The sequence below is a fragment of the Sphingomonas sp. 320_CC genome (assembly GCF_059691795.1).
In genome coordinates this window covers 743296-800788 of sequence record NZ_JCAWAE010000001.1, presented here as the reverse complement: position 1 = coordinate 800788, position 57493 = coordinate 743296, and the positions used below count along the sequence as shown (strand labels likewise).

Annotated in this window: 51 protein-coding genes and 1 pseudogene (2 of these 52 running past the window's edge); 16 read left to right on the top strand and 36 right to left on the bottom strand. The window is 66.1% G+C overall.

Features of this window, described 5'->3' with window-relative positions:
• A protein-coding gene (locus AC59GX_RS03690) for a TonB-dependent receptor (RefSeq protein ID WP_497300837.1) crosses the window boundary here: on the bottom strand, positions 1 to 247 show its start. Its footprint begins 3233 nt before the window's first position; only the first 247 of its 3480 coding nucleotides appear in the window; its start codon is at positions 245 to 247; its stop codon lies beyond the left edge, outside the window.
• 153 nt (positions 248 to 400) lie between these two features.
• Between AC59GX_RS03690 and AC59GX_RS03685 the strand changes: the two genes are divergently transcribed.
• From AC59GX_RS03685 to AC59GX_RS03670, 4 genes are read left to right on the top strand one after another with little or no spacing between them, the layout of a single operon-like run.
• Entirely contained in the window at positions 401 to 1903 is a 1503-nt protein-coding gene (locus AC59GX_RS03685; protein ID WP_426280932.1) for a tryptophan halogenase family protein, read from the top strand.
• Positions 1900 to 3300, top strand: coding sequence for a tryptophan 7-halogenase (locus AC59GX_RS03680; protein WP_426280933.1), 1401 nt, complete (start codon positions 1900 to 1902; stop codon positions 3298 to 3300). The genes AC59GX_RS03685 and AC59GX_RS03680 overlap by 4 nt, the downstream gene beginning before the upstream one ends.
• Positions 3297 to 4814, top strand: a complete 1518-nt coding sequence (locus AC59GX_RS03675) for a tryptophan halogenase family protein (protein ID WP_426280935.1) — start codon at positions 3297 to 3299, stop codon at positions 4812 to 4814. Before AC59GX_RS03680 ends, AC59GX_RS03675 begins: the two co-directional genes overlap by 4 nt.
• On the top strand, positions 4811 to 6298 hold the full coding sequence (locus AC59GX_RS03670; RefSeq protein WP_426280936.1) for a tryptophan halogenase family protein: 1488 nt from the start codon (positions 4811 to 4813) through the stop codon (positions 6296 to 6298). Before AC59GX_RS03675 ends, AC59GX_RS03670 begins: the two co-directional genes overlap by 4 nt.
• A gap of 88 nt (positions 6299 to 6386) precedes the next feature.
• On the opposite strand, the gene AC59GX_RS03665 is transcribed toward AC59GX_RS03670, so the two are convergent.
• The gene (locus AC59GX_RS03665) at positions 6387 to 7427 is read right to left on the bottom strand and encodes a cupin-like domain-containing protein (protein WP_426280937.1); all 1041 of its coding nucleotides are present in this window, start codon (positions 7425 to 7427) and stop codon (positions 6387 to 6389) included.
• 230 nt (positions 7428 to 7657) lie between these two features.
• Here AC59GX_RS03665 and AC59GX_RS03660 point away from each other — a divergent pair, with 230 nt between their 5' ends.
• Entirely contained in the window at positions 7658 to 8140 is a 483-nt protein-coding gene (locus tag AC59GX_RS03660) for a pyridoxamine 5'-phosphate oxidase family protein (RefSeq protein WP_426280938.1), read from the top strand.
• A gap of 39 nt (positions 8141 to 8179) precedes the next feature.
• On the opposite strand, the gene AC59GX_RS03655 is transcribed toward AC59GX_RS03660, so the two are convergent.
• Positions 8180 to 9412: a polyhydroxyalkanoate depolymerase gene (locus tag AC59GX_RS03655; RefSeq protein WP_426280939.1), complete on the bottom strand. Its 1233-nt coding sequence runs from the start codon at positions 9410 to 9412 to the stop codon at positions 8180 to 8182.
• Between the two features lie 162 nt (positions 9413 to 9574).
• Between AC59GX_RS03655 and AC59GX_RS03650 the strand changes: the two genes are divergently transcribed.
• Positions 9575 to 11350 (top strand): ABC transporter transmembrane domain-containing protein, encoded by a 1776-nt coding sequence (locus AC59GX_RS03650; RefSeq protein ID WP_426280940.1) that lies wholly within the window; start codon positions 9575 to 9577, stop codon positions 11348 to 11350.
• On the opposite strand, the gene AC59GX_RS03645 is transcribed toward AC59GX_RS03650, so the two are convergent.
• The gene (locus tag AC59GX_RS03645; RefSeq protein WP_426280941.1) at positions 11347 to 11715 is read right to left on the bottom strand and encodes a TfoX/Sxy family protein; all 369 of its coding nucleotides are present in this window, start codon (positions 11713 to 11715) and stop codon (positions 11347 to 11349) included. The two genes, AC59GX_RS03650 and AC59GX_RS03645, sit on opposite strands and share 4 nt — an antisense overlap.
• A 76-nt stretch (positions 11716 to 11791) precedes the next feature.
• On the opposite strand from AC59GX_RS03645, the gene AC59GX_RS03640 reads away from it, so the two are divergent.
• Positions 11792 to 12949: a saccharopine dehydrogenase family protein gene (locus AC59GX_RS03640; RefSeq protein ID WP_426280942.1), complete on the top strand. Its 1158-nt coding sequence runs from the start codon at positions 11792 to 11794 to the stop codon at positions 12947 to 12949.
• Here the strand turns inward: AC59GX_RS03640 and AC59GX_RS03635 are convergent, their stop codons facing one another.
• From AC59GX_RS03635 to rnr, 3 genes are read right to left on the bottom strand one after another with little or no spacing between them, the layout of a single operon-like run.
• Positions 12950 to 13249, bottom strand: coding sequence for a hypothetical protein (locus AC59GX_RS03635; RefSeq protein ID WP_497300833.1), 300 nt, complete (start codon positions 13247 to 13249; stop codon positions 12950 to 12952).
• Between the two features lie 31 nt (positions 13250 to 13280).
• Positions 13281 to 13577, bottom strand: a complete 297-nt coding sequence (locus AC59GX_RS03630) for a hypothetical protein (protein WP_426280944.1) — start codon at positions 13575 to 13577, stop codon at positions 13281 to 13283.
• Positions 13578 to 13628: 51 nt separating this feature from the next.
• The gene (gene rnr, locus AC59GX_RS03625; protein WP_426280945.1) at positions 13629 to 15860 is read right to left on the bottom strand and encodes a ribonuclease R; all 2232 of its coding nucleotides are present in this window, start codon (positions 15858 to 15860) and stop codon (positions 13629 to 13631) included.
• 52 nt (positions 15861 to 15912) lie between these two features.
• On the opposite strand from rnr, the gene glpD reads away from it, so the two are divergent.
• Together glpD and AC59GX_RS03615 are read left to right on the top strand one after the other, a co-directional pair.
• Positions 15913 to 17388, top strand: a complete 1476-nt coding sequence (glpD, locus tag AC59GX_RS03620; protein ID WP_426280946.1) for a glycerol-3-phosphate dehydrogenase — start codon at positions 15913 to 15915, stop codon at positions 17386 to 17388.
• 66 nt (positions 17389 to 17454) lie between these two features.
• Positions 17455 to 17724 carry a hypothetical protein gene (locus tag AC59GX_RS03615; RefSeq protein WP_426280947.1) on the top strand — a complete coding sequence of 90 codons (270 nt, stop codon included), beginning with the start codon at positions 17455 to 17457 and terminating at the stop codon, positions 17722 to 17724.
• A 662-nt stretch (positions 17725 to 18386) separates the two neighbouring features.
• Here AC59GX_RS03615 and AC59GX_RS03610 read toward each other — a convergent pair.
• The 4 genes from AC59GX_RS03610 to AC59GX_RS03595 all read right to left on the bottom strand — a co-directional run bounded on the left by AC59GX_RS03610 (position 18387) and on the right by AC59GX_RS03595 (position 23765).
• Positions 18387 to 19106 carry an SPOR domain-containing protein gene (locus AC59GX_RS03610; protein WP_426280948.1) on the bottom strand — a complete coding sequence of 240 codons (720 nt, stop codon included), beginning with the start codon at positions 19104 to 19106 and terminating at the stop codon, positions 18387 to 18389.
• Entirely contained in the window at positions 19106 to 20830 is a 1725-nt protein-coding gene (gene argS / locus AC59GX_RS03605) for an arginine--tRNA ligase (RefSeq protein ID WP_497300830.1), read from the bottom strand. The genes AC59GX_RS03610 and argS overlap by 1 nt, the downstream gene beginning before the upstream one ends.
• A gap of 236 nt (positions 20831 to 21066) precedes the next feature.
• Positions 21067 to 22221, bottom strand: a complete 1155-nt coding sequence (locus AC59GX_RS03600; RefSeq protein ID WP_426280950.1) for a DUF1501 domain-containing protein — start codon at positions 22219 to 22221, stop codon at positions 21067 to 21069.
• A gap of 2 nt (positions 22222 to 22223) precedes the next feature.
• Complete coding sequence (locus tag AC59GX_RS03595) at positions 22224 to 23765, bottom strand: DUF1800 domain-containing protein (RefSeq protein WP_426280952.1); 1542 nt, start codon at positions 23763 to 23765, stop codon at positions 22224 to 22226.
• A gap of 217 nt (positions 23766 to 23982) precedes the next feature.
• Here AC59GX_RS03595 and AC59GX_RS03590 point away from each other — a divergent pair, with 217 nt between their 5' ends.
• Positions 23983 to 24276, top strand: coding sequence for a hypothetical protein (locus AC59GX_RS03590; protein WP_056486630.1), 294 nt, complete (start codon positions 23983 to 23985; stop codon positions 24274 to 24276).
• A gap of 214 nt (positions 24277 to 24490) precedes the next feature.
• Here the strand turns inward: AC59GX_RS03590 and AC59GX_RS03585 are convergent, their stop codons facing one another.
• From AC59GX_RS03585 to AC59GX_RS03490, 20 genes are all read right to left on the bottom strand, one after another.
• A complete protein-coding gene (locus AC59GX_RS03585) occupies positions 24491 to 25657 on the bottom strand; it encodes a deoxyguanosinetriphosphate triphosphohydrolase (RefSeq protein ID WP_426280953.1) in 1167 nt (388 codons plus the stop codon).
• Positions 25654 to 27822 carry a tetratricopeptide repeat protein gene (locus AC59GX_RS03580; RefSeq protein WP_426280955.1) on the bottom strand — a complete coding sequence of 723 codons (2169 nt, stop codon included), beginning with the start codon at positions 27820 to 27822 and terminating at the stop codon, positions 25654 to 25656. Before AC59GX_RS03580 ends, AC59GX_RS03585 begins: the two co-directional genes overlap by 4 nt.
• 234 nt (positions 27823 to 28056) lie before the next feature.
• Positions 28057 to 29634, bottom strand: a complete 1578-nt coding sequence (gene ftsZ / locus AC59GX_RS03575) for a cell division protein FtsZ (RefSeq protein WP_426280956.1) — start codon at positions 29632 to 29634, stop codon at positions 28057 to 28059.
• A gap of 113 nt (positions 29635 to 29747) precedes the next feature.
• A complete protein-coding gene (ftsA, locus tag AC59GX_RS03570; RefSeq protein ID WP_056051322.1) occupies positions 29748 to 31010 on the bottom strand; it encodes a cell division protein FtsA in 1263 nt (420 codons plus the stop codon).
• A gap of 1 nt (position 31011) precedes the next feature.
• Entirely contained in the window at positions 31012 to 31986 is a 975-nt protein-coding gene (locus AC59GX_RS03565) for a cell division protein FtsQ/DivIB (RefSeq protein ID WP_107961708.1), read from the bottom strand.
• Positions 31983 to 32921 (bottom strand): D-alanine--D-alanine ligase, encoded by a 939-nt coding sequence (locus AC59GX_RS03560; protein ID WP_426280957.1) that lies wholly within the window; start codon positions 32919 to 32921, stop codon positions 31983 to 31985. Before AC59GX_RS03560 ends, AC59GX_RS03565 begins: the two co-directional genes overlap by 4 nt.
• Positions 32918 to 33823: a UDP-N-acetylmuramate dehydrogenase gene (gene murB / locus AC59GX_RS03555; RefSeq protein WP_426280958.1), complete on the bottom strand. Its 906-nt coding sequence runs from the start codon at positions 33821 to 33823 to the stop codon at positions 32918 to 32920. The genes AC59GX_RS03560 and murB overlap by 4 nt, the downstream gene beginning before the upstream one ends.
• A gap of 77 nt (positions 33824 to 33900) precedes the next feature.
• The gene (gene murC, locus AC59GX_RS03550; RefSeq protein ID WP_426280959.1) at positions 33901 to 35319 is read right to left on the bottom strand and encodes a UDP-N-acetylmuramate--L-alanine ligase; all 1419 of its coding nucleotides are present in this window, start codon (positions 35317 to 35319) and stop codon (positions 33901 to 33903) included.
• The gene (murG, locus tag AC59GX_RS03545) at positions 35316 to 36458 is read right to left on the bottom strand and encodes an undecaprenyldiphospho-muramoylpentapeptide beta-N-acetylglucosaminyltransferase (RefSeq protein WP_056486645.1); all 1143 of its coding nucleotides are present in this window, start codon (positions 36456 to 36458) and stop codon (positions 35316 to 35318) included. The genes murC and murG overlap by 4 nt, the downstream gene beginning before the upstream one ends.
• A complete protein-coding gene (locus AC59GX_RS03540; RefSeq protein ID WP_060526809.1) occupies positions 36455 to 37636 on the bottom strand; it encodes an FtsW/RodA/SpoVE family cell cycle protein in 1182 nt (393 codons plus the stop codon). The genes murG and AC59GX_RS03540 overlap by 4 nt, the downstream gene beginning before the upstream one ends.
• Positions 37637 to 37695: 59 nt before the next feature.
• A complete protein-coding gene (gene murD / locus AC59GX_RS03535) occupies positions 37696 to 39072 on the bottom strand; it encodes a UDP-N-acetylmuramoyl-L-alanine--D-glutamate ligase (RefSeq protein WP_497300827.1) in 1377 nt (458 codons plus the stop codon).
• Positions 39069 to 40139, bottom strand: a complete 1071-nt coding sequence (mraY, locus tag AC59GX_RS03530; protein WP_056051331.1) for a phospho-N-acetylmuramoyl-pentapeptide-transferase — start codon at positions 40137 to 40139, stop codon at positions 39069 to 39071. The genes murD and mraY overlap by 4 nt, the downstream gene beginning before the upstream one ends.
• Entirely contained in the window at positions 40140 to 41531 is a 1392-nt protein-coding gene (locus tag AC59GX_RS03525; RefSeq protein ID WP_497300826.1) for a UDP-N-acetylmuramoyl-tripeptide--D-alanyl-D-alanine ligase, read from the bottom strand.
• A gap of 127 nt (positions 41532 to 41658) precedes the next feature.
• Entirely contained in the window at positions 41659 to 43074 is a 1416-nt protein-coding gene (locus AC59GX_RS03520; protein ID WP_497300825.1) for a UDP-N-acetylmuramoyl-L-alanyl-D-glutamate--2,6-diaminopimelate ligase, read from the bottom strand.
• Positions 43075 to 43084: 10 nt separating this feature from the next.
• A complete protein-coding gene (locus AC59GX_RS03515; protein WP_056486659.1) occupies positions 43085 to 44803 on the bottom strand; it encodes a peptidoglycan D,D-transpeptidase FtsI family protein in 1719 nt (572 codons plus the stop codon).
• A complete protein-coding gene (locus AC59GX_RS03510; protein ID WP_277982332.1) occupies positions 44800 to 45498 on the bottom strand; it encodes a hypothetical protein in 699 nt (232 codons plus the stop codon). The genes AC59GX_RS03515 and AC59GX_RS03510 overlap by 4 nt, the downstream gene beginning before the upstream one ends.
• On the bottom strand, positions 45495 to 46445 hold the full coding sequence (gene rsmH / locus AC59GX_RS03505; protein ID WP_426280965.1) for a 16S rRNA (cytosine(1402)-N(4))-methyltransferase RsmH: 951 nt from the start codon (positions 46443 to 46445) through the stop codon (positions 45495 to 45497). The genes AC59GX_RS03510 and rsmH overlap by 4 nt, the downstream gene beginning before the upstream one ends.
• Positions 46442 to 46942: a division/cell wall cluster transcriptional repressor MraZ gene (locus AC59GX_RS03500; RefSeq protein ID WP_107952158.1), complete on the bottom strand. Its 501-nt coding sequence runs from the start codon at positions 46940 to 46942 to the stop codon at positions 46442 to 46444. The genes rsmH and AC59GX_RS03500 overlap by 4 nt, the downstream gene beginning before the upstream one ends.
• Positions 46943 to 47391: 449 nt before the next feature.
• On the bottom strand, positions 47392 to 47661 hold the full coding sequence (locus AC59GX_RS03495; RefSeq protein WP_497300823.1) for a hypothetical protein: 270 nt from the start codon (positions 47659 to 47661) through the stop codon (positions 47392 to 47394).
• A 59-nt stretch (positions 47662 to 47720) separates the two neighbouring features.
• The gene (locus AC59GX_RS03490; protein WP_426280966.1) at positions 47721 to 48689 is read right to left on the bottom strand and encodes a cysteine synthase A; all 969 of its coding nucleotides are present in this window, start codon (positions 48687 to 48689) and stop codon (positions 47721 to 47723) included.
• A gap of 168 nt (positions 48690 to 48857) precedes the next feature.
• On the opposite strand from AC59GX_RS03490, the gene AC59GX_RS03485 reads away from it, so the two are divergent.
• The 4 genes from AC59GX_RS03485 (at position 48858) to aat (ending at position 51080) form a co-directional block, all read left to right on the top strand.
• The gene (locus AC59GX_RS03485) at positions 48858 to 49028 is read left to right on the top strand and encodes a hypothetical protein (protein ID WP_253071992.1); all 171 of its coding nucleotides are present in this window, start codon (positions 48858 to 48860) and stop codon (positions 49026 to 49028) included.
• 125 nt (positions 49029 to 49153) lie between these two features.
• The gene (locus AC59GX_RS03480) at positions 49154 to 49522 is read left to right on the top strand and encodes a hypothetical protein (RefSeq protein WP_426280968.1); all 369 of its coding nucleotides are present in this window, start codon (positions 49154 to 49156) and stop codon (positions 49520 to 49522) included.
• A gap of 107 nt (positions 49523 to 49629) precedes the next feature.
• A complete protein-coding gene (locus AC59GX_RS03475; protein ID WP_497300820.1) occupies positions 49630 to 50352 on the top strand; it encodes a ParA family protein in 723 nt (240 codons plus the stop codon).
• Entirely contained in the window at positions 50349 to 51080 is a 732-nt protein-coding gene (aat, locus tag AC59GX_RS03470; protein ID WP_426280971.1) for a leucyl/phenylalanyl-tRNA--protein transferase, read from the top strand. The genes AC59GX_RS03475 and aat overlap by 4 nt, the downstream gene beginning before the upstream one ends.
• A 35-nt stretch (positions 51081 to 51115) precedes the next feature.
• On the opposite strand, the pseudogene AC59GX_RS03465 reads toward aat, so the two are convergent.
• The 5 genes and pseudogenes from AC59GX_RS03465 to AC59GX_RS03445 all read right to left on the bottom strand — a co-directional run.
• Positions 51116 to 51349: pseudogene (locus AC59GX_RS03465) on the bottom strand (DUF2155 domain-containing protein); the annotation flags it as partial.
• Between the two features lie 197 nt (positions 51350 to 51546).
• Positions 51547 to 51939 carry an NADH:ubiquinone oxidoreductase subunit NDUFA12 gene (locus AC59GX_RS03460; RefSeq protein WP_056060269.1) on the bottom strand — a complete coding sequence of 131 codons (393 nt, stop codon included), beginning with the start codon at positions 51937 to 51939 and terminating at the stop codon, positions 51547 to 51549.
• 363 nt (positions 51940 to 52302) lie between these two features.
• Complete coding sequence (locus AC59GX_RS03455; RefSeq protein ID WP_426281112.1) at positions 52303 to 52800, bottom strand: DUF192 domain-containing protein; 498 nt, start codon at positions 52798 to 52800, stop codon at positions 52303 to 52305.
• Complete coding sequence (locus AC59GX_RS03450) at positions 52800 to 53387, bottom strand: cold-shock protein (RefSeq protein ID WP_426280973.1); 588 nt, start codon at positions 53385 to 53387, stop codon at positions 52800 to 52802. Before AC59GX_RS03450 ends, AC59GX_RS03455 begins: the two co-directional genes overlap by 1 nt.
• A 93-nt stretch (positions 53388 to 53480) precedes the next feature.
• Positions 53481 to 54176, bottom strand: coding sequence for a regulatory protein RecX (locus AC59GX_RS03445; RefSeq protein ID WP_426280975.1), 696 nt, complete (start codon positions 54174 to 54176; stop codon positions 53481 to 53483).
• A 94-nt stretch (positions 54177 to 54270) separates the two neighbouring features.
• Between AC59GX_RS03445 and AC59GX_RS03440 the strand changes: the two genes are divergently transcribed.
• Both AC59GX_RS03440 and AC59GX_RS03435 read left to right on the top strand, forming a co-directional pair.
• Positions 54271 to 56034: a fatty acyl-AMP ligase gene (locus AC59GX_RS03440; protein ID WP_426280976.1), complete on the top strand. Its 1764-nt coding sequence runs from the start codon at positions 54271 to 54273 to the stop codon at positions 56032 to 56034.
• Positions 56035 to 56235: 201 nt separating this feature from the next.
• On the top strand, positions 56236 to 57493 hold the 5' portion of the coding sequence (locus AC59GX_RS03435; protein WP_426280977.1) for an EAL domain-containing protein. Its footprint extends 1070 nt past the window's final position; the window shows 1258 of its 2328 coding nt (coding positions 1-1258); it begins with the start codon at positions 56236 to 56238; the stop codon falls past the right edge of the window.

The following is a 57493-nucleotide window of genomic DNA, read 5'->3' as shown; positions in this document are numbered from 1 at the left end:
CGGAGGGCTGTGCCTGCCCGGACGAGGAGGCGTCGACGCTCGCCGCTGCAGCCCGATCTGAAGGTGCGGTACGGCCAAGCGCCGCCGGGGTCGGCGTGCTCTGCGAAGGAAGTGTATCTGCTTGCTGGGCATGCAGCATCTGCGGCGACGCGGCCAGGCACAGCGCGATCAACGATGCCCCGCCCTTCAGCGCACCAATACGAGTCGACGCAACTAAGATATTCGCAGTGACCATGACGTTCTGCATCCCCTTTATAGATAGCGCTATCATTCTTTGGCGCGCTTTATCTGTCTGGCGAGGTAGCGTCACACGAATGTAACAGCTACATAAAAGGTTAAGAACGCTCGGAAATGAGTGGGTAGTTGCCAAGATGCAACACAGAGAGGATGACGATTGGCCATGGGCGCCCGGATACAAGTCGTGATCGTTGGTGGCGGTACCGCTGGTTGGATGACCGCGGCAACATTGGCCATGAGCTTTGCCGGCCGGCTTGCCGACGTAACCCTGATCGAGTCAGAGGAGATCGGCACAGTCGGCGTCGGCGAAGCGACGGTTCCTCACATCCGATTCTTTAATCAAAGATTGGGTATCGACGAAGCCGACTTTATTCGTCGTACAAATGCGACGTTCAAGCTTGGCATCGAATTTCGCGATTGGGGCCGTATCGGCGACAGCTACATCCATCCCTTTGGCGATTTCGGGCACGACATCGATGGCCTGCCTTTCCACCAGTATTGGGCCCACGCGTCGCGTGGTGGCGCTGACGGCTTACCGACGCTGGAAGACTGCTCGCTGCCGATCGTCGCCGCACGGGACAATCGTTTTACGCCGCCACTCGAGGACCCGCGCTCGATCCGGTCGACCTATTCCTACGCCTATCAGTTCGATGCGACGCTCTACGCGGCCTATCTGCGCGACTATGCCGAAGCGCGCGGCGTCCTCCGGATCGAAGGACGCGTCGATGCGGTCGAGCAAAGCGCGGGTGGTATAGATGCCGTTCGCCTTGCCGATGGTCGGAGGATCGCGGGTGACCTTTTCATCGACTGTTCCGGCTTTCGCGCTCTCCTGATCGATGGCGCACTCAAGGTTAAATATGAGGATTGGTCGCACTGGTTGCCGTGCGATGCCGCATGGGCCGTTCCCACCGCCAATACCGGCGCATTGACACCGTACACCCGGGCAACCGCGCGTGAAGCAGGATGGCAATGGCGCATCCCGCTGCAGCATCGAACGGGGAACGGCCATGTCTTCTCGACACGGTTCACCGACCCGGAAACCGCACGCGCGGTGTTGATGGATAACCTGGAGGCCGAGGCGCTTGCCGAACCGCGCATGCTGCGCTTTCGTACGGGCCGGCGAGATCGGCAATGGGTTGGGAATTGCGTCGCGATCGGCCTGTCCGCGGGGTTTCTCGAACCACTCGAATCGACCAGCATCCACCTGATCCAGCTCGCGATCGGCAAGCTCATCGAACTGTTTCCATCCGGTGGCGTATTCGACCCAGCCGATGAGGCGGAGTTCAACCGCGCGATGGCATTGGAATATGACCGGGTCCGTGACTTCCTGGTGCTGCACTACTGTGCCACGGAACGCGACGATACGCCGTTCTGGCGCTACATGCGAACCATGACCCTGCCCTCGTCGCTGACCGAGAAGATCGCCGAATTCCGCGAGCGGGGCATCGTCGCATCCTATCGAGAGGGCATGTTCCTGCCGGCGAGTTGGCTTGCCGTCTATTACGGCCAGCGCATCATGCCGGACCGCGTGAATCCGCTGATTGCCGGTATTCCGTCAGCGACTTCGCGCGCTCACGTCGCCAGGGTCGCCGCCGCCTGTGCGAGTGCAGCCAAAGTGATGCCCTTGCACGAGGACTATATTGCGCGGATCAAGGCCGCGGCATGAGCCGGGTCGTCGCAATCCTCGGCGCGAACCTGTGCGGCTGGATGGCCGCAGCCGCGCTCGCCCGTCGCCTGCCTCGTGACGCCTATCGTGTCGTCGTGATCGACGATGGCACGAGTGGCGATGGACTGGGGGATTTCGCGCCGGTGATCGCGGTGCCGCCGGCGCTCGGCGGGTTTCATGCCGATCTCGGCATCGAGCCGACGGCGCTTGTCCGCGCAACCGGCGGAGGCCATGCGCTCGGGGTCGCGTTCGGGGGCTGGCGCAACGACGGTGCCGCGGCGTTCCTGTCCTACGGCGGAACGGGCGCGCCGCTTCAGGGTATCGCGTTCCACCAGCTTGCCGGGTGGCTGCGCAAGGACGGGATGCATGTCCGTCTGGCCGACTATGCCTTGTCGGCGGTTGCCGCACAGGCCGGCCGGTTCGCTCTCGAAGCCCCGATTGCGCATGCGTTGCATCTGCCGGTCGAACCCTACACCGCGGTGCTGCGCGCGGCCGCGATGAACTTCGGTGCTTCGTGCGCGAACGCACCGTTGGCCGACGCTCGGATCGACGCAGGCGGCATCGTCGAGATGCTGAAATTGACGGACGGCACCGAAATTGTTCCGCTGCTCGTGCTGGACTGTTCCGGCAGCAGCGCGCGCATCGCGAGCTGGACGGCGCCGGCATTCGAAGATTGGTCGGCATGGCTGCCGTGTGACCGGACGCATACGCAAACGCTGTCAGCAGCGGGCACACCGCCACCCTATACGCAAGTCGACGCGCAGGGTTCGGGTTGGACCGCAACCTGGCCGCTCGGTGGCGCCGACGTGCGCTTGACCTGCGCCGCGGGTGGCGAGGGCACGCCGTTCCGCGCCGGTCGCCGCGTCGAGGCCTGGCGCGGCAACTGCATTGCCCTAGGCGCCGCCGCAGGGCTTATCGAGCCACTGCATCCAACCGCGCTGACCGTACTGCTGCGGTCGCTTGCGCAACTCATCCAGCTTTGGCCCACTGAACGCCGCGCACCCATCGAAGCCAGGGCATTCAATCGATTTACGGCAAACGCCATGACGGGCGCCCGCAACTTCGTCGTCGCGCAGAAGGCCGCAGGCCTTGGCACCGGTGCATTCGGAGACGAGCCCGGCGACACGATGCTTCCCGATGCCGTCAAGGCGAAACGCACCCTGTTTACCGCTCGCGGACGTCTGCCGATGTTCGACGACGAACCGTTCGAAGAGGAGGACTGGGCCGCGATGTTCGACGCGATGGGTCTCGTGCCACGGCGGTACGACGCGCGTGCCGATGCGCTGCCCCTGGCAACGATCCAACAGCATTTCGCCGATCATCGCGCGCGGATCATCGCGCAGGTCCGTGCGCTTCCGCCTTACGCGCACGCCATGGCCGAACTGGCTGCCGCATGACGCTGGGTTCACCTGTCCGTCGCATCGTCATCGTCGGCGGCGGCACCGCGGGCTGGATGGCGGCCGCGGCGCTAGCACGACTGATCCCGACGGGGGCCAGCGTGACGCTGATCGAGTCCGATACGATCGGCACCGTCGGTGTCGGCGAAGCGACTATCCCACCGATCCGGGCCTTCAACGCGATGCTCGGCATCGACGAAGCGGCGTTTCTGGCGGCGACGGCAGGCAGCTTCAAGCTCGGCATCGAGTTTGTCGACTGGGGTGCGATCGGCGAACGCTATCTCCACCCGTTTGGCGGGTTCGGCTTCGATATCGAGGGCGTCCGCTTCCACCAACATTGGCGACGTCGCCGAGCCGCAGGCGTGGTCGAGGACATCGACGCCTACTCGCTGTGCGCGGTCGCCGCGCGGGCCGGGCGGTTCGCCCCCCCCTCGCCCGACCCGGCATCCATATTGTCACAGATGGCGCATGCCTATCATTTCGACGCCGGCCTTTACGCCCGATTCCTGCGAAGTCGTGCAGAACGCGACGGCGTCACGAGGATCGAGGGCGAGATCGGCGATGTCGTTCTCGACGGCGATACCGGGCACGTCCGTCATGTCACGCTCGCCGGCGACCGCCGGATCGAAGGCGACCTGTTCCTCGACTGCTCGGGCTTCCGCGGTTTGCTGATCGAGCAGGCGCTCGGTGCCGGTTACGAAGACTGGACGCGCTGGTTGCCCTGCGACCGCGCCGTTGCGATGCCGACCGCCAATACCGGCACAGCGATCACGCCCTACACCCGCTCGACCGCGCAAGCGAGCGGCTGGCAATGGCGCATCCCGCTGCAACATCGCACCGGTAACGGCTATGTCTACAGCAGCGCGCATTGCTCGGACGACGAGGCCGCCGCGACCTTGCTCGATGGCGTCGATGGACCGCCGCTTGCCGACCCTCGAGTCCTGCGTTTCACAGCAGGGAAACGTCGAAAACAGTGGATAGGCAACGTCGTCGCGCTTGGCCTAGCCTCCGGCTTCACCGAGCCGCTCGAATCGACCAGTATCCATATGGTGCAGACCGGCATCTCGAAGCTGCTGGCGTTGTTCCCCGACCAGGGTTTCTCGCCGGTCGAGATCGATACCTATAATCGTCTTGCCGAGACCCAGTTCGACCAGGTTCGCGACTTCCTGGTGCTTCACTATCACGCAACCCGCCGGACCGACTCCCCCTTCTGGCGCGAAGCGGGTGCGCGGGCGATCCCCGATAGTCTGGCCGAGAAGATCGCCCTGTGGCGACGTCGCGGACGACTGTTCCGATGGGAGGACGATCTGTTCGCCGAAGCAAGCTGGGTCGCAGTGTTGCTTGGGCAAGGCATCGTTCCCGAGGGCTGGGATCGCCTCGCCGATGCGGTCGATCCACGCGACGTAGACGCACGGTTTGATCGTTTGCGCGCGATGTTCGCCGACGCCGCAGCGCGGATGCCGCGCCACGAAGACTATCTCGCCCGCACCAGCCCGACGCGTATGCGCGCATGACCGACGCGCTACGATCTGTAACGATCGTCGGTGGCGGCACCGCGGGTTGGATGGCCGCGGTCGCGTTAGGGCGACTGCTCGGCCCCGCCGGCACGCGCGTGACGCTGATCGAGTCCGACGACATCCCCACGGTCGGCGTGGGCGAAGCAACGATCCCGCCGATTCGTACCTTCCACGCGATGCTCGGGATCGACGAGGTCGCCTTCCTCCGCGCGACCGGCGGTAGCTATAAGCTCGGCATCCGCTTCGAAGGCTGGACGCGTCCAGGCGAGTCCTATGTCCATCCGTTTGGCCAGATCGGTACCGACATCGCCGGCGTGCCGTTCGCCGCGCAATGGCTGCGTGCGCGCCAGGCAGGCGCGGCAGAACCACTGGGCGCCTATTCGCTTGAGGCATGCGCAGCGGAGGCCGGCCGTTTCTCGCGGCCGATCGCGAATGGAAACTCACCCCTGTCGCGGATCGGCTATGCCTATCATTTCGACGCCGGGCGCTACGCCGCGTTCTTGCGCGTGCAGGCCGAGGCATACGGCGTCGTCCGCCATGAAGGGCTGGTCAAACGCGTCGAGCGCGGCCCAGCGGGTATCGCGGCTGTACATCTCGCCGATGGCAGCCGCATCGCCGGCGACCTGTTCCTCGACTGCTCCGGCTTTCGCGCACTTTTGATCGAAGGCGCAATGGAGGCAGGATGGACCGACTGGTCCGAATGGCTGCCCTGCGACCGTGCCGTCGCAGTGGCTTCGGTTGCCGACGCCGCACCGCTGCCGCTCACTCGGGCGATCGCCGAACGCGCCGGCTGGCGCTGGCGTATCCCGCTGCAGCACCGCACCGGCAACGGCCATGTCTTTTCCAGCCGCCACATGAGCGAGGACGAGGCGACCGCAACGTTGCTGGCCGGGGTGGAAGGAGAGACCCTTGCCGAACCTCGCGTGATCCGCTTCGCAACGGGCCACCGCAACTGCTTCTGGGTCGGTAATTGCATCGCTCTTGGTCTGGCGGCGGGGTTCATGGAGCCGCTTGAATCCACCAGCATTCATCTGGTGCAAAGCGGATTGCAGCATCTGCTCAGGATGTTGCCGACGGGCGCCCCTCCCGCCCCGGCAGTGGTCGAGCGCTACAACCGCATCATGACCGCGGAATATACTCGCATCCGAGACTTCCTCGTCGCACATTACCATTTGAATGCGCGCGCAGAACCGTTTTGGCGCGACCGCGCAGCTGCAGCGATCCCTGAAGGCCTGGCCGAAAAGCTCGCATTGTTTCGCGCCGGCGGCCGCATCTTTCGAGAGGCCGACGAACTGTTTAATGAAACTAGCTGGCTTGCTGTGTTGACCGGACAGAACGCCCCCGTCTCAGGCTACGATCCGATCTGCGACGGCATACCGATCGAGACCGCCGCCAATCGGTTGGCTCAGGTCGAACGCGTAGTCGCTACTTCACTGACGCATATGCCATCCCATGCCCATGCAGTCGCCAGATTGGCGTAAACCAGCATCGGCTAATACTCGTGCCGCTCACCGTGGTTGCGGCCGCGGCCCGCCGCCTGCCTGGGCCGCCTTCATCGACGGCACTCGGTCAGCGTCGCTGGAGCGCTTTCAACAGATAGTTGCGGATCCGCTCGGTACGATCTGGCGAGGCTGGGCCGAGCACGCCCCGCGCTGCCATGGGGAGATGATCGCCGGCTGCCGCAGCATCGTCGCCGAACACATAATGCTCGAACCAGGCCCGCCACCCTGCCTTCTCCGCCGGCGGGCGATCGCGCACCGCCATCATGGCATGAACCATCGCGTGAAACGCCGAGACCGTCGGGTCGAACGCCCACCAGTAATTGCACAATACGTTGAGCGTCCCGAACGCCTGGACGTGATGCCACCAGATCGCTGGGATGAACAACGCATCGCCCGGCCCTAGATCGGCGACCAGTGCATGACGCAGCGCCTCGGCATATCGCGGAAACTGGTGCAGGTCCGGCGCCAACGGATCGACCATGCTGGACGGCGGGCCGGCCAGCGTCCGGTCGAGTGGTCCGATATACAGATTGCCGACCTGGTCCGGCGGGAACAGCGTGAAGCGGCGTCGGCCGGCAACTACGCATGCGAGGTTCGTCGAGCCGTCATAATGTGTCGCGGTCTGCGATCCGTTGCCGATCCACAGCCTTGGCGTCGCTCCGCCCAGCGGAAGGTTGATCGGATTGGCTGCCAACCATCCCGGCAAATGCTCAGGCGCGGTTGCCGCGTTGGCGTAGAGGAAATGCCGCTTTTCCTCGGGCACGCCGGACAGCCGCAACAATTCGCTCAGCAAGACCGCCAACGGGGCCTTCTCGCGGTGAAAGTTGAAACCTTCTAGATTATCGCCGCGATAGAAGAAGCGGCCACCGAATTCGGGACCGCCGATCAGCACGTCCATCGGCTTGCCGCCATCACCGAGGCCGGCCAGATACGTTGCGGTCGCGTCGTCGCCACCTTCCGCCGCCCGCACGCTGGCCCAGTGGGCAACCTGCCCTCGCAACACCACCGGGGTAGAGCGTCCCGCTACTTCGGTAGCAAAGGTCTGAGCGTCGACAACGGCGCGCTCTTCGACGCGAACGTCCGTTACGGCGGAATGAATACTCTCCATAGTCCTGCAATAGCAGTAAGATGCGCCTCACCAAATCCTGTTTGAGGCACGGATCGGCAAAACGCATTCACCGTATTTTTCGTGCTGCCGCAGAACCGCAGCGGTCGTCGACATGGCCCGTTGGTCGCGGTTTTATCCAGAAGCAGCGCGTGTGCCTACCAGAGATCCCGCGCAACCAACCCCCGCCCCACCCGTTCTCAGTGGCAATCCAAGCCAATAGGAGAATGACGATGGCCGACAAGGATACCCCGCAGGAAGTCGCAGCGAAGTTCATCGAGAAGCTGAAGGCCAGCCCGTTCGTGATGATCGGCCTCAACGACGGTCAGCATTCCGAGCCTATGACTGCGCAGATCGACGACGATCAGCCCAACACGCTGTTCTTCTTCGCCGGTCGCGACAACCGTATCGCCAAGGGCGGAGCGGCGATGGCGCAGTTCGTCGGCAAGGGCCATGATTTCTTCGCTTGCATGTCGGGCGACGTCTCGACTTCGAACGACCGCATGCAGATCGACAAGCTCTGGAACAACCAGGTCGAGGCATGGTTTCCGGGCGGCAAGGAAGATCCCAACCTGACGCTGCTGCGCTTCGACATCGATAGCGCCGAGCTGTGGGAAACCGATATCTCGGTCGGCGGCCGCCTCAAGATGCTGTTCGGCGGCACGATCCGTTCGGACGAGTCGAGCAGCCATGCGGTGGTAAACTCGATCGCCTGAACCAAATATGGGCGGCCGGTAAAAGGCCGCCCATTTCTCTTACCCGTGCGCGGTGATGAACTCTTCCACCACCGGCGCGATCTTGTCCCGCCAGCGCGACCCGTTGAAAATGCCGTAATGACCGGCCCCTTCCGCCATCAGATAGCGCTTCTTCTCGTCGGGTAGCGCGGTTGCCAACGTCAACGCAGCCTTGGTCTGGCCCAGCCCCGAAATATCGTCGCGCTCACCCTCGACCGCGAGCAGGCCGATGTCGGTGATCGCCGCAGGATCGACCAGCCGACCACGATGCGTCATGATCCCCCGCGGCAGGGCGTGGTTCTGGAATACGACGTCGATCGTCTGGAGATAGAACTCCGCGGTCATGTCGCAGACCGACCGGTATTCCTCGTAGAAATCCTGGCTCTGCGACGCGCTTTCTCCATCGCCCTGGACGAGATGCTTATACATCTCCCAATGCGAGACCATGTGGTTGCCCAGGTTCATTGACATGAACCCGGCGAGTTGCAGGAAGCCGGGATATACCTTCCGCCCCGCACCCGGATAATTCCCCGGGACGGTCGCGATCACGTTCTGCTCGAACCACGCATGCGGCCGCTCGGTCGCTAGCGTGTTCACTGCGGTCGGTGCCTCGCGCGTGTCGACGGGACCACCCATCATCGTCAGCGTCTTCGGACGGCACGGGTTCTTGTCCGCGCTCATCAGCGCGACGGCCGCATAACACGGCACCGAGGGCTGGCAGACGGCCAGCATATGCGTGCCCCCCTGCCCCTCATTCGCGCCGATCGTCTCCAGATATTCGATCAGATAATCGATGTAGTCGTCGAGATCGAACCGCCCTGCCGACAGCGGCACGCTGCGCGCGTCGCGCCAATCGGTGATGTAGACGTCGGCGAACGGCAGCATCCGCTCGACGGTGCCGCGCAGCAGCGTCGCGTAATGGCCGGACATCGGCGCGACGATCAGCAGCTTCGGACCGCCCTCGACGCCCTCGCGCACGAAGCGCTTTAACTGCCCGAAGTCCTTCCGGAGCACGATCTCCTCGCGCACCGCGACCTCGCGACCGTCGATCGTCGTCGTATCGAGGCCGAAGGCAGGCTTTCCCCGCGTTGCATTCGCGTGTGCGAACACTTCGAGTGCCGACGCGACCACCGTGCCGCCGCCCAAATAGGCGAACGGGTTTGCCGGATTGTTGAGCATATCCGCGCCGAAGCTCGCCATCTTGCTGGCGCCGGCCATCATCGAACGCTGGAATTCATAGGCATCGTAGAGCATGCGGTATCCTCTCGCCTCATCGGGCTTTGCACGGTGGTAACGCAATTTTGCCGCAGTGCAACGCGCGATCGACCGCCGCTCCGTCCCGCGCGACCGGATCACCGCTTTCGGCGACGCCCGGTTCTCGTTGAGCGCCACCCCCGCCACTGCTAGGCACCGCGCATGGCCAAGCCGATACCCGAAGAGAAGACGTCCCGCCGGATCGGCGATCTCGCGATGGTGTGGCGTCACGCCTCCCAATACCCCCGCCAGATCGCATTCGCGGGGCTCGCGCTGATGATGACGTCGGCGGCGACGATCGGCATTCCGTACGGGTTCAAGCGCGTCATCGACCGCGGCTTCGGCCCCGGCGCGGGCGGGTCGGTCGCGAACTCGTTCCACTATTTGCTGATGATCGTCGTGGTGCTCGCGCTCGCAACCGCAGTGCGCTTCTACTACGTGTCGTGGCTAGGCGAGCGCGTCGTCGCGGATATTCGCACCAACGTGCAGCGCCACCTCCTCCGGCTGACGCCGCGCTTCTTCGAGGAGAACCGCCCGTCAGAGATCGCCTCGCGTCTCACATCGGATACGGCGCTGATCGAACAGGTCGTCGGCAGCACGGTGTCGATCGCGCTGCGCAACACGTTCACCGGCATCGGCGGGCTGATCTACCTGTTCGCGATCTCGCCGAAGCTAGCGGGCATGCTGATGATCGGCATCCCGCTGATCATCCTGCCGATCGCGCTGCTCGGCAAACGCGTGCGTAATTACTCGCGCACGTCGCAGGACCGCGTCGCCGACGTCGGCTCGATCGCCACCGAGACGCTCGGCGCGATGAAGGTCGTGCAGGCATTCGGGCAGGAAGACCGCGAGGCGATCCGCTTCTCCGACGCGGTCAGCGCGACCTTCGCCGCGGCTCGCGCCCGGATCATGCTCCGCGCGGTGATGACGGCAATCGTCATCGGCCTCGTCTTCGGATCGATCACATTGGTCCTGTGGGAAGGCGCAATCGACGTCGCCGCCGGCCGCATCAGCGGTGGCGCGATCGCTGCGTTCGTGCTGACCGGAGGGATCGTCGCCGGCGCGTTCGGCGCGTTGACCGAAGTTTACGGCGACCTGTTGCGCGGCGCCGGTGCGGCCGGACGCCTGTCCGAGTTGCTCCGCGAAAAGCCCGAGATCGCCGCGCCCGCCAACCCGGTCGCCCTGCCCCAACCGCCACGCGGCGCGCTCGCGTTCGAGGGCGTGCAGTTCCACTACCCGACGCGGCGCGATGTCGCCGCGCTCAACGGCTTCTCGCTCGACGTGAAGCCGGGCGAGACGGTCGCCGTCGTCGGCCCCTCCGGCGCAGGCAAGACGACCCTCTTCCAGCTGGTCCAGCGCTTCTACGATCCCGACGCCGGCCGCGTGACGCTGGACGGCATAGACCTGCGCGACGCCGACCCGGCGGAAGTCCGCGCCCGCATCGCTATGGTCCCGCAGGAGACGATCATCTTCGGGGCCTCGGCGCGCGACAACCTCCGCTACGGCGACTGGACCGCGACCGACGACCAGCTCTGGGCCGCCGCCGAAGCCGCCAACGCCGCCGAATTCCTCCGCAAACTACCCGAGGGCCTCGACACGTTCCTAGGCGAAGGCGGCGCACGGCTGTCGGGCGGCCAGCGCCAGCGCGTGACGATCGCCCGCGCGCTCCTCCGCGATGCGCCGATCCTGCTGCTCGACGAGGCCACCAGTGCGCTCGATGCCGAAAGCGAGCGGCTCGTGCAGGAAGCGCTAGAGCGGCTCATGGCGAACCGTACCACACTGGTCATCGCGCACCGCCTAGCGACCGTACGCGCGGCAGAGCGGATCATCGTGATGAGCGACGGTCAGATCGTCGAGGAAGGCTCGCACGCGTCGCTGATGACCAACAGCGGACTCTACGCGCGGCTCGCCAGCCTGCAGTTCAACGAGGCCGCCTAGACTTTCTTGGGCTTGGGCTTTTTCGGTTTCGGCATTGGCAGTTCCGCGGTCGAGATGCGGACGAGTTCGGCCAACCAGTCGGCATCGTCCCAGCGATCGGCATCGACCAGCAGGCACGGTTTCGCGCCGGGATAGGGCGGCGCTTCGTCGATCGCCCCAACGAACGCGCGGCCGCCCGGTGTCGGTTTGACGAAGAGCTGCTCGTCACAGATCAGCGCGACCATCCTGCCGTCGCAATAGACGCCGTATTCGCCGAACATGGGCTTTGCGGAGACATCCCCAGCCGCGGCGAGCTGTTCGACGATAAACGCGACGGTTTTTGGATCGCATGCCATCGGGCGATACTCGCAGATCGATGCGCGCATGGCGAGCCGCGCAACGGCGTTTCTCTTGCGACGGCGCGCACACACGCGCAGAACTGCCGTCAAACAGGAGATGGATATGCGCGACTTCGACATCATCATCTACGGCGCGACCGGGTTCACCGGCCGGCTTGTGGCGGAGTATCTCGTCCAGACCTACCCGACCGGCGTTCGCTGGGCGATGGCCGGGCGATCGCTCGCCAAACTGCAGGAGGTCCGCGACCTGATCGGTGCCCCCGCCGACACGCCGCTGATCACCGCCGACTCGGACGATCCCGCCAGCCTCCGCGCGATGGCCGAACGCGCCACCGTCGTCATCTCTACGGTCGGACCGTACCAGCTGTACGGCTCCAACCTCGTCGCCGCGTGCGCCGCGACCGGCACCGGGTATGTCGACCTATGCGGCGAGCCAGCCTGGATGCGCCACATGATCGACGCGCATGAGGGCGAAGCGACGCGGACCGGCGCACGGATCGTGTTCTCCTGCGGGTTCGACTCGATCCCTTTCGATCTCGGCGTGCTCACCTTGCAGGAAGCGGCGAAGGCGAAATACGGCATCCCAGCGCCTCGCGTAAAAGGCCGCGTGCGCAAAATGCAAGGCACTTTCTCCGGCGGCACCGCAGCCAGCCTCAAGGCAACGCTTGCTGCCGCCGCGCGCGATCCCGGCATCGTCAAGCTGCTGACCAGTCCGTTCGCACTGACCCCCGGCTTCCAGGGGCCGCATCAGCCGACCGGGTTGCTCCCCGAATACGATACGACCATCTCGGCCTGGGTCGCGCCGTTCGTGATGGCGCCGATCAACACCAAGAACGTCCACCGCACCAATTTTCTGCTCGGCGAGGCCTATGGTGCGGACTTCGTCTATGACGAGATGATGGTCGCGGGACTGGGCGATCTCGGCAAGGTCGCTGCCGAGGCGATCGCCAAGTTCAATCCCTTCTCGGGCGACAAGGGGCCGAAACCGGGCGAAGGCCCGTCGAAGGAAGAGCGCGATGCCGGCCATTACGACCTGCTGTTCGCGGGCATCATGCCCGATGGCGAGCGGATCGACGCGGTCGTCACCGGCGACCGCGATCCGGGCTATGGCTCGACCAGCAAGATGATCGCCGAGGCGGCACTGTGCCTAGTCCAGGACGTGCAGGGCGATGGCGGCATCTGGACGCCGGGTGCGCTGATGGGCACGAAACTGCGCGACCGGTTGGTAGCGAAGGCAGGGCTGACCTTCACGGTCGGGTGATCAACCGCGAAAGAACCGCGTGGCGATCCAGGCGATCAGCACCGACACGATGATGGCGATCGGCACAGCGAGACGTCGGCGTCGCTCGACGGCAGCATAATGCGCGTCGAGATCGAAATAGAAGCGACCTGGCGCGGTTTCGCGGACGATGCCGTTGGTGCGCAGCCGATCGAACGTCGCCTGCTCCGGAGCGTCACGAGGTTGGAATGCGATCGCATCGTCGGGTCCGATTGCGTGTCGTGCCAGAAACAGTGCCGGGATGACTCCGCGAATCCGATGCGGACGCGACGCCATCGGCATGCCGGATGGGCTCGGATTTACCGGCGAGAGCTTATTCGGCAAGCGTGAAGACCGTCGCCGCCGCCGCAACGCTTGCAGCCACGCCCGACACCCCGACGATCGCTGCTGCACGTAGTCGTACCGAAGCGCGAAATGCGCCGAGCTTTCGCGCATCGAGATGATAGCGCCCGGCCCCGTCTTCGACGATCGCGCCAAAGACCCGAAGTTGGCGGAACATCCGCGCGTCCTTCGCTACATAGGCGATCGCACGATCAGCCGACGTGGCCCGTGCCGCGACGAAATCCTTGACGATCCGTCGGCGCGATCGGCCTAGAATAAGTCCCCGCATACTTCTTCCCCCCGCGCCGATCTCGCATAGCGCGAGGGGTTTGCGCAAATTCTAACGCCGCTTGCCCTGATGGCGGATGTTCGTTGGGCGACCGCGTCGCTTGATCTCGCGCACAGGCTTGCGCCCACCACGCGGAGGTTGCGCCGCGCCTTTCCCCTCGGGCATCTCGAAGCGTAGCGCGCCCGACACCGGGTTCGCTTCCGCAAGCCGTAGCTCCAGCGTCTGGCCCTGCGCAAAGACGTCGCCACTATGCTCGCCGGTCAGCGTCCGCGCGCCCTCGTCGAAGCGGAAATATTCGCCGCCCAGATCGCGCACCGGCATCAGGCCGTCTCCACCGATTCCCTCGACTGTCGCGAAGAAGCCGAAGTTGGTGACGCCGGTGATCCGCACGTCCATCACCTGCCCGACGCGCTCCGACAGGAACGCCGCGACATAGCGATCGGTGGTGTCGCGCTCGGCCTCCATCGCACGACGTTCAAGCCGGCTGATGATCTCGCCGACTGACTCCATGTTGGCCGCATCGTCCGCTGGCAACCCGCCCTCGCCAAGCCCATAGGCGGACACCAGCGAGCGGTGGACGAGCAGATCGGCATAGCGCCGGATCGGCGATGTAAAATGCGCATAGCTGCCGAGGCTAAGGCCGAAATGCCCGTGATTGCCGGGCGCGTAATAGGCCTGGGTCTGGGTACGCAGGATCTGCTCCATTACCTGCGGACGGAAATCAGCGTCACCGATCCGCTCGATGATATGGTTGAACGTTGCTGGCCGCACGACCTGCCCGAGCGCGAACGGCACGTCGAACGTCTCGAGATACTCCTTGAGCGCCGCCAGCTTCTCACGGCTGGGCGGTTCGTGAATGCGGTACATCACCGGCGCCTTCTTCGCTTCCAGCGCCTTGGCGGCGGCGACGTTGGCGGCGATCATGTAATCTTCGATCAGCCGGTGCGAGTCGAGGCGCTCACGTGGGGAAACGGACATGATCCGCCCCTGCTCGTCGAGCACCACGCGACGCTCCGGCAAATCGAGATCGAGCGGCGCCCGCGCATCCCGCGCCTTGGCCAGCGCATGCCAGCAAGCCCAGAGCGGCTGCAATACGCTCAGCATATCGCCGCGCTCGTCCTCCATCGGCGATGCGGCGTCGATGATCGCCTGCGCTTCCTCATACGCAAGGTTCGCCGCGATCCGCACCACCGCGCGCGTAAAGCGCCACGACTTGAGCGAGCCATCCTTGCCGATCCGCAAATGGCACGCGAGCGCGGCACGGTCGGCACCCTCCTTCAGCGAACACACCTCCGCCGACAGGATTTCCGGCAGCATCGGCACGACGCGGTCGGGAAAATACACCGAGTTGCCGCGCCGCCGAGCCTCGCGGTCGACCTCGGACTTCGGTCGAACGTAGAAGCTGACGTCCGCGATTGCGACGATCGCCTTCCACCCGCCGGCATTCGCGGGATCGTCGTCCGCTTCCGCCCAGACGGCGTCGTCGTGATCGCGCGCATCTTCTGGGTCTATCGCGACGATCGGCAGGTTGCGCAGATCTTCACGCCCCTCCCCCAACGGCAGCTTCGAGACCCGCTCCGCTTCGTCGAGCGCTTCCTGCGAGAAAACATCGGGAATACCGAGCTTGTGGATTGCGATCAGCGAGAAACTACGTGCTGCGAACGGATCGCCGAGCTTCTGCACGACACGGGCGGCGATCTTGGGCGGCTTGCCCGCAAGTTCCGCCAGCACGAGATCGCCCGGCGCCGCACCGCCCGCATCCGCCACCGCGAACTCACGCCGTTCGCGCTTGTCGACACCCGTCAGCCAGAGGCGTCCGGCCTCTTCGCGCAACACGCCGAGCACCTGCTCGGATGCCGGCGCAAGCACCTTCATCGGATGCGCGATCCAGCCGTTCCCAGCCTCCTCCGTTCGCGCAAGAATTCGCTCACCGACCCCAAGCGCACCACGCTTGCGTTCGCGCACGCGCAACCGCGGCGGTGGCACACCTTCCGCCTCCCAGCGCTCGGGAACCGCCCAGACGTTGCCGCCGTCGTCGACGTCCGCGATCCGCAGCACCGTCACCTTCGGGATGCCGCCCATCTTGTGGAACGCGCGGCCAGGCGCGCTGTCGATCAGCCCCTCATCGGCCATGTCCTTGAGCAAAGCCTTGAGCCCGATCTTGTCCTGCGCGCTGAGCCCGAAGCCCTTGGCGATCTCGCGCTTGCCTGCGGGCACGTCGGAAGTGGCGATGAAGTCGAGGATCTGCTCGCGCGTCGGAAGACCGGCTTTTGGTTTGTACATGGTACAGAGATAGTCGGTAGGCCCGCCATTACCAAACGGCTAAGCTACGGGCATGACGCAAAGTTACGACATCCTCATCGTCGGCGGCGGCATCAACGGCGCCGCGATCGCCCGCGAGGCGGCACTGAACGGCTTGTCGGTCCTGCTCGTCGAGAAGGGCGACCTCGCCGGCGCGACCTCGTCGGCCTCGACCAAGCTGATCCACGGCGGACTGCGCTATCTCGAATATTACGACTTCAAGCTCGTCGCCGAGGCGCTGCGGGAGCGCGAACGCCTGGTGAAGGCCGCGCCGCACATCATCCGCCCGATGCGCTTCGTCCTGCCGCACGAGAATGCGGTACGGCCCTGGTGGATGGTCCGTCTCGGCCTGTACCTCTACGATTGGCTTGGCGGCCGGATGACATTGAAACGCTCTCGCGGCCTGCGCAGGAGCGACGCCGCCTACACCGCACCGCTAAAGAACGGCGCGCGCGGCTTTGTCTATTCCGACGCATTCGTCGATGATTCCCGCCTTACCGTGCTGAACGCGATGGACGCGCACGCCAACGGCGCGGAGATCGCGGTTCGCACCGAACTCGTCACCGCTCGCCGTGACGGCGCACTATGGCGCGCAACCCTATCGGACAGCCGCGACGTCACCGCGCGCGCACTCGTCAACGCTGCCGGCCCGTGGGTCGCCGAATTGCTGGGCCGGCTCGGCATCAATGCCAGCGCCGGCGTCCGGTTGGTCAAGGGCAGCCACATCGTCGTGCCCCGACTGTACGAAGGCGACCACGCCTATATCCTGCAACTCGCCGACCGCCGCATCGTCTTCGCGATCCCGTATCAGGGCCAGACCGAGATCGGCACGACCGACATTCCCGTCGACCGGCCCGAAGACGCGGTAATCGACGCGGGCGAGATCGCGTATCTCTGCGACGCCGCGAACCAGCACTTCACGCGTCAGATCACCCCTGCCGACGTCACCTCGACGTGGTCCGGCGTGCGCCCGCTCTACGACGACGGCGCCAGCGAGGCGAAGGCGGTCACGCGCGACTATGTCCTCGAATTCGACACGCTCGGCGATACGGGCGCGGCGCCTCTGTTGTCCGTGTTCGGCGGCAAGATCACGACTGCGCGCCATCTCGCCGAGGAAGCGCTCGCAAAGATTGCCCCCGCGCTGGGTACGACCGTCCGCCAGATCACTCGCGACCGTGCTTTCCCTGGGGGCGCCATCCCACCTTTTGCCACCTATCTCGCGCAGGTCCGCGCGCGATGGCCGTTTCTCGGCAATGCCCGAAGCGAACGGATGGCGCATGCTTACGGGGCTTTACTCGACGGCATGCTCGCGGGTGTCACCGACGCAGCAGGCCTCGGCGCGGACCTTGGCGGTGGCCTGACCGAGATCGAAGCACGCTGGATGCACGATCGCGAATGGGCGAGGATACCCGAAGATGCATTGATGCGTCGTAGCAAGATCGGACTGACCTTGGATCAGGCGGAGACGGACGCATTCGGGACATGGTGGACCACGACATTCCCCTCGTGAGCGTAGGGACTTGCATGTTTTAGGATTGAGCATATCCTCGCGGCATATCCATCGAGGAAACCTCCAATGGCCACATACCCGGACCTCCAAACCGATCCCGAAGACAAGAACCTAGTGATCCTGCAAAGCCTGATCTGTCTGTTGCGCGAGAAGAATATCCTGTCGCGCGCGGACATCGAGGAGCTTTGCGACACGGTGAAACGCCGCGCGAGCGATCATGCGAGCGATCCGCTTCCCTGCCAGATGAACGGCGCACAAGCAGCCGCTACCGAAGTTGCGCAGATTGGCGATTATATCGGCCGCAAGTACGGCGGAAAGCACCGCCGCTCGATCTGAGTCCATGCGCGAGTTGGACGGCGAAATGGTCGTATTGCGCGGTTTGCGTTGAAGGAAGTGTGGATCTGACGAACCAAGCTGGAACGTTAGCCTCGCAATGCCGAGGGCAGCACGGCTTGGTCTGTAACCCTCGGCGTTGACCTCTGATGGAGAGCGACCCGCGAGATGCAGCGACGCGATAGTCTGCTGTTCTCGATTCTAGTACCCGAAGGGCCGTAGGATGAGAGCGGTTGCTGAAGAACCGTTCGACGCCGTGGTTGTAGGGGTCGCTACGTCACTTCACCAAAAGTGCTGATTGCCGCCGCCGTTACTACCGTTACGCGCGCATTTCCAAGAAGCAGTCGGTGCAGCCACCATCGTCGCTCTCTATCCCGGTGTCGGCCACCGCCGTCCCGGTAAGTCTGCGATAGCTAACTGTCGACGTGATAGGCTCCATGAACTGGCCCCCGTCTCACGCCAAAATTGTGGCCTTACTCCTAGTAGCGCTCCCTCTCTCGAGGGCGCTGTTCGTCGGAGTTAATCGCCCCGCGCCATTCAAGGTCGCGAGGCGCGTAGGCCACCGACCGGTGCACTAACAAACGAAGTATCAACGAGGCGCAAAGCAGGCGAGCAGTCGCTAGCGCGATTGCTGCGTGCCTCGCCCTCGCTCTACCGCTTCGCGATCAGCTCGCGACGAAGCACGTCTCGCCGGCTACGCGCAACCGACCGCAGATATCCGCCGCCTGATTCGCGCTGCCCGCGTTCACGCGGAGACGATACAGGGTACGGCCACCGGCTGCGACCGGCTGGACCGACTTCCCTAGCGCGCCGACATACGCGAACCGCTTCGAGAAGTTCGCCCAGGCGGCGTTGGCGACGGCCTCGCTGGGATAGGCACCAAGCTGAACCAGCGACCCACCGGTAGCCGTGCCAGTACCATTGGGCTTCGATGGCGCCAGGGGTGCCGCAGCAACCAGTCGACCACCCGAGGCCGGAACCTGCGCGACCGCATTGCGACCCGCGGCGTCATCGGGCTTAGCCGCAACCGCACGCTTGCCTGCAACCGGTGCTTCCGGCACGCCGCGCAGGTCGATCGCGCCGTTGCCCGATTTGCCCGCGCTGGTCGCGATCGCCGAGTCGCCCTCGCCCTTGACCTTCAGGCCACCGGCGTCGTCGGGCTTGACCTTGTAGTCGCCCTCCTGCGCGGCGATCATCTGGCCGTCGCCGGTCGGCGCGCGCTGCTGCAGCTTGTAGATACCGAAGATGATCGCGGCGAGCACCGCCAGGCCGAGCACGACCAGCGCGATGACGCGGCCGATGCCGACCGTATCCTGCTCGTCCGGCTCGACGGTTTCGAGCCAGGGGAGCCGGTCTTCCTCACGCAGATCCATGTCTTCGGCCATTACTTCATCTCCGAAACCGCTTCGACACCCATGATGGCGAGGCCATTATGAATAATCTGCCCTATAGCGGACGCCAAGAAAAGCCGTGCCGCGGTGGCCTGCGGATCCTCGACGACCAGGAAGCGACGATCGGGGCGATCGTTGCCGACATTCCACAGCGCATGGAAGGCCGCGGCCAAGTCGTAGAGATAGAACGCAATTCTATGCGGCTCGCGCGCCGTCGACGCGATCTCGACAAGCCGCGGGAACTGCGCCGCGAGCTGTACGAGCGCCAGTTCGTCCGTATCAAGCCGGGACAAATCGGCAGACATCGGCGTAATTCCCGCCTCTGCCGCGCGCCGATGCAGCGATGCGATCCGCGCATGCGCGTACTGGACGTAGAAAACCGGGTTGTCCTTCGACGCCTCGACCACCTTGGCGAAGTCGAAATCCATCTGCGCATCCGACCGCCGCGTCAGCATCGTGAAGCGCACGACATCCTTGCCGACCTCGCGCACGACGTCGGCCAGCGTGACGAAATTGCCCGACCGCTTCGACATCTTGACCGGCTCGCCGTTGCGCAACAGCCGAACCATCTGGACGAGCTTGACGTCGAACCGCGTCTTGCCGCCGGTCAGCGCCGCCACTGCCGCGACGATCCGCTTGACCGTGCCGCCATGATCCGCCCCCCAGATGTCGATCAGCTGGTCGGCGCTCTGGCTCTTCTGGAAATGATAGGCGAGATCGGCGCCGAAATAGGTCCAGGACCCGTTCGACTTCTTGATCGGGCGATCCTGGTCGTCGCCGAACTGCGACGAGCGGAACAGCGGCAGCTCGACCGGCTCCCAATCGTCGGGCGTCTCGCCCTTCGGCGCCTCGAGCACGCCGTCATAGACCAGGTCGCGCGCACGCAGTTCCGCCTCGGCCGCTTCCGGCTTCTTCGCAGCCTGAAGTTCGGCCTCGGATGCGAACACCTCGTGTTCGATCCCAAGCAGCGCAAGGTCGGCGCGGATCATCACCATCATCGCCGCGACCGCCTGCGTCCGGAAGATCGCCAGCCACTCGCTCTCGGGCGCGCCGACATAGCGGTCGCCGAACTCCTTCGCGAGCGACTGGCCGACGGGGACGAGATAGTCGCCCGGATACAGGCCCTCGGGGATCTCGACGGTCTCGCCGAGCGCTTCGCGGTAACGGAGGTGGACGGACCGCGCGAGCACGTCGACCTGCCCGCCGGCATCGTTGACGTAATATTCGCGGATCACCTTTTGACCGGCGAACTCCAGCAGGCTGGCGAGCGCATCGCCGACCACCGCGCCGCGGCAATGGCCCATGTGCATCGGGCCCGTCGGGTTGGCCGACACATACTCGATGTTGACCGTGATCCCGTCGCCCTGCTTCGACCGGCCATAGTCGGCACCAGCCTCGGGGATCGCGGCCAGTTCGGCGCGCCAGGCGTCGTCGGTCAGCTTCATGTTGATGAAGCCAGGGCCCGCCACGCTCGCCGAAGCGACGTCCTCGAGCTTCGACAGTTCGGCGACCAGCGCATCGGCGAGAACGCGCGGATTGGTCTTGGCAGGCTTGGCGAGGACCATCGCGGCGTTGGTTGCGAGATCGCCGTGGCTGCTGTCGCGCGGCGGTTCGACCGTGACGTTCTTGCGATCGAGACCAGCCGGCAGCGTTCCCGCTTCGGTCAGGGTGTCGAGCGCCGCATCAATATGCGCGGCGAAACGGGTGTAGAGCGTCATGGCAGTCCCGGTACGTCAAGGAAACGCGCGCTCTAGACCATCGCGGCGCGGCGCTCAATTTTAATCCCGTCGGAGGGGCGGCCGCCAGCACCGCCCGGCTAGATCCGCCACATCGGAAAGCCATCCCCGTTCCCCCGCGGACGCGGGGCCCCAGCTAAACCACGATCACCGCCCGAGATCCTGTGCCCCCGCGTTCGCGAGGGAACAGAAGTGGCGTCAGGCAGTAGGAAAGGATCTCAGACCCGCACCAACCCCTCGATCGCCGCGGTCTTCGCGCTCGCAGGAAACAGCGCGGCCATCGCCCGCTCCGGCTCGACGCCAAAATGCGACGAGACCGCTCCGCCGATAAACGCATCGAGCTGCATCGTCGGCTTCAAATCGCGTGCCTCGTACAGCGCAGCAGGGGCGAGGCTCGGCCAATCCGACACCACCCTGCCCCCCTTCACGGCGCCGCCAAACAGCATCGCAGACGTGCCCGTCCCGTGATCCGTCCCCCCGGTGCCATTGACCGCGACGGTCCGTCCGAACTCGGTCGCGACCAGCACCATCGTGTCTGCCCATAATGGCCCGAGCCCCGCCTGCAACGACGCGACCATCGCATCGAGGCCCTTCAACTGCGCGGTGAGGCGGCCACGCTGGCCGGTGTGCGTGTCCCAGCCGCCGGTCTCGATCATCGCGATCCGCGCGCCGGTGTCGGGCTTGAGCAACCGCGCGGCGAGCGCACCGGTCGCGGCGGCATTACGCCCGCCGTCCTGCGCGAGATCGCTGGTGAGTTGCCGTGTCGCCATCGCCTCGTTCCACAAGCCGTGGAGTTGCTGGTCGCCCTCGTACAGCATCGCCACGCGTTGCAGCAGGTCGTCGGACGCGTCGGGCAAGCTCGACGGCGCATAAGACGCCACCTCGCGCCGCCCTCGCAACGCCATCGGCACGGTCGCCGCGACCGCAATCGCACGTGCCTCGTCCGCAGGCAGCACGCCAAGCAGCCGGTTCAGCCAGCCGTCGCGGACCTGATACGCACTCGCGCCCCCCGTCTCGAGCACGTTCTGGCCGTCAAAATGCGAGCGATCCCGGTAGGGCGAGGCGATCGCGTGCGCGAACAACGCCTGGCCTTGCGTGTAGAGCCCGGCACTCGCGGTCATCGCCGGATGCAGCGTGAACATGCCGTCGAGCTTGGCGCCCGTCGCAAAGTCCGCCGCGAGATCGCCACGCACGCCTGCAAACGCCGGGTCGCCGACCGCCCCGATCGTCCCGAGACCATCGGCCGCGCCGCGCTGGATGATGAACACGAACCTTTTGTCGGTCGCCGCACGCGCGAAGGCGATGCGCGGTGCAAAGGCCGACGCCAGCACGCCGAGCGTACCGGTCGAGAGGAAGGAACGACGGTCAAGCATGACTATCTCCGCAGCGATTCTGGAGCGACGAGCAACAGCGCGAGCGCCTGTGCCGGGCTTTCCGCGCGCGACAGACCCTGCGCGGTAGTGGGGCTGAGCGAGGCAGGAAACAGCCTCGGCGCCAACGCTCGCGCATCGACCGGTCCGGCGCGCGCCGCGAACCGCTCCGCCGCCTCGACCCGTCGCATGATCGCATCGGGCCCGGCCCAGGCTGCGGCGACGTCGTCATACCCGATCGGCTGCCCCGGCTGCCAGATCGGCTGGCCGAGCTGGTTCATCATCCCCACCGTGACGCCGGGCTGGACCGTCGTCGTGCCGAGCGCGCGCTGGGTCGAGACATACCATTCCCAGGGCGACTTGAACTTCACCGGCCGGGTCACCCAAGCCTCGGGCGACGCAACCAGCGCGCGGTACACCGTCGGCAGGTCACCGCCCGATTTCAGGAACGCCGTCTTTAGCCGTGCGACCATCGCCGGGGGCGGCGCATCGCCGGCAAAATGCCGCGCGAGCTTGGTCGCCATGTGCGTCGCGGTCGCCGGGTGGACGGCCAGGTCGGAGAGCACCGCCTGCGCCTGCGCCTCCCCCGCCGCGGGATAGAGCTTGCCCATCACGGTGCGATCGCCGGGCTGATGAACGTCGTCGAGAAACAGGAACGCGCCCGCGCGCGAGTCGTCCTGCATGCGCGCGCCGGGACCACGACCGATCCCCGCGACCGTCCAGCCGGTCATCGCGCGCGCGAACTCGGTGACGTCGGCCTGACTGTAACCGCTGCGGACGCCGAGCGTGTGCAACTCCATGATCTCGCGCGCGAGATTTTCGTTCAGCCCGGTGCGGCGTCTGGTCTTCCGAACGGCGAACGCACTGTCCGGGCCGATCGACACCGCCTGATCGAGATACAGCAGCATCGCCGGATGGCGCTCGACCGCGTTCAGCATGTCGGCGAACTTGCCGAGCACATGCGGGCGGATCGCCTCGAACTCCATCGGCCCGGCAAGCGCCATCACCTCGAACTTCTCCGTCGAGACCGCGAAATGGTTCGCCCAGAAATGCACGAGACGCTCGACGAACGGTACGTCGCCGGTCAGCGCCGCCATCGTCCGCGCCGCGACCGCCGCGCCATAATCGTTGCGGCTCTGCTTGCCGATGACTTGTCGCGCTTCCTGTCGTGCGGCCGCGCCTGGATCGATCGCCCCCGGCGCCATGGGGGCCTGAGCCATGCTTGAGGGTGCAACGCCCGGCGACACGGGTGCGGGGCTCATCGCGCCGGACATCGTTGGAGCGGCGACCACGGGTTTCCCGTCCATGCCGATCGCGGCTTTCGGCGTGCGCGGACCGAATTGCGCCCTGATCGCCTTTTCCTGCGCATAATAAGCGACGAGACCTGTTGAGATGCCCGCCGTCGTAGGCGCGCTCGAGATGACAGGTGGCCGCGGCTCGAACCGTTCGCACTGCGCTAGCACCCACTTCGCCGGATCGCCGACGATAGCATCACCCGGCCTCGCGCCGAGGCCGAACCGATTGAGCGCGATACTGGAAGCAGACACGACATTTCTCCTTCGCGTTCGAGTGTACGCGGCAATTGTCGTGGAAGTATGTCACCCGCCGCGCTGGTCGCATGCAGGGGGCCGTTCATCGTTGCAGTTGATGCAATCGCGACGGATCGGTTTGCAATTGCAACTCATGCTGCACCGCAATATTTCACTGACTCGAGAGTTGGGTGAAAGACCTGATCCGGCTCGACGCACTTCGGGAGATACGATCATGCGCACGACCATCAAGATCATCGCAGCAGCAGCGGCCGCCCTCACCTCGACGATCGGCATGGCCGCCGACGGCAAGCAGAGCTTCGTCCATGAGGGCAGCACGTACGTCTATACCTCGACGCAGGACCATGGCCGCCAGGTCATCGACGGCCGTCGCTATCCGTCGGGCCAGAAGTTCCACCTGATCGTTCGCGGTGACCGCGTATCGGGTGTCTCGGCCGGCGTCCCGGTCGCGTTCAAGACCAACGAAGCCAACGGCGCGGCTGGCGGGATCGCTTCGGTCACGCGCTGAGCCGACTGGGTTTTAGTGATTGCAGCGGCGGTCGGACTTCGGTCCGGCCGCCGTTTTGCGTTTGGTGCGATTTACTGTTTCGATCCTCCCCCGCCAGGGGGAGGTGGCTGGCACTTGCCGGACGGAGGGGGAGGTAAGCGCCGACATCGGTTGCGCGTCCTCCCCCTCCGTCACCTTCGGCGCCACCTCCCCCTGGCGGGGGAGGATCAGTCGCTCAGAACCCCTCGGGCAAGTCGATCGGGCCGACCAGTTCGCGGTAGCGCGATACCGCATACCGATCCGTCATCCCTGCGATGAAGTCCGCGATATGCCGGCTGCGATGGGGGTCTTCGGTCGGCAGCCGTTCGCGCCATTCCTCGGGGATCGTCGCCGGATCGTCACGGTACACCGCGATCAGCCCCGACACGATCCCATGCGCCGCATCCGCCGCCGCGAGCTGGCGCGGGTGGTGATAGAGGTTGGCGTACATGAACCGCTTCAGGTCGCGCTCCGCCTCGCGCATTTCGGGCGAGAAGCCCACCAGGCACTGCCCCGCATCGCGGACGTCGTCGACGCTGGTGACGCCGCTCGCCGCGATCCGCTGGCGCGTCTCGGCGATCAGGTCGTTGACCATCGTCCCGATCTGCGTGCGGACGAGCTCGCCGACCAGGCGCTTCGGGTCGATATCTGGGAAGCGCCGCCGCACGTCGTCCCAGCCGCGCGTGACCAGCGGTACGGCGAGCATCTGGTCGAGCGTCAGCAGCCCTGCGCGCAGGCCATCGTCGATGTCGTGATTGTCGTAGGCGATATCGTCGGCGATCGCCGCGACCTGCGCTTCGAGGCTCGAGAAACTGGTCAGAGCGAGTGGGTATTCCGCGTCCGCCGTCGCCAGCGCCCAGCCCGGATGCCGCACCGGGCCGTTATGCTTGGCGAGGCCTTCGAGCGTTTCCCATGTCAGGTTCAGCCCGTTCCACAACGGGTAAGGCCGCTCGATCGTCATCAACGTGCGCAGCGTGTGGCCGTTGTGATCGAAGCCGCCTTGGCCGGTCAGCGCCGCCTTCAGCGCATCCTCGCCGGCATGGCCGAACGGCGGATGGCCGATGTCGTGTGCTAGACAGAGCGCCTCGGTCAGGTCCTCGTTCAGCGCCAGCGTCCGCGCGATCGTACGGCCGATCTGCGCGACCTCAAGGCTGTGCGTCAGGCGGACGCGGAAATGATCGCCATCGGGCGCCATGAACACCTGCGTCTTGTGGCGCAGACGACGGAAGCTGATCGAGTGGATGATGCGGTCGCGGTCGCGCTGGAAGGCGTCGCGCGGCCCGCGCGTGGACCCGTTCTGTTCCTCGTGAAGCCGTCCTTTGCTGCGCGCCGGGTCCGATGCCCAGGGCGCGCGGTAGCTCACTTGGCCGGCAGCTTCGTGATGATTTCGCCCGGATCGCTGGTGAAGGTGAACGTCGGGACGCCTTCCTTGGCGAGCTGATTGACGAACGTGCGTGCCTCGGCATCGGTCTTGAACGGGCCGGCGAGCACGCGGTTGGTCGCCTTCCACGGCGCAGTCCAGCCGCCGCGAGCGCCGAACACGGTCGGGGCCTTGGCCTTCGCCTTCTTCCACGCCTTGGGCAGATCGCCCTCGGTCGCGCCGGTCGACACCTGAACCCAGGTCCGCGCAGGATTGGCACGCGCAATCCGCTTTTCCTCGGCCGCAGCCTTGTCGGCGGCAAGCTTCTCGGCGGCGGCGGCCTTCTTCTCGGCAAGCGCCTTCTTGTCGGCGATCGCCTTTTTCGCCGCGGCCTTCTTGTCGAGCGCCGCCTTCTTGTCGGCGGCGAGCTTGTCCGCAGCCAGCGTCTTCGCCGCGATCGCCTTGGCTGCAGCGTCGCGCTCGGTCTTGGCCTTTGCCTCGGCGAGCACACGCTCGGAGTCATCGGAGACCGGGATAGCGGCGGGGGTCACGACCGGCGCGGGATGCATCGGCGCGACGTCGAGCTCGGACGCGGGGATCGACAGGCCCGCGACGATCCGCGCGAGGATCGAGTCCTCGCTCGCGGCGACCGCGTGGGTGCGTGGCGACGATGTGGCGGCTACCGGCGCGGGCGTGGACGAACTGGTGAAACCGGGCGCCGGCGTCTCGGCGCTGGCACTCTGCGTTGGGGCGACCTGCTGAACAGGTGCCTGCTGTATCGGAGTCGGTAGCGGCGAAACCGACGGCGCCGCTGCTGCCGACGCTGCGAGCGCATTCGCCGCGCGGGTCGGATCGAGTTTTGCCTGTCCCAGCGGGATCGCCGCCATCTGCGTGGCTACGCTCTGCGGAAGCGTTCCCGTCGTCGATGGCGCCGGGACGGTACGAGCGACAGACGATGGGCTAGGCTGGATAGTGGCCGAGACTACCGAGTTCGTTTCCGCAGCCGGATTGGTACGAATGCCCTGAGCCACAACGTTCGGTGCTGAATAGCTTGGTTGCGAAGGCTGAACGGTCCGCGCCGGAAGCGGCTGGACCGTCTGCATCGGCGCTGCTGCGAGCTGGACGGGGGCGGCGTCCGGGGTCCGAGCTGGAACCGTGGTGAGCGTACGCGGCGCGGTGATCGTCGGCGGGACCGGTGCCGACGTCGTCACGGGTACTGGTGTTGACGACGGTCGAGTCACCGCTGCCATCTGGACTCGATCGCGGCTCGACCGGCGATCGCGTTTGTCCTTCTTGCCGGTGCTTGCCGTGACCACCGGCTGTGGCGTTACGGCTGCCATCATTACCGGCGCGGTCGGATCTGCGGCTAGAATGCCCAACGGTGGCGCCATCCGTGCATCCGCGAGGCGGGCTGGCGTCGCATGGACCTCACCGAAATGGACCGCGAAGGCGCGGTCGCTTGCCGGTAGGTTGGGCAGGCGTTGAAAGAAGGGTTGCAGGCCTTGCGCGGTGCCCGATGGCATCATCGTGGTCGCGATCTTCTCGGCCCCGGCGACATCCCCGTTCATCGCGAGGATGAAGGCGCGGGATCGCCATGCGCCGCGATCGCTCTTCAGCAGAAGCGGATTGAGCTGCTGGACCGCCAGTTCGGGCTTGCCCGAGATACCGAGCGACAACGCATAGCGCCGCGTCGTCTCGTCGTCGGGGGCATCGCGGAGTGCCACGCGGTAGTCGCGCTGTGCCCGATCCTGCTGGCCGATCAGGTCGTAGGCGAGGCCGCGGTCGGCGGCGAAGTTGCGCGGATCGAGGCCGAGGCCCTCCGCCTGCGCATAATAGCGAAGCGCTTCGCCCGGACGCTCGGACCGGACGAGGATCGACGCCATTCCCGCCTTCGCTCGACCGTCGCGCGGGTTCACTTTTTCGGCGCGCGCGAACAATGCCGCGGCACCGCTGAGATCGCCAAGGCCCATCGACAGATCGCCCGCCTTGATCAGCGCGTCGATGTTGCGCGGGTTGCTCGCGAGCTGGCGCATCACGTCGCCAAGCTTGTCCGCGTCGGTGGTGCCGGGGATCGCCTGCACGACGGCTTGCGCGGACGCGACAGCTGGCACGGCCGCGAGCACGAGGGCCAGCGCAGCGGTCAGGAGATGATGGGAGGACCGGGTCATGAGGATCATCTGTCTAGACGCCAGCCCGACCGAACCGGCAATGTCTTGCACGCATGCGCGCGGCGAACTGGGCTGGAGCGACGACGAATGCAGGGTTTTGCGTACGCAAGCGCGGTAGCCCTGGTTGGCATGCCCTCACCCTTCGCCGCCTCTGGCGTGTCCCCCTCTCCCGATGGGAGAGGGGAGGTCAGGGCTGGATCGTGCAAGATATTGATAAGTCGAGATGTTCCCGACTTACTGGTTGTTCTGACGATGCAGGAAGCGGGGGATGTCGAGCGGGTCCTGGGGAGCCGCTTCGCCGTCTTCCTTCGCAGCACCGCGTGCCGCATTCGACATGCGCTCGAACAACGTACCGCCAAGCTTCACGCGCGGTGCAGCCGGAACCGCCTCGGGGGCAGCCTCAGCGCCTGGAGCTAGCCAGCGGCGACGTGCACCACCTTCGTCCGCAGCCGGCGTCGGCACCGGAACAGCCGGCGCGACCGGCGCGCGAGCCGCCGGTACGGACGATGCCGACGCCGGACGCGCGATCGGACCGCGGCCGTAGGGCTCTTCGCCGTAGGTGCGCGGGGCGGGTGCCGGCTGCGGCGCAGGAGCAACCGGCGCAGGCGCGGCCTGCGGCACGATCGTCTCGGTACCGAGCACGAGTTCGTCATTCGACTTGGACGACGACGGCTCGACTTCCGACGACGCGTTCAGGTCGAGCGGCTCTTCGTCGGCGGACGACGCGGCGGGTGCAGCCGACGACGCGGCAGGCTCGCTCGGACGGAACGAGGTGTTCTCGTCGGTCTTGCGCGATCCGAAGCTGAACGAGCGGGTCGGCTCGGGCGCAACTTCCGGAGGGCGCGCATCGGCGTCGATCCCGGTCGCGACGACCGAGACGCGAATCTTGCCTTCGAGCTCCTGGTTGAACGCCGAACCCCAGATGATGTTGGCATCGGGATCGACCAGGTCGCGGATATGATTCGCGGCTTCGTCGACTTCGAGCAGACGCATGTCGTCGCCGCCGGTGATCGAGATGATGACGCCCTTCGCGCCGCGCATGCTGACGCCTTCAAGCAACGGGTTCGAGATCGCCTTCTGAGCAGCCTCAAGCGCGCGGTTGTCGCCGCTAGCCTCGCCGGTGCCCATCATCGCCTTGCCCATCTCTTGCATCACCGAGCGGACGTCGGCGAAATCGAGGTTGATGAGGCCCGGCATCACCATCAGGTCGGTGATGCTGCGGACGCCCTGCTGGAGCACCTCGTCCGCCATCGTGAACGCTTCCTTGAAGGTCGTGTTCGCGTTGGCGATGAGGAACAGATTCTGGTTCGGGATGACGATCAGCGTGTCGACATACTTCTGCAGCTCGTCGATGCCGCCCTCGGCCGACTTGGCGCGACGGTTGCCCTCGAACGCGAACGGCTTGGTCACCACGCCCACGGTCAGGATGCCCATGTCGCGCGCCGCCTTGGCGATGACCGGTGCCGCGCCCGTACCCGTACCGCCGCCCATGCCGGCGGTGATGAAGCACATGTGCGCGCCTTCGAGCATCTTGGCGAGCTGATCGATCGTCTCTTCGGCGGCTGCGCGACCGATCTCGGGACGCGAGCCGGCGCCGAGACCCTGTGTGATCTTGGTGCCGAGCTGGATCCGCTGCGGTGCGGTCGACTGCTTCAACGCCTGCGCGTCGGTGTTCGCCACAAGGAAGTCGACGCCCTGGACGTCGGCCCGCATCATGTTGGCGATCGCGTTGCCGCCCGCGCCGCCGACGCCGATCACCGCGATGCGGGGGGCCAGATCGTCCACTTCGGGACTAAGGAATTCGATGCTCATCGCCGTTCTCCGCACAACCCGGTAGATACGCTACGGCCGGGCCCCTGATTAATCTGTGTGCACCAACGTCACGGCCTGTTCCAGCCGAAATAACGCCAGCGCCCTCGAAACTCTTAATAATTCGCGCGTGCCGCCTGAATCAACTTGCGCATCATGCCCATACCCTTTGGCCGATGCACCGTCGTCCGCTGCGGCGCGAGCCCGCGAAGGTCGATCGGGTTGGTCGCCGCATAGAAGGCCAACCCCGCTAGCGTCGCGAACGCCGGTCCGCCATGCGCTTCCGGCAGCGCGGTCAGGCCACGCGGTCGACCGATCCGCACCGACCGCCCGAGCGCCTGTTGCGCATAGTCGGCGATGCCCTTCAGCTCGGCACCACCGCCGGTCAGCACGACCTGACGCCCGACCGGCCCCTCGAACTTCAGCTTGGTGAGCGCGTTTCGCACTTCGCCCATCTGATGCTCGAGCCGCTGGCGGATCACGCCGATCAACTGCGCCTTGGTGATCTGAGCCCCCTCGCCCGCGCCGTCCTCGGCGGATATCGGCATGACCGGGATCATGTCGTGATTATCGCGAGGGCTGGCGTTGGCCGATCCGTGGAAGCACTTCATCCGCTCGGCATTCTGCCGCCGTGTGCCGAATGCGCTGGCGATATCGTCGGTAATGTCCTGCGCGCCGATGGGGATCGAGGTCAGCCCGACCAGCATGCCGCCGGCGAACAGCGACACGTTGGTGATCCCCGCCCCCATCTCGACCAGCGCGACGCCAAGCTCGCGCTCCTCGTCGCTGAGACACGCGAGCCCGGTCGCGACCGGCGAGGCGATGATCGACTTCACTTCGAGATGCGCCGATCGCACGCACAGATCGAGGTTGCGCACCGGCGAACCGTCCGCCGCGACGACATGGATATGCACACCAAGCCGATCCGCGTGCAGACCGAGCGGCGTCTTCACCCCCGTCAGCCCGTCGAGCGTATAGAGTGCCGGCTGCGCGTGCAGCACCATGCGGCCCTGCGGATCGATCGAGTTGCGCCCCGCAGCGAGCAACGCATCGATATCCTGCTGTTCGACGCGGTGGCCGCCAAGCTCGAACTCGACCTCGGCGACGTCGGACACGAGCCCGCCGGCCGAGAAACCGACCCAGACATTCTCGATGTTGATCCCCGCGATCCGCTCGGCCTGCTCGACCGCCTCGCGCACTGCCGCTTCGGTCGTCGCCATGTCGGCGATATAGCCGCGCTTGACGCCACGGCTCTCGCGCTGGCCGGTGCCGAGCACGATCAGCTCGCCGCCGTCCCCCTTCTGCGCGATCATCGCCGAAACCTTCGACGACCCGATATCGAGCGCCGTGATCAGCCCTTCCGGTGCCACCTTCGCCATGTCATCCCTCCCCGCCCGTTACGTTCGCGCCCGCCGTTTGCGACGGAGTATTCGTAGTCTCGCCCGTTGCCGGCACGCTTGCCCCCGCGCTGGCAGGTGCCGGCACGTCGACGCTGTGCGCCAGGCTCGCACCCGGTTTGCGCGCGACCAGCTTGGTCGGATCGCGCATGTCGAACCGGATCCATCCGCGCCCGAGCAGCGGCCGCGCGCCGTCCAGTTCGGCGAACTTCACCAGCGCGCGCGGCGCACCGTCTTCCGGCAGCGCCAACGTCTCGCCGCTCTCGAACGTCAAATCCCAGCGTCGATTGCCGACCCAGGTCGCTGCCTTCACGCGCGGCTTGAGCGCAGGCGCGGCGGCGAGCAGCGTCTGGTACGACGCCTCCTGCCGATCCGCGCCGGGCCCGATCACCAACGGCAAATTCGGGATCGCGTCGGGCTGGACCGGCTCCAGCAGCACGCCCGAAGAATCGATCAGCGTGAGCTGGCCGTTGTCCTGCCACACCGCGGCGGGGGTCCGCTCGACGATATCGACCAGCATCGTGTTCGGCAGCCGCCGCGACACATGCGCGTCCGCGATCCAGCCATAGCGCAGCAGCTTCTGCCGCACCGCCTCCAGGTCGACCGACAGCATCGACGTCTGGTTCTGCTTGTCCTCCAGCGCGACCGCATAGACCGACATTCGGTCCATCCGCTTGAGGCCGGTGACCTCGATCTGCTCGACCTTGAAGCCCGCGCGCCCGGCGCCCTCGGCCACCGCCGCGCCGATCATGCCGGGAATGCCGACCCACGTCGCCGCCGCGATCGCGACCGCACCACCCGCGCCGAGGATCGACCACGTCGCGATCTTGCGCAGCGTGTCCTCGCTGACCGGGAGCATCCCGACCAGCCGGTCCATCACCGACACCTTCTTGACCGCGACCTTCCGGCGCGGGGCGGGCCGCTTGGGCGGCGGACCTCGCTTGATCGTGCGGCTCATGGGGAGGGGTGATCCGCGATCGCCTCGTCGACGATCGCCTGGACCAGTTCGGCATAGCTCATGCCGATGTGCCGCGCCTGTTCGGGGACTAGGCTCAGCGGGGTCATGCCCGGCTGCGTGTTCACTTCGAGCAGGAACAGCCCGTCGACCCCGCGCTCGTCATCCCAGCGGAAGTCCGACCGCGACGCGCCCTTGCAGCCAAGCAAACGGTGCGCTTCGAGCGCGAGGCTCTTGCAGGCGTCGGTGATCTCGTCGGGAATCTCCGCCGGGCAGACGTGCACCGTCATCCCGTCGGTGTATTTCGCGTCGTAGTCGTACCAGCCGCTCTTGGGCTTCAACTCGGTCACGCCGAGCGCCTTGCCGCCGAGCACCGCGGTCGTCAGTTCGCGCCCACGGATATACGGCTCAGCGAGCAGTTCCTCGAACTCGCCCCACGGCCCAACGCTATCGCGCGCGATCGGATTGCCGTAATTGCCACTGTCGGTGACGATCGCCACCCCGACCGACGAGCCCTCGTTGACCGGCTTCAAAACATAAGGCCGAGCCATCGGATCGCCCTCGAACAGGTCCGCCGACTTGACGATCCGCCCACCTGGCATCGGCACGCCCGCGGGGACCAGCAACAGCTTGGTTAGCACCTTGTCGATCGCGATCACCGACGTCGCGAGCCCCGAATGCGTGTACCGCAGGCCCATCAGGTCGAGCAGACCCTGCACCGAACCGTCCTCGCCGGGAGTGCCGTGGAGCGCGTTGAACACGAGATCGGGCTTTGCCTCGGCGAGCTTGGCGGCAACATCCCGCCCCATATCGATGCGCGTGACCCGGTGGCCGAGCGACTCAAGCGCATCCGCACAGCCATTGCCCGACATCAGCGAAACCTCACGCTCCGCCGACCACCCGCCCATGAGCACCGCGATATGAAGAGCCGCACTCACTTCGCGACCCCTACCCGCTGGATTTCCCATTCCAACGTCACCCCCGAATGCACCTTCACTCTGTTCCGTACCTCTTCACCCAGCGCCTCGATCTCGGCGCTCGACGCGGACCCGAGGTTCAGCAGGAAATTGCAATGCTTCTCGCTGACCTGCGCATCACCGCGAGTCAGCCCCCGACACCCGGCCGCGTCGATCAACGCCCACGCCTTGTGCCCCGCGGGATTCTTGAACGTCGACCCGCCCGTCCGCGAACGGAGAGGCTGCGAAGCCTCACGCTCGGCGGCGATCCGGTCCATCTCCGCACCGATCACGGCTGGTTCGCCGGGCGTGCCGGAGAATACGGCTTCGACCACGACGGCTCCCGCGGGCAGGTCCGAATGACGATAGGTGAACCCGAGTTTCTCAGCGGACCAAGTCTCGACCGAACCGTCGCGCGTGACCACGGTAGCCTCAACCAGGATATCGCTGACATCCCGTCCATAAGCGCCCGCATTCATCCGCACAGCGCCACCAACAGTCCCCGGGATTCCGCGAAGAAACTCAAGCCCGGCAATTCCAGAATCGCGCGCGGCGCTGGCGACGGTGATGCCCATCGCACCAGCCCCAGCCCGAACGCGCCCGTCCTGCAAAGAAACCTTCGCCATCGCCTTGGGAAGACGCACCACGACCCCCGGCACGCCGCCATCGCGCACGATCAGGTTTGAGCCGACCCCGACCGGCAGCACGGGCATGGAGGGATCGAGATCGCGCAAATATGCCGCTAGATCGGCCGCCGTATCGGGTCGCACCAGGGTCTCTGCTGGCCCACCAGTCCGAAACCAAATGAAGGCCGCCAGCGAAGCCCCAGCCTCGACCTTGATTCCCCTCCCGCTTGCGGGAGGGGTTAGGGGAGGGAGTGACATAGCCGAGCCCGGGCCGTCGGAGGAGGCCGAAGCCCCTCCCCCGCCCCCTCCCGCAAGCGGAGCAGAAGCGCGAGCACTCACGCCAGCACCTTCGCACGTTCGGCAGCGATCGCGTCGGCGAGGCCAGCCGCCCACTTCGTGATGTCGCCAGCGCCGAGGCACACGACCATGTCATCCGCCTCGATCGTCGCCGCCAGTTCCACCGCCAGCGCGTCAGCGTCAGCAACCACACCCGCGAACCGGTGCCCGCGCCGCTTCAACCCCTCGACCAGAGCCGCCGCATCGACACCCTCCACAGGCGCCTCGCCCGCCGCGTAGACCGGCGTCACCAGCACCCGATCCGCGTCGTTGAACGCAGTCTGGAAGTCCTCCATCAGATTGCCAAGTCGCGAATACCGATGCGGCTGCACGACCGCGATCACACGACCCTTCACGCCCTCGCGAGCCGCCGCCAGCACGGCGCGAATCTCGACCGGATGATGCCCGTAATCGTCGATGATCGTGACACCAGCCACTTCGCCGACCTTGGTGAACCGCCGCTTCACGCCGCCGAACTTGGCAAACCCCTGCTGGATCGTCGCATCCGCAATTCCCAGTTCCAGAGCCACCCCGATCGCCGCCAGCGCGTTCTGCACGTTATGACGACCCGGCATCGGCATCTCGATTCCCATGATCGTCCGCGTCGCCCCATCACGCTCGCGCACCACGCAATCGAAGCGGTTGCCGCCCGGGACCGGCGTAACCTCGACGCCGCGGACATCCGCCTGCGCCGAGAAACCGTACGTCACCACGCGACGATCGCGCACCCGCGGCAGGATCCCCTGCACCTCCGGATGATCGAGACACAGCAACGCCGCGCCATAGAACGGCACGTTCTCGACGAACTCGACGAACGCATCCTTCACTGCGTCGAACGAGCCGTAATGATCGAGATGCTCCGGATCGATGTTGGTAACGACCGCGATCGTGCCGTCGAGCCGCAGGAAGCTGCCATCGCTCTCGTCCGCCTCGACGACCATCCAGTCGCTCGCGCCCAGCCGCGCGTTCGAGCCGTACGAGTTGATGATCCCGCCATTGATGACCGTCGGATCGACCCCGCCCGCATCGAGCAATGCTGCAACCATGCTGGTCGTCGTCGTCTTGCCATGTGTGCCCGCGACCGCGACGGTCGACTTCAACCGCATCAATTCGGCCAGCATTTCAGCGCGCCGCACCACTGGTACGCGCGCGTTCAATGCCGCCTCGACCTCGGGGTTCGAGCGCACGATCGCGGTCGAGACGACCACCACCGCGGCATCGCCGATGTTAGACGCGGCATGGCCGATCGCCACCGGAATGCCCTTGTCGCGCAACCCCTGCACGACATAGCCCTCGGCCACGTCCGACCCCTGCACGCGGTAGCCGAGGTTCTTCATCACCTCGGCGATGCCCGACATGCCGATCCCACCGATGCCGACGAAGTGGATCGTGCCGATATCCGTTGCGACACCCTTCATGCGAACTGCGCCTTGGGCTTCGAGGGCGCGCCGACCGGAATCCGCGACAACGGTGCATCCAGGCTCTCGACCAGATCGGCCAGATCGCTCGCCGCATTCGGCCGCCCGCAACTCCGCGCGCGGCCCGCCGCATTCTGCAACGCCGCTGGATCGAGCCCGAGTTTCTGCATCTGCTTGGCCAGTTCCACTGCGGTAAAGTCTCCCTGCGCGATCGTCCGCGCGCCGCCCGCCCGCGTGATCTCGCGCGCGTTCACGGTCTGATGATCGTCGGTCGCACCTGGCAGAGGCACCAGGATCGCCGGACGCCCCGCCGCGGTCAGTTCCGAAATCGTCGAAGCGCCTGCACGCGCAATCACTAGATGCGCCCAGGCCAGTTGCTCGGGCATATCGGGTAGATACGTTGCCAGCTCGGCCGGAATATGATGCTCGGCATACTTGGCGCGGACCGCGTCGATATCCTCGATCCGCGCCTGATGCGTCACCTGCAACCGCCGCCGAAACGTCACCGGCAGCATCGCCAGACCGTCGGGCACGACTTGGCTCAGGATGCTCGCACCCTGGCTGCCACCCGTCACGAGCACGCGAAAAATCCCGTCTTCCTCCAGCAACGGATACGGCCGCGAGCGCAGCGCCAGCACTGCCTCGCGCACCGGGTTGCCGACCAGATGCGCCTTGCCCAGCAGCTTCGGCGCGAGGCGCTCGGTCGGCTCGGACGAGGTCGCGATCGCATCGACGCGCCCCGCGACGAAACGGTTCACGCGACCCAGCACCGCGTTCTGCTCATGCACCGCGGTCGGAATCTTGTCCGCGAACGCCGCCAGCAACGCCGGCAACGCAGGATAGCCGCCAAAGCCGATCACCGCGGCGGGCTTGAAGGTCCGGTACAGCTCGCGCGCCATTGCCCGCCCGCGCCACATCTCCCGCGTGGCCCGGGCCCAACCGAGCGGCCCGCCGGTAAAGCGCCCAGCCGGCAGGACATGCGTCTGGATGTCCTCGAACAGCCCCGGAAAGCGCACGCCGCGCGCATCGCTGACCAGCGCGACGCGGTGGCCGCGCTTGGTCAGCTCGGCCGCGAGCGCCGCAGCCGGGACCATGTGTCCGCCGGTGCCACCGGCTGCTAGGACATAATGCTTACTCATTCACCACTCCAGCGGACGACATAGGGGCTCCGCGTGAGAAACGGATTGCGTCGGGTAAACGCCAGCAGCAACCCCATGCCGACCGACAACGCGATCATCGACGACCCGCCATAGCTGATGAACGGTAGCGTCATACCCTTCGAGGGCGCGAGACCGGTGTTCACCGCCATGCTCACCAGCGCCTGCGCACCGAACTGTGTCGCCAACCCGGCGGAGGCGAGCAGCTTGAATTCGTCTTGCTCGTCCAGCAGCTTGACGAACACGCGCACGACGATCGCGAGGAAGATCACGGCGATCACCGAGCACGCGATCAGCCCGAACTCCTCGCCGATCACCGAGAAGATATAGTCGGTATGCGCCTCGGGCAGCCCAAATTTCGCCGCACCCGCGCCGGGGCCTGTGCCGGTCCAGCCGCCCGCGGTCAGCGTATTATGCGCCGCATTCGTCTGAAAATGGTCGCCCGCGCCCTCGCCCTCGACACCCGGAAACAGGAACGCATCGATCCGCGACCGCGCCACGCCGTAGAAGACATAGGCGGCAATCAGCCCCGCCGGCGCCATCGCGACAAGGCCGAGCATAACCTTGGCCGGCGTCCCCGCGATCATCAGCAGCGCCATCCACACCGAGCAGAAGATAATCGTCTGGCCGAAATCGGGTTGCAACATCAACAGCACCGCGACGCCCGCGGTCATCGCGCCGGTGATCAGCACAGTCGGCAGCTCGGCATCCTTCGCGCGCAGCGACAACAGCCACGCGACCGTGACGATGAACAGCGGCTTCAGGAACTCGGAAGGCTGGAACTGCGCGAAACCGACGCCGAGCCAGCGCCGTGCGCCATTCGCCTCGACCCCGATAAACGGCGTCACCATCAGCATCAGCACGAACAGCGCGCACCCGCCGATCGCCATCCGCCGCGCCATCGAGACGGGCATCATCGACACGCCGAACAGCACGGGCAAGGACACGCCGACCCACATCAACTGCCGCCAGAAATAGTAGAGCGGCGCGATCTTGTGATGCTCGCCCGAATAGCGAACCGCGCTCGCCGGCGATGCGGCGGCGACCGCAATCAGGCCGATCGCGATCAGGAACAGCGTCAGCAGCAGGAGCATCCGGTCGATATCCCAGAACCACGTGCCGAGCGGCGACTGATCGCCCCGCCCGCCGCGCCGCTTCATCTTGGCGACGATGCTGGTCTTCGGTGTGCCCATGTCAATGGTTCCAGCGCGGATATCGGTCATGCCAGCGACTCCACCGCGGCGCGGAACGCGGCCCCGCGCGCTTCGTAATCGCGAAACTGGTCGAAGCTAGCACAGGCGGGGGATAACAAAACAGTGTCGCCGGGCTTGGCGTTTGCGGCGGCAGTGCGGACCGCTGCGTCGAGCGTACCGACGTTCTCGACGGGCATGGAATCTTTCAGGATTTCGGCGAACTTCGGGCCAGCCTCGCCGATCGTGTAGGCGTGGACGACGTGGCCGAAGGCGGGCTTGCAGGCGTCGAGGTCGTCGCCCTTCGCGCGCCCACCGACGATCCAGTGAACCCGGTCGAACGCGGCAAGTGCAGGCGCGGTACTCTCGGGATTGGTCGCCTTGCTGTCGTCGACATAGGCAACGCCGTCATATGAGGCGATCTGCTCCATGCGGTGGGGAAGGCCGGTGAAGCTCGTGAGGCCACGGTCGATATCGACTTCGCTTACACCCAGCGCCTTGACCACGGCGATCGCGGCGAGTGCGTTCTGAGCGTTGTGCGGGCCCTGGAGCGTCGGCCAGTTGCCCTGATCCATGCACACGCCCGGGGCGATCTTGGTCAGGTGCTCGCCCTTCGACGACAGCCCACGCGCGATCTCGGCGGACGGCGCATCGGCGATGCCGATGACCGCGTCATGCTCGGCAGACTGCATCGCGAACAGCCTCGCCTTGGAGGCCGCATAACCCTCGAAGCCGTCATAGCGGTCGAGATGGTCCGGCGTGATGTTCAGCAGCACCGCGACGTCGCAATCGAGCGTCTGCGTCAGGTCGATCTGGTAGCTCGACAGTTCGAGCACATAGACGCCGCCCTCCGGGAGCGCTTCCTGTTCGAGGATCGGCAGGCCGATGTTGCCGCCCATCAGCGTGGGGATGCCGGCGGTCTTGAGGATGTGGTGGACGAGCGCGGTGGTGGTCGACTTGCCGTTGGTGCCGGTGATGCCGACGACCTTGTGCGGGGGGAGGTCTGCGCGGGCCTGCGCGAAGAGCTCGATGTCGCCGATTACGGGGACGCCTGCCGCGCGCGCCGCGGCGGCAAGCGGATGCGTGTTCAACGGCACTCCCGGCGACACGACCAAAGCGTCGAATCCCGAAAGATCATCGAGCGGCGCGACTTCTAAGAGCCCTCTCCCCTGCGGGGAGAGGGTTGGGTGAGGGGCTGTCCCAGGCGCAGCATTGCTGGGCTGCCCCTCACCCCAACCCTCTCCCCGCAGGGGAGAGGGAGCAAAGACGGCACGCTTCGACTCGTCCGAGTCCCACGCGACGACCTGCGCCCCACCAGCCACCAACGCCCGCACAGTCGCAGCCCCGGACCGCGCCAGCCCCAGCACCGCATAGCGTTTCCCGCGCCAGGCCTGCGCAACAATCACCGCAGCTTCAACGTCGAAAGGCCGACCAGCGCCAGCACCAGCGCGATGATCCAGAAGCGGATCACGACGGTCGCCTCGGCCCAGCCGAGCTGTTCGAAATGATGGTGGATCGGCGCCATCCGGAACACACGCTTGCCGGTGCGCTTGTAGAAGAACACCTGGATGATCACCGACAGCGCCTCGATCACGAACAGGCCGCCGATGATCCCCAGCACGATCTCATGGTGCGCGACGACCGCGATCGTCCCCAGCGCACCTCCCAGAGCCAGCGACCCGGTATCGCCCATGAACACCGCGGCCGGCGGCGCATTGAACCACAGGAACGCCAAGCCAGCCCCAACGATTGCCCCACAGAAGATCGCCAGTTCACCCGCGCGAGGCACATGCGGAATGCCGAGGTAATCGGCGAACTTCACGTTTCCGACGAGGTACACGATCACCATGAACGCGACGCTGGCGATGATCACCGGCATCGTCGCCAGCCCGTCGAGCCCGTCCGTCAGGTTCACCGCATTACCGAACGACACGATCGTGAACGCCGCGAACACCGGGAAGAACCAGCCCAGATCCAGATACATGCGCGAGGTGAACGGCAGATACAGATGCGGACCGTTCTGCGACATGATGATCGTCGCGGCGACACCGGCGATGATGAACTCGAGCAATAGACGCGTGCGCCCGCTAATCCCCGCGGTGCTCGCCTTGCGCACCTTGTCATAGTCGTCGAGGAACCCGATCGTCCCGAAGCCGAGCGTCACGAACAGGCAAGCCCAGACATACGGGTTGCTCAGGTCCATCCACAGGAAGATGGCGAGGCACATCGAGGTCAGGATCATCAGCCCGCCCATCGTCGGCGTGCCGCGCTTCGACAGGTGCGACTGCGGGCCGTCGGCGCGGATCGGCTGGCCCTTGCCCTGCCGCACGCGCAACCAGCCGATGAACTTCGGCCCGATGATCAGGCCGATGATCAACGCGGTCGCGACCGCACCCCCGGTCCGCACCGTCTGATAGCGGATGAGGTTCAGCAGGCCGGGAAACCCCAGATGCTCGGCGAGCCAGTACAACATTCAGTTAATCCCGCCTTTGAGGCCAGCCTGGAGACCCGCTACGACGCGCGCGAGGCCAACCCCGTTCGATCCCTTGACGAGCACGACATCGCCCGGCGCCAGGATCGTCCGTAACGACGCGAGCGCGGCCGCAGCGTCGCCCACATGGACGGTTTCGATCTGTCCCTCAAGCACCTGTGCTAGCGGCGCCATCGCTTCACCGGCGAGCAGCGCCATTTCGACGCGCGCGGCGAGGATCGGCTCGGCCAGAGCCGCGTGATAGTCATCGGAGCTCTCGCCCAGTTCGCGCATCTCGCCGAGCACCGCGATGTGGCGGCCGAGTTCATGCCCGAGGACGCTGAGCGTCGCGCGCATCGAGGCTGGGTTGGCGTTGTAGCTTTCGTCGATCACAAGCGCCTGGCCTTCGCCAACGGTAACCAGCGACCGCGCGCCACGGCCTTGCAGCCCACCGAGTTCGGCAAGTGCCAGCCCGGCCAATCCAAGATCACTGCCGGCCGCCTGCACGCACGCCAGCACGCCGAGCGCGTTCGATACCCAATGCGCGCCGGGCTGCGCGATCGTGAAGCTCAGCTCGTGCTCCGCCCCCTGCCCCATCCGCGCGGTGACGAACGTCCCCCCGGTCGGCAGCCGCATCGCCTCGATCGCGCGGACATCGGCGCCCTTTTCGCTGCCGAACGTCACGATGTGCGCGGCGTGTGGTGCGGCGTGTCCGAGCAGTCGGTCGCGGTGCGGGCTGTCATAGGGCACGATCGCAGTCCCGCCCGGTTCGAGCCCGGCAAAGATCTCCCCCTTGGCATCAGCGATCGCACTTTCGTCTGGGAAGAACGCGGTATGCGCGGGCGCAATCGCGGTGATCATAGCGATGTGTGGCCGGACGAGCTGCGTCAGTTCGGCGAGTTCGCCGGCATGGTTCATCCCCATCTCGAACACGCCGAACTTCGCGTCGCGCGGCATGCGCGCGAGGCTGAGCGGGACGCCGGTGTGGTTGTTGTAGCTTTTGACCGAGCGGTGCACGTCGCCGGGTGCGGCGCGGTCGAGGCAGGCGAACAGCGCTTCCTTGGCGCTGGTCTTGCCGACGGAGCCGGTGACGCCGATGATCTTCGCTCCGCTCCGAGCCCGGCTCGCCTGCCCAAGCGCCTGGAGGGCGACGAAGCTGTCGGCGACTAGAACGTGCGGATGGTCGCAGGGTTCGGACACGATCGCCCCAGCTGCGCCTTGGATAAAGGCTTGGTCGAGGAAGCGGTGGCCATCGCTGGCCTCGCCCTTCATCGCGATGAAGAGGTCGCCCGGGCCAACCTCGCGCGAGTCGAACGCAACGCCGCTGACGGAGAAGTCGCCTGACGCCATGCCACCGGTAGCGGTCGCGATCTCGAGTGAAGTCCAAAGACTCACTGCTCCCCTCCCGCCTGCGGGAGGGGTCGGGGGAGGGGCTGACCAAACAGACCGGACGCCAGTACATACGTCGCGCCCTCCCCTAGCCCCTCCCGCAGGCGGGAGGGGAATGCCGATGTCGTGCCCTTCACGCCGCGCACTCCCGTGCCACGGTCACGTCGTCGAACGGCAGGACCATGTCGCCGACGATCTGTCCCTGCTCGTGGCCCTTCCCCGCGATCAGCACGATGTCCTCCGGGCCAGCGTCGCACACCGCAGCGCCAATCGCCGCCCGCCGGTCGCCAATTTCCTCAGCCCCGCGCGCACCCTTCAGCACATCGCACCGGATCGCTCGAGCGTCCTCGGTCCGCGGATTATCGTCGGTCACGATGACACGGTCCGCATGCTGCACCGCGACCTGCCCCATCGTCTCGCGCTTGCCCGTATCCCGGTCGCCACCTGCCCCGAACACCACGATCAGTTTCCCGCCAGCATGCGGCTTGAGCGCAGCGATCGCAGCTTCCAGCGCATCGGGAGTATGCGCGTAATCCACGTACACCGGCGCACCCGACTTCGCGATCACTGCGCGTTCGAGCCGCCCGCGCACGGGCTGCAACCGCGCGAGATTGGCGATCGTCGCGGCCACTTCGCCGCCGGTCGCGATTACCAGCCCAGCTGAGACCAAGGCATTCGCTGCCTGATAGGCTCCGATCAGCGGCAAGGTGACCTTGTACGTCTGACCCTCCGCCTCGATCGTCAGCCCCTGCCCCAGCAAGGTCGGATCGCGCCCGACCAGCCGCAACGTCTCGCCCTGCGTACCGACCGTGACCAGCCGGTTGCCACGCTCGCGTGCTAGGTCGATCACCCGCGCCGACTGCGGATCGTCCGCCCACACCACCGCCGCACCGTCCGTCGAAAGCACTTCGGAGAACAACCGGATCTTGGCCGTAAAATACGCCGCCATGTCGCCGTGATAATCGAGATGATCGCGGCTGAGGTTCGTGAACGCCGCAGCGGCCACCTTCAGCCCCTCGGTCCGATACTGTGTCAGCCCGTGGCTAGATGCCTCGAACGCCAGATGCGTCACGCCCTCACGTGCAAGCCCAGCCACGTTCGACAGGAACGTCACAACATCCGGCGTGGTCAGCCCGGTCGTAACCCGCTCGTCGGCCGTCGTCACGCCAAGCGTGCCGATCGAAGCCGCATGAAAACCGGCCATCCGCCACAACTGCCGCGTCATCTCGACGCACGACGTCTTCCCGTTCGTGCCGGTAATCGCCACCGACGTCTCAGGGAACGGCGCGAAGAACTTCGCGGCCAGTTGCGCGAACCGCTCGCGCGGGTTGTCGTCGGTGATGTAGGTGGCACCCTCGACCGTCAGCCCATGTCGCGCCACCACCGCGATCGCGCCCGAGCGGATCGCGTCGTCGATATAGTCCTCGCCATTCACGCGCGCGCCTTCGAACGCGCCGAACACCGTGCCCGGCGCGACCTTGCGGTGATCGATCGCGAACCCCGTCACCTGCGCCTCTTCCGTCCCGTCGGTCAGCGCTGCGAGTTTCATGCAATAGTCCTCATTGCCCGGTCGGCTGTGTACGCGACGGGTCCTGCCACAAAGTCGGCAGGATGTCAGACACGTCGATGTCGCGGTGCGCGTCGGGCACCACGCCCAGAATTGCCCCGACACGCGAGATCGTGCGGCCGACCACCGGCGCGGTATTCCACGCCGCGGTCTTCCATCCGGCGGTTTCCTTGGTCCCGAGCGGCGAATCGAGCATCGCCAGCACGACATAGCGCGGCGCATCCATCGGGAACGCCGCGGCAAACGTCGCCACGTTGCGCGAATGATCGTAGCCGCCGGACACCGCCGCCTCGGCCGTCCCGGTCTTGCCGCCGACGCGGTAGCCCGGCGCATCGCCCTTGCGACCCGTCCCGCGCTGCACGATCAGCCGCAGCATCTGCCGCATCCGCGCGCTGGTCTGCTCGCTGATGACGCGACGACCCGCAACCGCATGACCCGGCGCGACCTTCAGCAGCGTCGCCGGCCGCCAGATCCCACCGTTGACCAACGCGGCATAGGCGCTTGCCAGATGCAGCGGGGTCACCGCGATGCCGTGGCCGTAGGCGGTGGTCATCGTCGTCGTGCGCGCCCAGTATTTCGGCCACAACGGACGGCCCTTCTCGCGCAGTTCGATATCGGGCTTGGTATCGAAGCCCAATTTCTTGAACATCGCCTGCATCTTCGCGGGCCCGACCTCGTCGGCCACGCGTGCGGTGGCGATGTTGGACGAGTAGATCAGCGTCTCGGCCATGTTCAGCCACCGCTTCGGATCGCCGCGCTCGTCGTGGATCGTGAAGCGGCCGACCTGAAGCGGATGCGTCGCGTCGAACCGCCGCGCGAACGATGTGACGACACCCGTATCCATCGCCGTCGCCATCGTGATCGGCTTGAACGTCGAGCCAAGCTCGAACACGCTCTGCGTCGTGATGTTGCGGAGCTGTTCGCTGCCCGACATGCCGACGCGGTTGGGGTTGAACGTCGGCAGCGAGACCATCGCGATCACTTCGCCGGTCGCGACGTCGAGGACGATGCCGCCAGCGCCGCGGGCGGAAAACGTCGTCATCGCGCGGCCGAGTTCGCTTTCCATCGCCGCCTGGACGCGGTTGTCGAGCGACAGCGCGACGGGCGTACCGTTGAGCGCAGGATTGGTCAGCCGCTCGTCGAGCACGCGCTCCATCCCGCTCATGCCGTGACCCGCGGTCGACAGGAAGCCGAGTGCGTGCGCCGCCATCGTCGACTGTGGGTACAGTCGTTGCGTATCGCGGTCGAACACGATCGCGGGCTCACCGATCGCGTTGACCTGCTCGACCAGCGCCGGCGACGCGCGCCGCTGAAGATAGATGAAGCTCTTCCCCGACGTCAGCAGCGCATAATAATGCGCCTGGTCACCCGCTTCGGGCATCAGCGCGGCGAGCTTGCTGGCGATCTCGGTCGGATCGCCGATCAGCTTCTTCGGGTGGACCGCGATCGTCCACGCATCGATCGTCCGCGCGAGCGGCGCGCCGTTGCGATCGACGATGTCGCCGCGCGCCGCGATCGCCGCCGAGCGCGCCTGCGGATCGGCGAGCGACGCCTGCACCGCCAGCATTCCGAGCCGACCGACCACCACCAGCACCGCTGCTCCGAACAGGAACATCAGCATCATCAGGCGCGTGTGCGCCGTCGCCACCAGTGCATGACGCTGGTTGGCGCTACGTTGCTGCGAGACGGGCCGGGCGACCAAGGCGGTCACCGCCGCTTACGGCTCTCGGAGCGGGCGCCGCTCATGATGTCACCCAGCGTCGTGTCGGACAACAGCTTCCGGTCGAGCATCGCCACTGCCTGCGGACGGACCTTCGCGACGGCGGCGAGGCGTTCGGTCTTGGCGGCACGGACAAGTGCGGCCTCGGCGGAGCGCGGCGTCGATACCGACGCGCGGATCACGACCGGCTTCAGCGCGGTCTTGGACGCAGCCTGGATCGCGACGTTCATCGCACGCGGCGCGGTAACCTGCGCCATCTGGACCGGGGCGACGGGCGCAAGCTTCACGACGGGCGGAGCAGCGGTAACCGGGACGATCGAGGTGGAAACGACGGACCCCGCCCCCGACGGCACCAGCAGCGCGGCGGTCTGGACCCCGTCCGCGCGCAGGCTGTTGACGTCGAGCGCCGCAAGCGCGGCCTCGCTCACGACGAACTGCCCCGCGGTCGGGGCCGACAGCGCCAGCGTGTCACCGTTCCAGCGCTCAAGCTGGGCCAGATTGCCCCGCGTGTCGAACTCGGTTTCCAGCGCGCGGATGTCGCGCTGCGCGGAGCGGATCTGACCATTGACCGCCTCCAGCTTCTTGCGCTCGGCGGCGACCTGCAGCGACACGAGGTAGAAACCGAGCACGACGGCCACGCAGCCCCCGAACCAGCCCACACCCTTCATCCGATACGCCGCCGTCATGTCGTCACCTCTTCCGTCCAGGGTTGCGCGGAGGTCCGCCGCGCCGTCCGTAATGTCGCCGAGCGCGCGCGCGGGTTGCGTGCGATCTCGGCCTCGCCGGCGCGAACACCGCGGCCGACATGAGAAAAACTAGGTTCCGCAACGGCTTTCACCTGCGGAAGATGACGCGAACCTGAAGGAGAGCCCCCGGAACGCGTGCGCAGGAAGCGCTTCACCATCCGGTCCTCGAGGCTGTGGAACGTCACGATGGCCAGGCGTCCGCCGGGCTTCAGCACGCGTTCGGCCGCCAGCAATCCGTCGGCTAGCTCGCCCAGTTCACGGTTCACGTGGATCCGGATCGCCTGGAACGCGCGCGTCGCGGGGTCCTTCTTGTCGTGCGCCTTGTAGCCGAGCGCGCGGCGGACGATGTGCGCCAGCTCGCCGGTCCGCGTCAGCGGGCGCGCCGCGACGATCGCGCGGGCGACACGCCGCGACTTGGGCTCGTCGCCATATTGATACAGCACGTCGGCGATCTCGTTCTCGTCCGCCTCGTTGACGAAGTCCGCCGCCGACATGCCGGCCTGCGCCATCCGCATGTCGAGCGGGCCATCCGACTGGAACGAGAAGCCGCGCTCGGCTTGGTCGAGCTGCATCGACGACACGCCGATATCGAGCGTCACGCCGTCCACCGGCGCGAGGCCGCGCGCTTCGAGTTCGGACGCCATTGCCGAGAAGTCCGCGGCGATCAGCGTCAGGCCTTCTTCGGCCTCTTCCATCGCGCGACCATTGGCGATCGCGTCTGGATCGCGGTCGAACGCGACGATCCGCGCGCCCGACTTGAGCAACGCCAGCGTATAGCCGCCCGCACCGAACGTGCCGTCGACCATCGTCTCGCCGAGCTCAGGGGAAAGCGCGGCAAGGACTTCGTCGAGCAGGACGGGAATATGCGGAGCGTCGGGGGAACTCACAGCTGCACCCCCTTCTCGGCCATGTAGAAGCGCGCCATCTCCTTGACGACGGGGGGCATGCCGTCGGTGGCGATCAGCGTCGCGGGGTCCCAGATCTCGATGTAATCGAGCACGCCATAGAAGAACGCATGGCCCTTGATGCCCGCATAGAAGCGCGGGAACGCGGGCATGATGAAGCGACCGGAGCCGTCGAACGGCACCGCTTCGCCGGACGCGGCGGCGCGCTTGATGTTGTAGTCGTACTCGCCGTTCTCGGACGTGTTCTCGGATTCGCGGCGATCGAGGCGCTCGGCGAGAATGTCGACGTAACCGGGATCGTACGCGACCAGGCAGCGATTCTTCTGATGCGCGCCGATGATGATGGTCCCGCCGTCCTTGCCGTTCGCCTTGGGCGCATTTGCCGAGAGCATCGTGCGGAGTGCCGAGGGGATGGCTACCCGGCCCTTGTCGTCGACAAGGCCGATACCGTCTCCTTGATAGCGACCCCGTACCGACACGCCAAAACCCTTCGAACTGGCGCGCACGCTTCACCGCTTCGAAAAGCAGCCATCGCTACGTTTCGAACGCGTTTTCAGCGAACGATGAAAATGCCCCTGTATTAACCTCCATCTACCATAGCGCTTCGGGGACGCAACGGGATTTTTGGGGATTGGACGGATTTCACCGCAATTGCGATGCTCAGTCTGGGGGAATATGCGGGTAGACCGGATGTGAAAGTGCTGACGACTGTTTTGACTACTGGGGATATCCGGGGATGAAGTGCGGAAGCTCCTCAGATGGTCGAAGCCAACGCACGCCAGACGTTACCAAGGGGTAACGCTCTCCCCTCCCTGGAAGAGAGGGGTCGGGGGTGGGTCGGCCCGATCGAGCCACTCGCGTTCAGGTATGCGGAAACCAACCCACCCCCAGCCCCTCCCTTCCAGGGAGGGGAGCAAGAAGGCAGCAATTACTGCGCGGGCGCCTGCGCGTTGGCGCTCGGCGCCACGCCCATTTCCGCGAGCGGCTCGCCCGCTCCGGCGGCTTCGGTAACGTTCGAAACGCCCATGTTCGCCACCACGTCGGCTTGCGCGGTCCCCACGGTCGCGACCGGCCGCTCGCGATTCGTCGAACCGATAATCGCGCTCGCGAGACCGATCAGCAGCACGACCGCGGCGAGGCCGATCATGCCGACCTTGATGCGCTGCATGGTCTGGGAAGGTTCGTGGGGTAACTTCATCTTGCCCTACCTCGATACCCGACTACCGCGCTTCTGTCGATTCTCGGGAACCATCCCGCTCAGACCAGACCCTTCGCCTGACGCCATTCAGGGTCGTACAGCGTCGAAAGATAGCGGAATCCGGTGTCGCACAGGATCGTCGCGATCCGCTTGCCGGGTCCCAGGTGCTTCGCCAGCGCCACCGCACCGGCGACGTTAATCCCCGACGACAGCCCGAGGCAGAGCCCTTCCTCGTCGAGTAACCGTCGGACCCACGCATACCCCTCCTGATCGGAAATCCGGAACTGCGTATCGATCGGTGCCCCCTCCAGATTGGCGGTGATGCGCCCCTGCCCGATACCCTCCGCGACCGAAGAGCCCTCTGCCCTCAACTCGCCGTGTGCGTAGTAGTTATATAGCGCAGCGCCATGCGGATCGCTGAGCGCGATGCAGACACTTTCGTCCTTCGCCTTGAGCCCGAGCCCGACCCCGGCGATCGTCCCACCGGTGCCCGCCGCGCAGGTGAAGCCGTCGATCCGCCCGTCCATCTGTGCCCAGATCTCCTCTGCGGTCCCGACAATATGCGCACGGCGATTGGCTGTGTTGTCGAACTGGTTCGCCCAGATCGCGCCCGGCGTCTCGTCGGCGATCCGGCGCGAGGTATGGACGAAATGGCATGGCGACGAAAATGCCGCGGCGGGGACCAATACCAGTTCGGCACCTAGAGCCCGCAACGTGTCCATCTTCTCGCGGCTCTGTGTCTCGGGCATGACGATGATCGTCTTGTAGCCTTTGGCGTTCGCTACCAGCGCGAGGCCGATCCCGGTATTGCCCGCGGTGCCCTCGACGATCGTCCCGCCGGGCTGGAGCAGTCCGCGCTGCTCCGCATCCTCGACGATGAACAGCGCTGCGCGATCTTTCACCGACGCGCCGGGGTTCGTGTATTCGCACTTGCCGAAGATATCGCAGCCGGTGGCCTCGCTGGGACCTCTCAGACGAACAAGCGGCGTGTTGCCAATCAGGGCGAGCGTGTCGGGTGTCGTATGCATGCGCGCTATGTGGCGTGGTGCCCCGCCTAGAGCAAGCGAGCGAAAGTTTGCAGGATTAAACGCCGCCAACGCGAACATCCCAAGCGGATGACATGCTTTTCATGTCGTGTTCATTACAACCAATATATGATCTATGTTAGTAAGTTCGAAACTGGCGGGAGCGGGATGATGGAACAGTATCGGCAAGCTCTGGCCTTGTTGTCGAAAGCGTCAGACCTGATGGAAGCGCTCGGCGACACCTTGATCGCCGCGCATATCGCGACTCCGTTGGCAATGGTCGAAGAACGACTTCAGTCGCAGGATGACGTAGCCAAGCAGGACCGTCCGCTGCACGACTGAGCGCGGACATCTTACCCGTCATACATACTGCCCTATTCGCCGCTATGCGATGGTACCGCAAACCATAGCCCTTGACGCTCCATGCTGCATGCGCGAAGCGAGGTCCCGCTATGAAAATCCTCCCCATGACCGCCGTCGCCGCGCTGCTCGTGCTGGCAGCCTGCAACTCCAAGCCCGCCTCGCCAGAGGTGCTGGACAGCAATCCCGATCCGATGGCGAACACGCTCGCCAACGCCGCGCCGGTCGAACTGCCGCCCGCGATCAAGTCCGAGAAGACGCTGCGCTGCAAGGACAACAGCCTGCTCTACGTGACGTTCTTCCAGGGCGACAAGCAAGCCGTGGTCAAGACTAAGAAGGACGGCCCCGCGACGACGTTGAAGTCGGACGTTGCCGGTTCGCCGAAGACCGCCGAGGGCGGCTGGTCGATGACCGGCGACGAATCGAGCGTCACGCTGACCGCACCGGGCAAGTCGGCGCAGATTTGCCACGCGTAAGTTTCTACGTTTACGAATGACGAAACGGCCGGCGGATCATCCGCCGGCCGTTTTTCTTTGCGCTGCACACCCTTGCCCTCACCGCCTTGGACCGGCACGCTAGTCTGATGGCAACCGTTGCGATCTACAGCCTCAAGGGCGGCGTCGGGAAGACGACGCTTTCGGTGAACCTGGCGTGGTGCGCCGCGACATTGTCGGCGCGCCGGACGCTCCTTTGGGATCTGGATCCGCAGGCGGCGTCGACCTGGGTGCTCGGGGGACCCCATGGAGCCGGGGGTAAAGTCGATCAAGCGCAGGCGATGTTTTCGAAGGACGTCGCGGTCGCCAAGCAGGCGCGGCCGACCGCCTACCCGCATCTCGACCTGATCGCGGCGGACGCATCGCTACGCGGGCTCGACCAGCTATTCCACGTGATGGACAAGAAGAAGCGGCTCGCCAGGCTGCTGGCCGAACTCGCCGGCTATGACCGCGTGATCCTCGACTGTCCGCCGGGGCTGACCGAAACCGCGGACCAGGTGATGCGCGCGGCCGATCTTATCGTCATTCCCGTCATTCCCTCGCCGCTGTCGACCCGCGCATACGACGCGGTGGTCCAGCACCTGGGCGGCCGCACGCCGCTGCTGCCGGTCCACGTGATGGTCGACAAGCGTCGTGCGCTGCATGCGGAGGCGCTGGCCCGCCACCCCGACTGGCCGGTCATCCCGATGGCGAGCAACATCGAGTCGACGGCGGTCAAGCGCGCGCCGGTCGGCGTGTTCGCACCGAAGTCCGCCGCGGCGCAGGCGTTTGCGGACCTCTGGCGCCGGATCGAACACCGGCTCACCGCATGAGCGACGTTTTAGACCCTCAACTCGTGCTTGGGGCCTATTCGGTCGGCGTGTTCCCGATGGCGGACAGCCGCGACGCCGCCAGCGTGTACTGGGTCGAGCCGCGCCGTCGCGCGGTCCTGCCGCTCGACGGGTTCCAGCTCTCGCGCTCGCTGAGAAAGACGATCGCCGCGGACCGGTTCCAGGTCACCGTCGACACCGCGTTCGAACGCGTCGTGCAGCTCTGCGCCGAGAGCGTCGAAGGTCGCCCCGAGACGTGGATCAACGACGGCATAGAGCGGGTCTTCCAGACGCTGCATGCGATGGGGTTCGCGCATTCGGTCGAATGCTGGGACGGCGGCAAGCTGGTCGGTGGGCTCTACGGCCTGTCGCTCGGCCGCGCATTCTTCGGCGAAAGCATGGTCAGCCGCGCCACCGACGCCTCGAAGGTCGCGCTCGCGCACCTCGTCGCGCGGCTGCGGACCGGCGGGTTCACGCTGCTCGACTGCCAGTTCCAGACCTCGCATCTCGCCTCGCTCGGCGCGATCGAGATCGAGCGCGCGGATTACGTCGCGTTGCTAGGCGCGGCACTCGAGGGTGCGCTCAAGCCATCCTCCGGCGCCGGGGCATCCTTCGCAGCCGGCGATTTCCGCGCGCTCGATCGCTTGGCCGGCAAGGCTTCGGCGGGCGGCGCGGTATCGGGGCCGGTCTCCGGGAAGGTCATCGCGCAGCTCTTGGTCCAGACGTCGTAGACCGGATGCTGGACCGCGTTCAGCGCGGGGCGTTCCTTGTACAGCCATCCGGAGAAGGTCCGGCGCCAATGCGCGTCTACGCCGCGCACCAGCACCTGTACGAACGCGCCGGTCAGTTGCTCCTGCTCCCACGGCGCAGTCTGTTCGCACGCACGCAATCGCAGCACGACGTCGCCCATGCGCGTCGCCTGGCCGGGCTTGAGGCGCACTTCGCGGGTTTCGCCATTACGCTTGTTGAGCAGGCCTAGCACCGCGACACGCTGCGCCATCGGTGTGCCGCCATTGGCGATCGCCGCAGCACCGGTATCGATCGTCTCGATCGAGGAATTGCCTTGCTCGTCAGCGCCCGGCAGGTCCTGCTGGACCGCGGTAACTTTCGTCGCGGGCGTGGTGAGGGCGCGATATCCGAACCAGCCGCCGACCGCCAACGCCACGACCAACCCGGCCGCGGCGAGCCAGCGCATGATCACCCTTCGGGCGTCCAGGCTTCGTAATCGCCCGTCGCGGCGGCGCGGTGGCCACCCTTTTCGAGCGCACCGGCAGGACGATAGGCGAGCGCGGTACCGGTCATGTTCGGCACGGCGGGCTTCTGCCAGGCACGGATCGGCGGCAATGCGCGATCGGGTACGTCGTCGACCTGGTGATGCAGCCAGCTGAACCACGCCGGCGGCACGCGGCTCGCATCGGTCGCGCCCTGGTAGATCACCCAGCGGCGCGGGTTGCCGGCGGTGTCCTTGCCGCCTTCGTAATAGACGTTGCCGAGCGCGTCCTCGCCCTTCTTCGCCATGCTGCGCAAGCCGAATTTGGTGCCGAGGGTGGCGCCGTTCCACCACGTGAAAGTCGATGCGAGAAAGCCCATGACTGGCGCTTACCGCGAGTGGGGGCGGGCTTCAACCTTGATGATGGGGAAGGCGTCGCGCGATCCTTTAAACGATCCTTACCCTGGCGGGGGACGATCGTGGAGTTCGCCGTTTTTACGCTTCTGCCTACAACGGTTCCGCTTCCTTGTTCTCCCGCGAAGGCGGGAGCTCAGTCTGGGTCCCCGCCTTCGCGGGGAAACACGTGGCTGGAATCGTCGCCTAGTCAGATGTCCCACCCCGGCGGAGGCCGGGGCCCAATTGGGTAACGTCGCTAACGAAGCGCTGTCCGACATTACAGCGACCTTCCCAATTGGGCCCCGGCCTTCGCCGGGGTGGTGCCATTGGTCGAACGGTTCGCGCGCCTACTTCGCGCTCTTGTCCCACGTCACCAGATCACCCTCGGCAATCCCCAGTTCCGAAGCGCGGCCGCCCAACAGCTCCAGCACGGCCCCCACCGGCTCCCCTGACGGGATCGGCGCTTCGGAAAACGGCACCGCATTCTCGGCGATCCTCGCGATCGTCCCGTCCGCACGGATGTAGATGATATCCAGTGAGCTCGGCGTGTTCTTCATCCAGAAGTTCGCCACCACCGGCTCGCCACCCTTGGCGGGATACGGCCAGAACAGCATACCGCCGTCGGGCTTCAGGTCGGTGCGGAACATAAGGCCCCGCGCCTGGTCGGCCTCCGTCTTCGCGCTCTCGACCTTGAACGCATGCGTCCCGTTCGCACTCTTGATCGTCAGCGGCAGCATAGCGACCGCGGCCACGTCCGAGTCCGCGCGGCTATTCATGTACGCGACACCCCCGGCGCCGACGCCCAGCGCCAGCACCGCGGCCAACACGGCCTTCGTAACGAACATCATCCCAGATCCTCTTCGACCGCGACGGCAAGCGGCCCCTTACGTCCTTCGACCACGCGCGCGCGGAGCGGCTGGTCGGGCTCGACCGTCTCGATCCCGGCGCGGCGCAGCGTTTCCATGTGGATGAAGATGTCGCTGCCATCGGCACCCCGTACCAGAAAGCCATAGCCCTTCAACCGGTTGAACCACTTCACCGACGCTGCCTCGAACGGCCCCGCCGCGTCGATCATCGCGATCGGATCGATTCGATCGGGCGAAATCGGCGCCCGAACCTGCTCCTCGACCGCGTTGGTCAGATCGATCGAGAGGATCTCACGCGCCTGGAACCCGCGACCGCGTTGGACCGACAGCGTCTCGACGCGCGCACCCTCGGGGAGGCTACGGCGGCCATGCGCCTGCAGGACGGAAAAGTGCACGAGGATATCGCCGACGGTCTCGTCGTCCGCCACCGCGAAGCCAAAACCGCGCGTGACGTCGAACCATTTGATGACGCCGCCGATCGCGCGCGTTTCGGCCGCGCCGACACCCTCGCCGACACCCCCGAGCGTCGTCGTTCCCGCTTCCACTGGCCCCACCTCTACCGGCATGTCAGCACCTGCTGCGTGTCGTTACGCATTGTTACACCCCTGGACGCCTTGCTAGCACGGTTCGTCGCAGTCGCAATGAATCCGTTGCGACGGTCAGTCGAAATCCATCGATTCGGGGCTGTCGGACGGCGGTGCAGCAACAATTTTGCGTGCAAGATCGAACCGGTGCCCCGCCCGCAGCATCGCCGCGAGCTGTTTTTCATGAAGTTTGCGGTCGCCGTCCCCCGTGCCGTAGGGGCCGATTCGCTTGCGTCGTGCGAAGGCAAGTGCCGATTCGACGGCGCGGTCGGCGATCGCGGGCGCGACCGACTCCGCATCGCCCTCATCGATACCGGCCTCGCGGAACGCGCCCGCGACTCGGCGAGCGCCCAGCCCGCGTCGCTGCATCGCAGCAGCGCGTTGCTCGGCAAAGGCCCGGTCATCGACATAGCCGAGATCGGCCATCCGCTGCGCCAGTTCGCCAGGCTCGGCCAGCGCCGCGCTGGTGCCCCCGTCCCAGCCGCGTTCACGGATTTTCCGCATCAGGTAATCGGTCAGGCGGCCCCGCGTGGTCGCGAACCGCTCGACATAGCGGAGGGCCATCTGTTCCAGCGCCGCGGCATCGAGCGGTTTCGGCGCAGGACGCTCGCGCGCCCGCTCCTTGCCGCCGCCCTTCCCGCCGCCTCTGCCCCAGCTCTTGCCGCCGCGCCGCTTCGTGCCGCCGCTATCGTCGAACGCGCCGTTTTCCTGGTCGCCGGCATCCAGCGACGGGGGAAACGCGTTGCTTTCGCTGTGGCTATCATTGGTCACGCCATCATTGTGCCACACTGGCACCCGAAGTTGAACGGCTAGACTGAAGATAGGCGGGGTGTGTTCGAGCGCCGCGACGAACCAAGGAACTGCGATGACGACCGACACGGCTAACAAGGACGGCATGACCGTAGCGTCAATCGTTGCGACGCCGACCCAAGACGCCCTGCCGCGCCGTTTCGCCGATTTCGGTACCTTGGGCGAAGCGCTCGATTACGCAGCCAGCGGTAACCGCGGGCTTAACTTCCACGACGCTCGCGGCACTTTGTCCCAGCCCTACCCCTATTCGCAACTCCGGGACGACGCGCGTGCGATGGCGGACCGCCTGATCGCCGCCGGCGTCGCGCCTGCCGATCGCATCGCGCTGGTCGCGGAGACCGGCCCCGAGTTCGCGGCGCTGTTCTTCGGCGTCGTCTATGCCGGCGCATGGCCCGTGCCGCTACCGCTGCCGACCTCGTTCGGCGGTCGGGATTCGTACATCGAACAGCTCCGCGTCCAGCTTGCGAGCTGCGACCCGAAGATGCTGATCTTCCCGCCCGAGCTCGCGCAGATGGCGGGCGAGGCTGCCCGCCTGTCGGGTACCGTCGGCATCGACTGGTCCGAGTTCGCGACGCGCGAGGCACCGGTCGCGACGCTGCCCGAGGCAAAACCCGACGACATCGCGTATCTGCAATATTCGAGCGGCTCGACGCGCTTCCCGCATGGTGTCGTCATCACGCATGCCGCGCTTCTGAACAACCTCGCAGCGCATAGCCACGGCATGGAAGTCTGCGACACCGATCGCTGCGCTTCCTGGCTGCCCTGGTATCACGACATGGGGCTGGTCGGCTGCTTCCTGTCGCCGATCGCCAACCAGGTCTCGACCGACTACCTCAAGACCGAGGATTTCGCGCGCCGTCCGCTCGCGTGGCTCGATCTCATCAGCCGGAACGAAGGCACGACGCTCAGCTATTCGCCGACCTTCGGCTACGATATCTGCGCTCGCCGCATGTCGAGCCAGACCAAGGCGAGCGATCGGTTTGACCTGTCGCGCTGGCGCGTGGCGGGCAATGGCGCCGACATGATCCGTCCCGACGTGATGCAGTCGTTCGTCGACGCGTTCGCCGATGCCGGCTTCAAGGCGAGTGCGTTCCTGCCGAGCTACGGCTTGGCCGAGGCGACGCTCGCGGTCTCGCTGATGCCGCCGGGCGAAGGCATCCGCGTCGAACTGGTCGAGGAAACGCAGCTTTCGGGTGGCTCGCGCGGCGGTGACCGTCCCCAGCGCTACCGGGCGATCGTCAACTGCGGCAAGCCGGTCCGCGACATGCGAATCGAAATCCGCGAAGAGGACGGCACGCCCCTCCCCGATCGCGCGATCGGCAAGGTCTGGTGCAGCGGCAAGTCGGTGATGGTCGGCTATTTCCGCGACGATGCGGCGACCGAGGCGTGCATGGCCGACGGTTGGCTCGATACCGGCGACATGGGCTATATGTCGGACGGCTACATCTACATCGTCGGCCGCGCCAAGGACATGATCATCGTCAACGGCAAGAACCATTGGCCGCAGGACATCGAGTGGGCGGTGGAGCAGCTCCCCGGCTTCAAGGCCGGCGACATCGCCGCGTTCGCGATCACGACGCCCGGCGGCGAGGAAACCCCCGCCGTGCTGGTCCAGTGCCGGAGCTCGGACGAAGCCGAACGCCTGCGCCTGCGCGACGAGATCCGCGAGCGCGTGCGGTCGGTGACGGGCATGAACTGCCTGATCGAACTGATCCCGCCGCGCACCCTGCCGCGCACCTCGTCGGGCAAGCTCAGCCGGGCCAAGGCGCGCAACCTGTACCTCAGCGGCGATATCAAGCCGTACGACATCGCAGCCTGAGACCGCCCTGCCTGAGACCGGCGGCGGGTCACGCGGCCACCGCTGACACGCGAATGAAACTATGCAAGGACGTCCACGACGGCGTGGATTGATCCAGATCGAACTAAATTACAGTCACGCTGGTCGATAAGAACGATCTGATAACCAAGCGGACCTATGACCGACGCCGTGAGCCCTGCACCGCCTTCTCCGTCACGCCGCGTGGCCGTCGATCTCTTCAGATTGATGGGGCTTCGCGGTGGCGGGGCGGACCATGTCGAATGGAGCCGCATCCGTGCCGCGCAGTTGTTCGCCGGGCGCAAGATGGCACTGGTCCTGCTCTCGACCAATCTGGCGGCGGTACTGGCGACCGGGTTCCTGGTCAGCGCGACCGTCCCTGCGTGGCAGGTCACGACATGGTCCGCGTTGCTCGTCGCGATCGCCGTCGCGGTCGCGTTCCGGCGTCTCGCCGTTCCGCACACTGGTGAAAGCCAGGCGAGCGTCCACGACCTGCGCAAGACCGGGTGGGAGGGCCTGGCGCTTGGCCTCGGCTGGTCGTGCGTACCGATCCTGTTCTGTACGCATGCTCCCTCGGGCACGACCGCCGGGCTTGGCATCACGCTGACGCTATTGATGACGGCCGCGGCATTCGTGATGGCGCCGCTGACGCTCGCGACGCTGATCTTCCTTGGATATCTCGGCGCGTCGATGGTCATCCAGTTGCTGATCGCCGGGACGACGTCGGCAGCGATCGGGATCCTGGGCTTCACGCTGGTGCTGATGGCGGGATGCGTCAGCCGTGCCCGCGCCCTCGTCCTGATCCGCGCCAACGAGATCGCTTTGAACGAACGCGACGAGACCGTGAGTCTGCTCCTTCGCGAGTTCGAGGATACCGGCGCTGACTGGCTGTGGGAGACCGACGCGATGCGGCGAATCGTTCGCGCGTCGTCGCGGTTCGCGGTCGCGTGCGGGCTCGATCCCGGTGAGATCGACGGGATGCCGTTGCTGCAATTGCTGGCCGGCCCGAGCTGGGACAGTGGGGAGTTCGCACCAGAACTGCGGACGCTTGCCGAGAAATTGCGCCGTCGCGACAGCTTTCGCGATGTCCGCCTGCCGGTGACGATCAACGGTGACCTGCGATGGTGGGAAATCGCCGCCTCCCCCCGGTTCGGAGACGATGGCGAATTCTACGGATTTCGCGGCGTCACGTCGGACATCACCGAGCTGCGCGCGTCGGAAGACCGTATCAACCGGATGGCGCGGTTCGACGTACTGACCGGGCTGCCCAACCGGCTGATGATCAACGAGACACTCGTCAGGACGATGGCCGAAGCCGACAGCTGGGGTGGCCGCTACGCGTTCATGATGCTCGATCTCGATCGGTTCAAGGCGGTCAACGATACGCTCGGCCATCCGATCGGCGATCGCCTGCTCGGCTGCGTGTCCGAACGGCTCGAGGGCTTGATGGGGGACGGCAGCC

Excerpts from the sequence above, each read along its gene's own strand:
- AC59GX_RS03615 (WP_426280947.1), top strand. The coding sequence starts at position 17,455 with ATGGCCACATACCCGGACCTCCAAACCGATCCCGAAGACAAGAACCTA.
- ftsZ (WP_426280956.1), bottom strand. The coding sequence starts at position 29,634 with ATGAGCATCGAATTCCTTAGTCCCGAAGTGGACGATCTGGCCCCCCGC.
- AC59GX_RS03495 (WP_497300823.1), bottom strand. The coding sequence starts at position 47,661 with ATGAAGTTACCCCACGAACCTTCCCAGACCATGCAGCGCATCAAGGTC.
- AC59GX_RS03590 (WP_056486630.1), top strand. The coding sequence starts at position 23,983 with ATGCGCACGACCATCAAGATCATCGCAGCAGCAGCGGCCGCCCTCACC.
- AC59GX_RS03600 (WP_426280950.1), bottom strand. The coding sequence starts at position 22,221 with ATGCTTGACCGTCGTTCCTTCCTCTCGACCGGTACGCTCGGCGTGCTG.
- argS (WP_497300830.1), bottom strand. The coding sequence starts at position 20,830 with ATGACGCTCTACACCCGTTTCGCCGCGCATATTGATGCGGCGCTCGAC.
- AC59GX_RS03670 (WP_426280936.1), top strand. The coding sequence starts at position 4,811 with ATGACCGACGCGCTACGATCTGTAACGATCGTCGGTGGCGGCACCGCG.
- AC59GX_RS03490 (WP_426280966.1), bottom strand. The coding sequence starts at position 48,689 with ATGCATACGACACCCGACACGCTCGCCCTGATTGGCAACACGCCGCTT.
- AC59GX_RS03455 (WP_426281112.1), bottom strand. The coding sequence starts at position 52,800 with ATGTTCGTTACGAAGGCCGTGTTGGCCGCGGTGCTGGCGCTGGGCGTC.
- murC (WP_426280959.1), bottom strand. The coding sequence starts at position 35,319 with ATGAAGGGTGTCGCAACGGATATCGGCACGATCCACTTCGTCGGCATC.
- AC59GX_RS03660 (WP_426280938.1), top strand. The coding sequence starts at position 7,658 with ATGGCCGACAAGGATACCCCGCAGGAAGTCGCAGCGAAGTTCATCGAG.
- AC59GX_RS03510 (WP_277982332.1), bottom strand. The coding sequence starts at position 45,498 with ATGACGGCGGCGTATCGGATGAAGGGTGTGGGCTGGTTCGGGGGCTGC.
- AC59GX_RS03640 (WP_426280942.1), top strand. The coding sequence starts at position 11,792 with ATGCGCGACTTCGACATCATCATCTACGGCGCGACCGGGTTCACCGGC.
- AC59GX_RS03610 (WP_426280948.1), bottom strand. The coding sequence starts at position 19,106 with ATGGCCGAAGACATGGATCTGCGTGAGGAAGACCGGCTCCCCTGGCTC.
- AC59GX_RS03460 (WP_056060269.1), bottom strand. The coding sequence starts at position 51,939 with ATGGGCTTTCTCGCATCGACTTTCACGTGGTGGAACGGCGCCACCCTC.
- AC59GX_RS03485 (WP_253071992.1), top strand. The coding sequence starts at position 48,858 with ATGGAACAGTATCGGCAAGCTCTGGCCTTGTTGTCGAAAGCGTCAGAC.
- murB (WP_426280958.1), bottom strand. The coding sequence starts at position 33,823 with ATGTCACTCCCTCCCCTAACCCCTCCCGCAAGCGGGAGGGGAATCAAG.
- AC59GX_RS03540 (WP_060526809.1), bottom strand. The coding sequence starts at position 37,636 with ATGAAGCGGCGCGGCGGGCGGGGCGATCAGTCGCCGCTCGGCACGTGG.
- AC59GX_RS03680 (WP_426280933.1), top strand. The coding sequence starts at position 1,900 with ATGAGCCGGGTCGTCGCAATCCTCGGCGCGAACCTGTGCGGCTGGATG.
- AC59GX_RS03475 (WP_497300820.1), top strand. The coding sequence starts at position 49,630 with ATGGCAACCGTTGCGATCTACAGCCTCAAGGGCGGCGTCGGGAAGACG.
- AC59GX_RS03565 (WP_107961708.1), bottom strand. The coding sequence starts at position 31,986 with ATGAGCCGCACGATCAAGCGAGGTCCGCCGCCCAAGCGGCCCGCCCCG.
- mraY (WP_056051331.1), bottom strand. The coding sequence starts at position 40,139 with ATGTTGTACTGGCTCGCCGAGCATCTGGGGTTTCCCGGCCTGCTGAAC.
- rnr (WP_426280945.1), bottom strand. The coding sequence starts at position 15,860 with ATGTACAAACCAAAAGCCGGTCTTCCGACGCGCGAGCAGATCCTCGAC.
- AC59GX_RS03645 (WP_426280941.1), bottom strand. The coding sequence starts at position 11,715 with ATGCGCGCATCGATCTGCGAGTATCGCCCGATGGCATGCGATCCAAAA.
- AC59GX_RS03440 (WP_426280976.1), top strand. The coding sequence starts at position 54,271 with ATGACGACCGACACGGCTAACAAGGACGGCATGACCGTAGCGTCAATC.
- AC59GX_RS03450 (WP_426280973.1), bottom strand. The coding sequence starts at position 53,387 with ATGCCGGTAGAGGTGGGGCCAGTGGAAGCGGGAACGACGACGCTCGGG.
- aat (WP_426280971.1), top strand. The coding sequence starts at position 50,349 with ATGAGCGACGTTTTAGACCCTCAACTCGTGCTTGGGGCCTATTCGGTC.
- AC59GX_RS03650 (WP_426280940.1), top strand. The coding sequence starts at position 9,575 with ATGGCCAAGCCGATACCCGAAGAGAAGACGTCCCGCCGGATCGGCGAT.
- AC59GX_RS03580 (WP_426280955.1), bottom strand. The coding sequence starts at position 27,822 with ATGACCCGGTCCTCCCATCATCTCCTGACCGCTGCGCTGGCCCTCGTG.
- AC59GX_RS03520 (WP_497300825.1), bottom strand. The coding sequence starts at position 43,074 with ATGAAACTCGCAGCGCTGACCGACGGGACGGAAGAGGCGCAGGTGACG.
- AC59GX_RS03480 (WP_426280968.1), top strand. The coding sequence starts at position 49,154 with ATGACCGCCGTCGCCGCGCTGCTCGTGCTGGCAGCCTGCAACTCCAAG.
- glpD (WP_426280946.1), top strand. The coding sequence starts at position 15,913 with ATGACGCAAAGTTACGACATCCTCATCGTCGGCGGCGGCATCAACGGC.
- AC59GX_RS03665 (WP_426280937.1), bottom strand. The coding sequence starts at position 7,427 with ATGGAGAGTATTCATTCCGCCGTAACGGACGTTCGCGTCGAAGAGCGC.
- murG (WP_056486645.1), bottom strand. The coding sequence starts at position 36,458 with ATGAGTAAGCATTATGTCCTAGCAGCCGGTGGCACCGGCGGACACATG.
- AC59GX_RS03635 (WP_497300833.1), bottom strand. The coding sequence starts at position 13,249 with ATGCCGATGGCGTCGCGTCCGCATCGGATTCGCGGAGTCATCCCGGCA.
- AC59GX_RS03630 (WP_426280944.1), bottom strand. The coding sequence starts at position 13,577 with ATGCGGGGACTTATTCTAGGCCGATCGCGCCGACGGATCGTCAAGGAT.
- AC59GX_RS03675 (WP_426280935.1), top strand. The coding sequence starts at position 3,297 with ATGACGCTGGGTTCACCTGTCCGTCGCATCGTCATCGTCGGCGGCGGC.
- AC59GX_RS03685 (WP_426280932.1), top strand. The coding sequence starts at position 401 with ATGGGCGCCCGGATACAAGTCGTGATCGTTGGTGGCGGTACCGCTGGT.
- ftsA (WP_056051322.1), bottom strand. The coding sequence starts at position 31,010 with ATGGCGAAGGTGGCACCGGAAGGGCTGATCACGGCGCTCGATATCGGG.
- AC59GX_RS03655 (WP_426280939.1), bottom strand. The coding sequence starts at position 9,412 with ATGCTCTACGATGCCTATGAATTCCAGCGTTCGATGATGGCCGGCGCC.